The organism is Streptomyces sp. NPDC042346 (assembly GCF_055581845.1).
In genome coordinates this window covers 1-57,671 of record NZ_JBVJEH010000005.1, presented here as the reverse complement: position 1 = coordinate 57,671, position 57,671 = coordinate 1, and the positions used below count along the sequence as shown (strand labels likewise).

Annotated in this window: 33 protein-coding genes and 1 pseudogene; 22 read left to right on the top strand and 12 right to left on the bottom strand. The window is 71.4% G+C overall.

Annotated features, from left to right (window positions below; translation table 11 throughout):
* Positions 1–21 precede the first annotated feature (21 nt).
* The 12 genes from ACZ6K0_RS21880 (at position 22) to ACZ6K0_RS21825 (ending at position 34,724) form a co-directional block, all read left to right on the top strand.
* Complete coding sequence (locus ACZ6K0_RS21880; RefSeq protein WP_267042172.1) at positions 22–354, top strand: DUF5132 domain-containing protein; 333 nt, start codon at positions 22–24, stop codon at positions 352–354.
* A gap of 231 nt (positions 355–585) precedes the next feature.
* Entirely contained in the window at positions 586–2,844 is a 2,259-nt protein-coding gene (locus ACZ6K0_RS21875; RefSeq protein ID WP_469229719.1) for an ABC transporter ATP-binding protein, read from the top strand.
* Positions 2,845–2,947: 103 nt separating this feature from the next.
* Complete coding sequence (locus ACZ6K0_RS21870; protein WP_469229718.1) at positions 2,948–26,905, top strand: non-ribosomal peptide synthase/polyketide synthase; 23,958 nt, start codon at positions 2,948–2,950, stop codon at positions 26,903–26,905.
* Positions 26,906–26,908: 3 nt separating this feature from the next.
* Positions 26,909–27,124 carry an MbtH family protein gene (locus ACZ6K0_RS21865; RefSeq protein ID WP_376403852.1) on the top strand — a complete coding sequence of 72 codons (216 nt, stop codon included), beginning with the start codon at positions 26,909–26,911 and terminating at the stop codon, positions 27,122–27,124.
* Positions 27,125–27,134: 10 nt separating this feature from the next.
* On the top strand, positions 27,135–28,382 hold the full coding sequence (locus tag ACZ6K0_RS21860; RefSeq protein ID WP_469229717.1) for a cytochrome P450: 1,248 nt from the start codon (positions 27,135–27,137) through the stop codon (positions 28,380–28,382).
* Positions 28,383–28,412: 30 nt separating this feature from the next.
* Positions 28,413–29,171: an SRPBCC family protein gene (locus tag ACZ6K0_RS21855; protein ID WP_469229716.1), complete on the top strand. Its 759-nt coding sequence runs from the start codon at positions 28,413–28,415 to the stop codon at positions 29,169–29,171.
* Positions 29,171–29,371: a hypothetical protein gene (locus tag ACZ6K0_RS21850; RefSeq protein ID WP_376403858.1), complete on the top strand. Its 201-nt coding sequence runs from the start codon at positions 29,171–29,173 to the stop codon at positions 29,369–29,371. The genes ACZ6K0_RS21855 and ACZ6K0_RS21850 overlap by 1 nt, the downstream gene beginning before the upstream one ends.
* A 427-nt stretch (positions 29,372–29,798) precedes the next feature.
* On the top strand, positions 29,799–30,080 hold the full coding sequence (locus ACZ6K0_RS21845; RefSeq protein WP_376403860.1) for a beta/gamma crystallin domain-containing protein: 282 nt from the start codon (positions 29,799–29,801) through the stop codon (positions 30,078–30,080).
* A 533-nt stretch (positions 30,081–30,613) separates the two neighbouring features.
* The gene (locus tag ACZ6K0_RS21840; protein ID WP_469229715.1) at positions 30,614–31,567 is read left to right on the top strand and encodes an alpha/beta hydrolase; all 954 of its coding nucleotides are present in this window, start codon (positions 30,614–30,616) and stop codon (positions 31,565–31,567) included.
* The gene (locus ACZ6K0_RS21835; RefSeq protein WP_469229714.1) at positions 31,560–32,726 is read left to right on the top strand and encodes an acyltransferase family protein; all 1,167 of its coding nucleotides are present in this window, start codon (positions 31,560–31,562) and stop codon (positions 32,724–32,726) included. Before ACZ6K0_RS21840 ends, ACZ6K0_RS21835 begins: the two co-directional genes overlap by 8 nt.
* A 1-nt stretch (position 32,727) precedes the next feature.
* Positions 32,728–34,050, top strand: coding sequence for a sensor histidine kinase (locus ACZ6K0_RS21830; protein ID WP_469229713.1), 1,323 nt, complete (start codon positions 32,728–32,730; stop codon positions 34,048–34,050).
* Positions 34,047–34,724, top strand: coding sequence for a response regulator (locus ACZ6K0_RS21825; protein WP_469229712.1), 678 nt, complete (start codon positions 34,047–34,049; stop codon positions 34,722–34,724). Before ACZ6K0_RS21830 ends, ACZ6K0_RS21825 begins: the two co-directional genes overlap by 4 nt.
* A 295-nt stretch (positions 34,725–35,019) precedes the next feature.
* Here the strand turns inward: ACZ6K0_RS21825 and ACZ6K0_RS21820 are convergent, their stop codons facing one another.
* Positions 35,020–35,460: a hypothetical protein gene (locus tag ACZ6K0_RS21820; protein ID WP_469229711.1), complete on the bottom strand. Its 441-nt coding sequence runs from the start codon at positions 35,458–35,460 to the stop codon at positions 35,020–35,022.
* A 799-nt stretch (positions 35,461–36,259) separates the two neighbouring features.
* Here ACZ6K0_RS21820 and ACZ6K0_RS21815 point away from each other — a divergent pair.
* Positions 36,260–36,616, top strand: a complete 357-nt coding sequence (locus ACZ6K0_RS21815) for a discoidin domain-containing protein (RefSeq protein WP_469229710.1) — start codon at positions 36,260–36,262, stop codon at positions 36,614–36,616.
* Here ACZ6K0_RS21815 and ACZ6K0_RS21810 read toward each other — a convergent pair.
* From ACZ6K0_RS21810 to ACZ6K0_RS21775, 8 genes and pseudogenes are all read right to left on the bottom strand, one after another.
* The gene (locus ACZ6K0_RS21810; protein ID WP_469229709.1) at positions 36,594–36,854 is read right to left on the bottom strand and encodes a hypothetical protein; all 261 of its coding nucleotides are present in this window, start codon (positions 36,852–36,854) and stop codon (positions 36,594–36,596) included. The genes ACZ6K0_RS21815 and ACZ6K0_RS21810 overlap by 23 nt on opposite strands.
* A 17-nt stretch (positions 36,855–36,871) precedes the next feature.
* Complete coding sequence (locus ACZ6K0_RS21805; RefSeq protein WP_469229708.1) at positions 36,872–38,119, bottom strand: LLM class flavin-dependent oxidoreductase; 1,248 nt, start codon at positions 38,117–38,119, stop codon at positions 36,872–36,874.
* The gene (locus ACZ6K0_RS21800; RefSeq protein WP_469229707.1) at positions 38,116–39,507 is read right to left on the bottom strand and encodes an NtaA/DmoA family FMN-dependent monooxygenase; all 1,392 of its coding nucleotides are present in this window, start codon (positions 39,505–39,507) and stop codon (positions 38,116–38,118) included. The genes ACZ6K0_RS21805 and ACZ6K0_RS21800 overlap by 4 nt, the downstream gene beginning before the upstream one ends.
* Before the next feature lie 883 nt (positions 39,508–40,390).
* Positions 40,391–40,687, bottom strand: coding sequence for a DUF2188 domain-containing protein (locus ACZ6K0_RS21795; RefSeq protein ID WP_266902347.1), 297 nt, complete (start codon positions 40,685–40,687; stop codon positions 40,391–40,393).
* Positions 40,688–40,803: 116 nt separating this feature from the next.
* Positions 40,804–41,925, bottom strand: coding sequence for a glutamate--cysteine ligase (locus tag ACZ6K0_RS21790; RefSeq protein ID WP_376403879.1), 1,122 nt, complete (start codon positions 41,923–41,925; stop codon positions 40,804–40,806).
* Positions 41,926–42,075: 150 nt separating this feature from the next.
* Positions 42,076–42,249 carry a CsbD family protein gene (locus tag ACZ6K0_RS21785; RefSeq protein WP_376403881.1) on the bottom strand — a complete coding sequence of 58 codons (174 nt, stop codon included), beginning with the start codon at positions 42,247–42,249 and terminating at the stop codon, positions 42,076–42,078.
* Positions 42,250–42,596: 347 nt separating this feature from the next.
* Positions 42,597–43,274: an HAD family hydrolase gene (locus tag ACZ6K0_RS21780; RefSeq protein WP_469229705.1), complete on the bottom strand. Its 678-nt coding sequence runs from the start codon at positions 43,272–43,274 to the stop codon at positions 42,597–42,599.
* A gap of 11 nt (positions 43,275–43,285) precedes the next feature.
* Positions 43,286–43,773 (bottom strand): annotated as a pseudogene (locus ACZ6K0_RS21775) (LLM class oxidoreductase); the annotation flags it as partial.
* Positions 43,774–44,080: 307 nt separating this feature from the next.
* On the opposite strand from ACZ6K0_RS21775, the gene ACZ6K0_RS21770 reads away from it, so the two are divergent.
* The 7 genes from ACZ6K0_RS21770 (at position 44,081) to ACZ6K0_RS21740 (ending at position 48,804) form a co-directional block, all read left to right on the top strand.
* Entirely contained in the window at positions 44,081–44,770 is a 690-nt protein-coding gene (locus ACZ6K0_RS21770) for a HemK2/MTQ2 family protein methyltransferase (protein WP_376403938.1), read from the top strand.
* 61 nt (positions 44,771–44,831) lie between these two features.
* Positions 44,832–45,032 carry a CDGSH iron-sulfur domain-containing protein gene (locus ACZ6K0_RS21765; RefSeq protein ID WP_469230609.1) on the top strand — a complete coding sequence of 67 codons (201 nt, stop codon included), beginning with the start codon at positions 44,832–44,834 and terminating at the stop codon, positions 45,030–45,032.
* Complete coding sequence (locus tag ACZ6K0_RS21760; protein WP_469229703.1) at positions 45,029–46,120, top strand: iron-containing redox enzyme family protein; 1,092 nt, start codon at positions 45,029–45,031, stop codon at positions 46,118–46,120. Before ACZ6K0_RS21765 ends, ACZ6K0_RS21760 begins: the two co-directional genes overlap by 4 nt.
* Before the next feature lie 2 nt (positions 46,121–46,122).
* Entirely contained in the window at positions 46,123–46,608 is a 486-nt protein-coding gene (locus tag ACZ6K0_RS21755; RefSeq protein WP_469229701.1) for a flavin reductase family protein, read from the top strand.
* Positions 46,609–46,712: 104 nt separating this feature from the next.
* Positions 46,713–46,868, top strand: coding sequence for a DUF6131 family protein (locus ACZ6K0_RS21750; RefSeq protein ID WP_469229699.1), 156 nt, complete (start codon positions 46,713–46,715; stop codon positions 46,866–46,868).
* An 18-nt stretch (positions 46,869–46,886) separates the two neighbouring features.
* Positions 46,887–47,246, top strand: coding sequence for a sigma-70 family RNA polymerase sigma factor (locus tag ACZ6K0_RS21745; RefSeq protein ID WP_469229697.1), 360 nt, complete (start codon positions 46,887–46,889; stop codon positions 47,244–47,246).
* A 232-nt stretch (positions 47,247–47,478) separates the two neighbouring features.
* Complete coding sequence (locus ACZ6K0_RS21740) at positions 47,479–48,804, top strand: hypothetical protein (protein WP_469229695.1); 1,326 nt, start codon at positions 47,479–47,481, stop codon at positions 48,802–48,804.
* A 70-nt stretch (positions 48,805–48,874) separates the two neighbouring features.
* On the opposite strand, the gene ACZ6K0_RS21735 is transcribed toward ACZ6K0_RS21740, so the two are convergent.
* Positions 48,875–49,213 (bottom strand): MerR family transcriptional regulator, encoded by a 339-nt coding sequence (locus ACZ6K0_RS21735; RefSeq protein ID WP_332434027.1) that lies wholly within the window; start codon positions 49,211–49,213, stop codon positions 48,875–48,877.
* A gap of 970 nt (positions 49,214–50,183) precedes the next feature.
* On the opposite strand from ACZ6K0_RS21735, the gene ACZ6K0_RS21730 reads away from it, so the two are divergent.
* Positions 50,184–50,543, top strand: coding sequence for a hypothetical protein (locus ACZ6K0_RS21730; protein WP_376403897.1), 360 nt, complete (start codon positions 50,184–50,186; stop codon positions 50,541–50,543).
* A gap of 268 nt (positions 50,544–50,811) precedes the next feature.
* Here the strand turns inward: ACZ6K0_RS21730 and ACZ6K0_RS21725 are convergent, their stop codons facing one another.
* Complete coding sequence (locus ACZ6K0_RS21725) at positions 50,812–51,804, bottom strand: helix-turn-helix domain-containing protein (protein ID WP_376403899.1); 993 nt, start codon at positions 51,802–51,804, stop codon at positions 50,812–50,814.
* 137 nt (positions 51,805–51,941) lie between these two features.
* On the bottom strand, positions 51,942–55,676 hold the full coding sequence (locus ACZ6K0_RS21720) for a S8 family peptidase (RefSeq protein WP_469229692.1): 3,735 nt from the start codon (positions 55,674–55,676) through the stop codon (positions 51,942–51,944).
* Positions 55,677–56,775: 1,099 nt separating this feature from the next.
* On the opposite strand from ACZ6K0_RS21720, the gene ACZ6K0_RS21715 reads away from it, so the two are divergent.
* Positions 56,776–57,582: a serine/threonine-protein kinase gene (locus ACZ6K0_RS21715; RefSeq protein ID WP_469229691.1), complete on the top strand. Its 807-nt coding sequence runs from the start codon at positions 56,776–56,778 to the stop codon at positions 57,580–57,582.
* The last annotated feature ends 89 nt before the right edge of the window (positions 57,583–57,671 follow it).

Below are 57,671 nucleotides of genomic sequence, written 5' to 3'. Positions count from 1 at the left end.
TCGTGGAGAGGATGGAGCATCATGCTGCCGCCCCTAGTCCCGCCCTTCCTGGTCGGCCTCATCGTCGCGCCGCTGGCCAAACGCCTGCTCAAGCCAGTGGTGAGTGGAGTCGTCAGGGCATCCGTCGGCATCGCGATGGAGGTGAAGAAGGCGGCGGAGGAGGCCGGCGAGAACATTCATGACCTCGCGGCCGAAGTGGCCGCCGATGTGATGGCCGCCCAAATCGCCGCCGGGGAAACCGGAGGACCTTCCGGTGACGGCCAGCGCGCCAATGGGCATGAAACCAAGGGGGAAGCGAGGACCCCCAAGATTCGCACGCCGTCCACCGGTAGCGCCGCCGGAAAGGCGCACTGACGACCCGTAGGATCTCACGGCCGCCGCCAGGCGCGTATGCCGATCGACATTCGGCGGAATGCGCCCGGGCGGCGGCCGTTCGCAGGCCGTTCGGCCGCAGAGATTTGCCGCCTAGAATTTCCCGCTCCGTCGCCGTAATTCCGTCGTGTCCGTGACGGATTCCGCGACCTCCGCAAACAGGTGATCGTACACATGCCATCGCTACTGGGTGCCGCATCCGGATTCCGCGCCGTGGAATTGGGTGCAAGCCCACGCTCGGTCACACCGGGCCGCCAGCGCTGGGACATCAAGCTGATTCTCGGACGACCCCGGACGGCCGAGGTCCTCGCCGCCACGCTGCGCCGCATTCCCGGGATCACCGAGGCCCAGGCCAACCCGGTCACCGGCGGGATGCTCATCCGGCATGACATGCGGCTGCGCGCCACGGACATCGGCCGGATCGTCAGCAGAGCCGTCGCCCGGGTTGCGGAGGAACCGACCGAGGCGGGGCGTCCGGCACCCGCCGGCCCCGCCCCCGCACCGGCCCCGCGGGCGGGCAGCGGCCTGGTCGTACGCCCGGTACTCGCCGTCGGCGGCGGGGTCGCGGCCGGGGTCGCGCTGGTCAAGGGGTCGGCGCTGAGCAGGCAGGTCGTGGCCGTGGCCGGTGTCGCCGCCGCGACCGCGGTCGTCCTCCGGAAGGCGTGGCGCGGAACGGTCGACACGTCCCGGGCCGCGGCCGGGCCCGGTGCCGAACGCCACGCCTTGGTGGAGATCGTCGGTCCGCACCGACGCCGCCTCTACCGCGCCGCTGCCCTGTCCGTCGCCTGCCAGGCCGCGGAGATGGCGCTCGGCACCTTCCTCGGATGGACCGGCCTGGTCCTCATCAAGGGTGAGGCAGCTCCGCTGGTCAGCCTCGGCCTGACCACGGCCTCCGCTCAACTGTGGGGCCTGGCCGGGCTGGTGGCCGCCGCCTGTGCCGCGGTGGCGGGCCTTTCCTACGCCTCGACCCTCCAGTGGCGCCGGCTGGGCCAGGACATCGAGCACGACTGGCGGGGCCGCACGTACCGACACGTCCAGCACCTCGAACTGGGGCACCTGGAGGGCGAGCGGACCAGCCGGGTGGCCGGCGCGCTCACCAACGACGTCGGCCAGCTGGGCGCCTTCTTCGCCGGCCCGGCCAACGACGTGCTGCAACTCGTCACCAGCCTGGCCCTCCTGGTGCCGGCGTTCCTCCTGCTGGCACCGCAGATCGCCTGGATCGCGTTCCTGCCGATCCCGGTCATCGCCTGGCTGTCGCTGCAGCACCAGGAGAAGGCCGCGGCGGAGTACGCCGTCACCGGCGAGTCCCGGGCCAGGCTGGGCAGCCAGGTGATCAACTCGCTGGAAGCCGGTGCGACCGTCAAGAGCTTCTGCACCGAGGGCTACGAGGCCGAACGCGTCGACGAGCTGAGCGAGGCGGTCCAGGAGAGCAGCCGGCAGACCGACCGGAGCACGAGCCGCCACGCCGAGACCATCCGGTCCTGCACCACCGCGTCGATGGCAGGCACCCTGCTGATCGGCGGTCGTTCGGTGCTCAACGGCACCCTGCGCTTCGAGGTGTTCAGCCCGCTGATCGGGTTGCCTCAGATGCTGCTGATGCGGATGAGCCGACTCGGCGGCATCGCCGACCAGTACCAGCGCACCCTCGCCTCCTACGACCGGGTCCAGCGGCTCCGCGCCCTGCCCGTCGAGGCCGACGGCGGCGACGGGACGCTCGACCTCGCCGAGGTGCAGGGCGAGATCGTCCTCGACCGGGTCACCTTCGCCTACCCCGGCCGATCGACGGCACTGAAGGATCTCTCGCTGACCGTCCCGGCCGGGCAGGTGACCGCCCTGGTGGGCGCCACCGGCTCCGGCAAGACGACGATCGCCAGACTGCTGATGCGATTCCAGGACGCCCAGTCCGGAAGGGTGCTGATCGACGGACAAGACATCCGGGGCCTGCGACGACACAGCTTGCGCCACGCCATCGGCTTCGTCGCCCAGGACCCGTTCCTCTTCGACGGCAGCATCGCCGACAACATCCGCTACGGCAGCTTCGACGCCTCGGACGAGGCAGTACTCCGGGCCGCCGCCATGGCCGAGGCGCACAGCTTCATCGCGACGCTGCCGGACGGCTACGACACCCTGATCGGTGAACGCGGTGCCGCGCTCTCCGGCGGCCAGCGGCAGCGGATCGCCCTGGCCCGGGCGATCCTCAAGGACTCTCCGGTCGTGATTCTCGACGAGGCCACCTCCGCGGTGGACAACGAGACCGAGGCCGCCATCCAGCGCACGCTGCGCGGCTTCGCGGCCGACCGCACGATGGTCGTCATCGCCCACCGCCTCTCCACGGTCCGCCACGCGGACCGCATCTACGTCATGGACAAGGGCGGCATCGTCGCCGAACAGGGCACCCACAACGAACTCCTGGCCCAGCACGGACTCTACGCATCTCTCTGGCAGCTCCAGGCCGGCGAACTCGCCGTCTGACCGCAGAAAGCCGTTCCGCCCGCCGATCGCGTGACACCACCGCGGTCGGCGCGGCCCGGCACGCCCTGCGCGCATGCCCGCCCATACTTCTGGAGGTACCCCCATGTCCCGTCGCGACGGAGACGTCCTTCCCCTGACCGCGGCCCAGCGGGAGATCTGGCTCGCCGAGCAGGGCTCCCGGACGCCCATCCCGGGCTACCGCGTCGGCGAATGCCTGGAGATCCACGGGCCGGTCGACCCGGAGCTGTTCGAAGGCGCGCTGCGGCGGGTGGTCGACGAGGTCGACGCCCTGCACGTGACCTTCGTCGACGACGGTGAAGGCCCGCGCCAGATCCTCCGCGAGACCTGGGACTGGGCGCCCGTCCACCTCGACCTCGGCGCCGAGCCGGATCCCCGGTCGGCAGCCATGGACTGGATGGAGCGGGACCTGGCCCGTCCGTTGGACCTCGCCCGTGATCCGCTGTTCGGCCATGCGCTGATCCGGCTGTCGCCGACGGAGTTCCTCTGGTACCTGAACTACCACCACCTGGTGCTGGACGCGATCAGCAGCTCCATGGTCCGGCAGCGGGTCGGCGAGGTGTACTCGGCGCTGGTCGAGGACCGTGTCGTACCGCCTTGCCCGTTCGGCTCGCTGCGGGACCTGGTCGACAGCGACGCCGCCTATCGCTCGTCCGTCGACTTCACCGCCGACCGCTCCTACTGGACCGAGCGCTTCACCGATCTGCCCGCCCCGACACGGCTCACCGACACCTCCGCGACCGACCCGCACCGGACCCTGCGCGTGGCCGGGGAGCTGGAGCTGCGGAGCCCGGAGGCACTGCGGGCGGCGGCGGGCCGGGCCGGTGTCAGGTGGTCCCGGGTGGTGATCGCGGCGACGGCGCTCTACGCCCACCGGCTGAGCGGCGCCCAGGACGTGGTGCTCGCCCTGCCCGTCACCGCCCGTCGGGGCTCCGACCGCGACCTGATGTCGGTGCCCGGCACGATGTCCAACGTGGTGCCGCTGCGGCTGACCGTGCGACCGGACATGCCGTGGGGCGCTCTCCTCGACCAGGTGGCGCGGGAGGTCGAGTCGGCCGTCGCGCACGAGCGTTACCGCAGCGAGGACCTGCTGCGCGACTTGGGCGCGCCGGGCGGCATCGGAACGGCGTTCCCGCTGATCGTCAACATCATGGCCTTCAACGCCAGGCCGAGCTTCGCCGGGCACCCCGCCTCGGTTCACCACTTCGTCTCGGGGTCGACCACCGACCTGGCCATCTGGCTCTTCGACTACCGGGACGGCAATCCCCCGCTTCTCCGGCTGCACGGCGCGCCGGAGGCGTACGGCGACGACGACCTCGCCGCGCACCAGCAGCGGCTGCTCGCCCTGCTCGACGCCGTCGCGGACTACGACCCGGACGAGGCGGTCGGCCGGTTCGAGCTGCTCTCGGCCGAGGAGCGCCGTGAGCTGACGGAGCTGGGCTCCGGACCGACAGCGTCGGCTGTGACCGAAAGCCTGCCGGAGCTGTTCCGGGAGCGCGTCCGGGCGACTCCGGATCGCGTCGCGCTGGTGTGCGGCGACGTGTCGCTGACGTACGCGGAGCTGGACGTACGGGCGAACCGGCTGGCGCACGCGCTGATCGCACGGGGCGCGGGGCCCGAGCGGCTGGTGGCGGTCGCGCTGCCGAGGTCGGCCGAACTCGTGGTGGCGATCCTCGCGGTGCTCAAGACCGGCGCGGCGTACGTCCCGGTCGACCCGGAGTACCCGGCCGCCCGCATCGCCTACCTGCTCGAAGACGCCCGCCCGGTCCTCACCGTCACCGACACCCTCAGCGAGAAGCGTCTGCCCGACGGCGGTGCGGCCGGCCGGCTGGTGCTCGACGATCCCGAGAAGGCCGCCCTGCTCGCGGACTGGCCGGCGGTCGACCCGACGGTGGCCGTGGATCCGAGCCAACCGGCGTACGTGATCTACACCTCCGGTTCGACCGGCAGGCCCAAGGGCGTGGTGGCAACGCACGGCGGCCTGCTCGACCTGCTCACCGACCAGAGGCTGGTGCAGTTCGCACCCCTGCTGGAGGACGGGCGGCGGCTACGGGTGGCGCTGACCACCTCGGTGTCGTTCGACGCCTCCTGGAACCAGCTCATGGCCCTCTTCGCGGGCCACGAACTGCACGTCCTGGATCACGCGACCTGGACCGACCCGAAGGCCTTCGTCGACTACGCGGCGTGCAGCGGGCTGGACTACGTCGAAGCCACCCCTTCCTACCTCCACGTCCTTGTCGCCCATGGACTGCTGGACGATCCGCAGCGCCGTCCCGCGCTCGTCGCGGCGGGCGGCGAGGCCGTCCCCGAGCAGCTCTGGGAGCGGTTGCGGGCCTCCGACGGGGCCTCCTGCCTCAACCTCTACGGACCGTCGGAGTGCACCGTCAACTCGGTGGCCGCGCCCACGGCATCGAGCCCGCGCCCGGTCATCGGCCGACCTGTCACCAACGCCCGGCTGTACGTGCTCGACGGCGCCCTGCGGCCGCTGCCGGCCGGTGTGCCGGGTGAGCTGTACATCGCCGGCGCCGGCCTGGCGCGGGGCTATCTGAACCGACCTGGCCTGACCGCTGGGCGGTTCGTCGCGGACCCGTTCGGTCCCGGCGGCACACGGATGTACCGCACCGGTGACCTGGTGCGATGGAACCCGGACGGAAACCTGGAGTTCCTCGGCCGCACCGACGACCAAGTAAAGGTCCGAGGCTTCCGCATCGAACTCGGCGAGATCGAGGCCGTCCTCGCCGAGCACCCGCAGATCGCACGGGCCGCGGTCACGGTCCGCACCGACGAGGAACCCCAGCTGGTCGCCTACGTCGTCCCCGCCGCGGGGCAGGTCGTCCACGCGGACACCCTGCGGGCCGGGCTGCGGGAGCGGCTGCCCGCACACATGGTGCCGTCGGCGATCGTGGTGCTGGACGCGCTTCCGCTGACCCCGAACGGCAAGCTCGACCGGCGCGCCCTCCCGGCGCCCGGGCACCAGCCCGTCGCACCGGGGCGAGCTCCGCGCACCGCGGTCGAGCACCTGCTCGCCGGGCTGTTCGCCGAGGTGCTGGGACGGCCGCAGGTCGCTGTCGACGACTCCTTCTTCGACCTGGGCGGGCACTCCCTGCTCGCCACCAGGCTGATCGCCCGGGCACGGTCCGTGCTGGGTGTGGAGCTGAGGCTGCGCGACCTGTTCGACGCGCCGACGGTGGCGGAGCTGGCGGCCGCCGTGGACGCCGCGGGCCGGGCGCGCCCGGCGCTGGGGCGGCGCGAGCGGCCCGAGACGGTTCCGCTGTCCTTCGCGCAGCGCCGACTGTGGTTCCTGCACCGGATGGAGGGTCCGAGTGCCACGTACAACATTCCACTGGCTCTGCGGCTGTCCGGAATCCTGGACCAGCGGGCCCTGGAAGCCTCCCTGGCGGACGTGGTGGAGCGGCACGAGAGCCTGCGCACCGTCTTTCCGGTGGTCGACGGAGTGCCGTGCCAGCGAGTGCTCGGCCTCGACGCGGCACGGCCGCGGCTGCGGGTGACCGAGGCCGACGAGCGCGACCTGCCGGACCGGCTGGCGGAGGCGGCGCGGTACGGCTTCGACCTCTCCGGGGAATCGCCGCTGCGCGCCGAACTCTTCCGGCTCGGCGCCGAGGAGCACGTACTGCTGCTGGTGGTGCACCACATCGCCGGTGACGGCTGGTCGACGGGCCCGCTCTCGCGGGATCTGGCGACCGCCTACGCGGCCCGCAGCGAAGGGGCGAAGCCGGAGTGGCCGCCGCTGCCGGTCCAGTACGCCGACTATGCCCTCTGGCAGCAGGAGTTGCTGGGTGACAGCGCCGACCCGGACAGTCTGCTCGACGGCCAACTCGCGTACTGGCGGGAACGGCTGGCGGACCTGCCCGACCAGGTCGAGCTGCCCTTCGACCGGCCCCGGCCGGCGGCGATGTCCTATCGGGGCGCCCACCTTCCGGTGCGCATCGACGCCGAGCTGCACCAGGGCCTGCGCGAACTCGCCCGCGACGGCGGAGCCAGCCTCTTCATGGTGCTCCAGGCCGGTCTGGCCGCGCTGCTGGGCAAGCTCGGTGCCGGTACCGACGTTCCGATCGGCACACCGATCGCTGGGCGCACCGACGAGGCCCTGGACGACCTGGTCGGCTTCTTCGTCAACACCCTGGTGCTGCGCACCGATCTGTCCGGCGATCCGTCGTTCACCGAGCTGCTGGGCCGGGTGCGTTCCGACGCGCTGGCCGCGTACGCGCACCAGGAGGTGCCGTTCGAGCACCTCGTGGAGGCGCTGAACCCGACCCGGACGCTCGCACACCACCCGCTGTTCCAGACCATGCTCACCCTGCAGAACGCGCCGTTCGGCACCTTCGACCTGCCGCGGCTGCGCGTGGCGACCGACCTGGTGCCCACCGGAACGTCCAAGTGCGACCTGACCTTCGTTCTGGCCGAACAGCCCGGCGAGGAGGGCTTGTCGGGCGTGGTGGAGTACAGCACCGATCTGTTCGACGCGGCCACCGTCACCGGGATCGTCGAACGGTGGCTGCGGCTGCTGCGCTCCGTCGTCGCCGACCCCGGCCGACGGATCCGCCAGGTGGACGTGCTGTCCGCCGATGAGCTCCGGGCCCTGCTGCCGGCCGGCACCGACCAGGGCGGGGAGCTGCCGGAGTGCGGCCTGGCCGCGCTGTTCGAGCGGCAGGTGCGGGCGAACCCTGCCGCGACCGCTCTCACCGACGGCGAGACCACTCTGACGTACGGCCGGCTGAACGCGCGTGCCAATCGGCTGGCGCACGCCCTGATCGACCGGGGGGTGGGGCCGGAGCAGCTGGTGGCGCTGGCCCTGCCGCGCTCGGCGGAGCTGGTCGTGGCGGTGCTCGCGGTACTGAAGACCGGCGCCGCGTACGTACCGGTGGACCCGGAATACCCGGCCGCGCGGATCGCCTATCTCCTCCAGGACTCCCGGCCCGCGCTGCTCGTGACGACGAGCGGGACCGGAGACCTGCCGGGAGCGGAGCACGTGGACCGGCTGCTGCTGGACACCGCCGACCTGGACGGGCTACCGGACACGGACCCGGGTGTCGCCGTCGGCCCGGACCACGCCGCCTACGTCATCCACACCTCCGGTTCCACCGGCAACCCCAAGGGCGTGGTGGTCCCGCACCGCAACGTGGTACGCCTGTTCGACACGACACGGGAGCTGTTCGACTTCTCCTCCGATGACGTGTGGACCCTCTTCCACTCCTACGCCTTCGACTTCTCGGTGTGGGAACTGTGGGGCCCGCTGCTGCACGGCGGCCGTCTGGTGGTCGTCGACCACGAGACCAGCCGCTCGCCCGGCCGGTTCCTGGAACTGCTCGCCCACGAGCGGGTGACGGTGCTCAACCAGACGCCGTCCGCCTTCTACCAGCTGATGCAGGCGGACGCGGAGGCCCCGGAGACCGGCCGTCGGCTTGCCCTTCGCACGGTGGTGTTCGGCGGCGAGGCGCTGGAGCACGCCCGGCTGGCGAGCTGGTACCAGAGGCACGCGGAGGACGCGCCGCGGCTGGTCAACATGTACGGCATCACCGAGACCACGGTGCACGTCACGTACGCGTCCCTCGACCGGTCCGGGACCGCCGCCGGCCAGATCGGCGCGGCCCTCCCGGACCTGCGGGCGTACGTGCTCGACGACGGCCTGCGGCCGGTGGCCCCGGGCGTGCCCGGCGAGCTGTACGTCGCGGGCGCGGGCCTGGCGCGCGGCTACCTGAACCGGCCCGGCCTGACCGCGGGGCGGTTCGTCGCGGACCCGTTCGGGCTGCCGGGATCGCGGATGTACCGCAGCGGCGACGTGGTGCGCCGCTCGGCGGACGGCAGCCTGCGCTACGTCGGCCGGGCCGACCAGCAGGTGAAGGTGCGCGGCTTCCGGATCGAGCTCGGCGAGATCGAGGCGGCGCTGGCCGCGCACCCCGGCATCGCCCAGGCCGCCGTCCTGGCACGACAGGACCGGTCCGACGACACCCGGCTCGCCGCGTACCTGGTGCCGGCCGCGGGCGCCGCACCGAGCACCGCCGACCTGCGGGGGCACCTGCGCGAGCGGTTGCCGGAGTACATGGTGCCGTCGGCGTTCGTCATGCTGGACGCACTGCCGCTGACCGTCAACGGCAAGCTGGACCATCGGGCCCTGCCCGCCCCCGACCTCACCCCGGCGGCCACCTGCCGTGCGCCGCGCACCCCGCAGGAGCAGATCCTCTGCCGGCTGTTCGCAGAGGTCCTGGGGGTGGCGTCGGCCGGCGTCGAGGACGGATTCTTCGATCTGGGCGGGCACTCGCTGCTCGCCACCCGCCTGGCCGCCCGGATCCGCGCGACGCTCGGCGTGGAGATGCCGCTGCGCACGCTCTTCGAGGCGCCGACCCCGGCGGGTCTGGCCGCCGCCCTGGCAGCGGCCGGGCCGGCGCAGGCCGCCCTGGTCCGGCGTGAGCGGCCCGAGGTGATCCCGCTGTCGTTCGCGCAGCGGCGGCTGTGGTTCCTGCACCAGCTGGAGGGTGTCAGCGCGAACTACCACATCTCCCTGGCCTGGCGGCTGTCCGGGGATCTGGACCGGGGTGCCCTGGCGGCCGCCGTGGCGGACGTGACGGCTCGGCACGAGAGCCTGCGCACCGTCTTCCCGGCGGTGGACGGGGTGCCGCACCAGCAGGTGCTGGACGTGGAGGCGGCCCGCCCGCGGCTGCTCGTGAACCGGACCACCGAGGCCGAGCTGCCCGCTCTGATGACGGCGGCGAAGGACCGCCGGTTCGATCTGGCCGCCGATGTGCCGCTGCGGGCCGGGCTGTTCGAGTTGGCGCCGGACGAGCACGTCTTCCAGCTGGTGCTCCACCACATCGCGGGGGACGGCTGGTCGCTCGGCCCGCTCGCGCAGGGACTGACCGCCGCCTACACGGCACGCTGCCGCGGCCAGGAGCCGCAGTGGGCCCCCCTGCCTGTCCAGTACGCCGACTACACCCTGTGGCAGCACGAACTGCTCGGCGACTCCGCCGACGGGGACAGCCTGTTCGCCGGCCAGGCAGACTACTGGACCCGGCAGCTGGCCGGTCTGCCGGAGCGGATCCAGCTGCCCTCCGACCGGCCCCGCCCGGCGGTCGCCTCGCACCGGGGCGCTTCTGTGCTCGCCGGTCTCGACGCCGAGCTGCACCGCGGTCTTCGTGAGCTCGCCCGTGCGCACGGGACCAGTCTGTTCATGGTGCTCCAGGCAGGGCTGGCGGCATTGCTGAGCAAGCTCGGCGCGGGCGACGACATTCCGGTCGGCAGCCCGGTCGCCGGCCGGACCGACCAGGCGCAGGACGATCTGGTGGGCTACTTCGTCAACACCCTGGTGTTCCGTACCGACACCTCGGGCGATCCGACGTTCGCCGAGCTGCTGGACCGGGTCCGGGACACGGCGCTGGCCGGATACGCCCACCAGGACCTGCCGTTCGAGTACCTGGTCGAGGTCCTGAACCCGTCCCGGTCGCTGGCGCACCACCCGCTGTTCCAGGTGATGCTGGTGCTGCAGAACGCGCCCCGGGCCGATTTCGCGCCGCCCGGGCTGCGCGTCGACGACATGCCGTCGACATCCACCACGGCCAAACTCGACCTGATCTTCACCATGTCCGAGCGGCACGCGGAGGACGGCTCCCCAGCGGGGATCGACGGGTCCGTCGAGTACGCCTGCGACCTGTACGACCCGTCAGCCGTCGAGACGATGCTCGGTCGGTGGGAGCGGCTGCTCCGTGCCGCGGTCGCCGACCCGCGGCGGCCGCTCAGCCGGTTCGAGCTGCTCTCGGCCGAGGAGCGCCGTGAGCTGACGGAGCTGGGCACCGGACCGGCGGCGTCGGCTGTGACCGAGAGCCTGCCGGAGCTGTTCCGGGAGCACGTCCGGGCGACTCCGGATCGCGTCGCGCTGGTGTGCGGCGACGTGTCGCTGACATACGCGGAGCTGGACGTACGGGCGAACCGGCTGGCGCACGCGCTGATCGCACGGGGCGCGGGACCCGAGCGGCTGGTGGCGGTCGCACTGCCGAGGTCGGCCGAACTGGTGGTGGCGATCCTCGCGGTACTGAAGACCGGCGCGGCGTACGTCCCGGTCGACCCGGAGTACCCGGCCGCCCGCATCGCCTACCTGCTCGAAGACGCCCGCCCGGTCCTCACCGTCACCGACACCCGCAGCGAGAAGCGTCTGCCCGACGGCGGTGCGGCCGGCCGGCTGGTGCTCGACGATCCCGAGACGGCCGCCCTGGTGGAGGGCTGCCCGGCGGCCGATCCGGCGGTGGCCGTCGATCCGAGCCAACCGGTCTACGTGATCTACACCTCCGGTTCGACCGGCAGGCCCAAGGGCGTGGTGGCAACCCACGGCAGCCTGCGAAACCTCTTCGCGGCGCAGAACTCGCTGATCTTCCGGACGAGGACGCGGATGCGTGTGGGGCTGACCACATCCGTGTCGTTCGACGGCTCCTGCGACCAGCTGTTCGCCCTGTTCGCGGGCCACGAGCTGCACGTCCTGGACGAGGCGACCTGGTCCGACCCGGAGGCCTACCTCGAGTACGCCGTACGGGCCGGGCTGGACACCGTCGGCGGCACCCCTTCCTATCTGCAGATGCTGATCGAACACGGTCTGCTGGACGACCCGCGATGGCGTCCTTCGGTGGTCGCGCTGGGCGGGGAGACCGTTCCGGACCAGCTGTGGAAGCGGCTGCGGGCGGCCGACGGAGTGCTCTCGCTCAACTACTACGGGCCCTCCGAGTGCACGGTGGACTCTGTCGTCGCGCGCCTGGAGTCGAGTCCGGGCCAAGTGATCGGCCGACCTCTCGACGGCGTCCGGCTGCACGTCCTCGACGCCGCGTTGCGGCCCGTGCCCGCCGATGTGCCGGGTGAGCTGTACATCGCCGGTACGGGCCTGGCGCGGGGCTATCTGAACCGGCCGGGGCTGACCGCTGGGCGGTTCGTCGCGGACCCGTTCGGTCCCGGCGGCTCTCGGATGTACCGCACCGGTGACCTGGTGCGATGGAACCCGGACGGAAACCTGGAGTTCCTCGGCCGCACCGACGACCAAGTAAAGGTCCGAGGATTCCGCATCGAACTCGGCGAGATCGAGGCCGTCCTCGCCGAGCACCCCGGGATCAAGCGGGCCGCCGTGATCGTCCGGCAGGACCGGGCGCAGGGCCCCCGTCTGGTCGCCTACCTGCAGACCGCCACCGGTGCGGAGCTTCGGCCGGAGGACCTCCGGGCGCACCTGCGCGAGCGGCTGCCGGAGTACATGGTGCCGGCGGCGTTCGTCTCCCTCGACGCGCTGCCGCTGACCCCGAACGGCAAGCTGGACCGACGTGCCCTGCCCGAGCCCGAGTCCACCGCGACGCCGGCCGGCCGGGCACCGCACTCTCCTCACGAACATGTGCTGGCCGGGCTGTTCGCCGAGGTACTGGGCCTGTCCCAGGTCGGTGCCGACGACGACTTCTTCGATCTCGGCGGGCACTCCCTGCTCGCCACCCGGCTGGTGGCCCGGGTCCGTGCGACGCTGGGCGTGGAGCTGGCCCTGTCCGCCCTGTTCCGTACCCCGACCGTGGCCGGGCTGGCCGCCGGGCTGGGCGGCGCGGACCGGGCCCGGCTCGCCCTGGAGCGGGCGGAGCGGCCCGAGCTGGTGCCGCTGTCGTCGGCCCAGCGGAGGCTGTGGTTCCTGCGCCAGTTGGAGGGCGCCGAGTCGGTCTACAACATGCCGCTCGCATGGCGGCTCTCGGGACCGCTGGACCTGGCGGCCCTGGAGGCGGCGCTGGGCGACCTCGTCGACCGGCACGAAACCCTGCGCACGGTCTTCCCGGCCACGGACGGCGTGCCCTACCAGCGGGTACTCGCCGCAGGGGAGGCGCGCCCGAAGCTGTCGGTCACCCCGGCCGACGAGCCGGCCCTGCCGGAACTGCTGACGGGAGCCGCTGCGCGCGGATTCGACCTTGCCGCCGAACCACCGCTGCGCGCCGAAGTGTTCGAGGTCTCGGCGAACGAGCACGTACTGCTCCTGGTGATGCACCACATCGCCGGAGACGGCTGGTCGCTGGGCCCGCTGGCCACCGACCTGACCACCGCGTACGCGGCACGCCGCCGGGGCGGGGCGCCGCAGTGGGCACCGCTGCCCGTGCAGTACGCCGACTACACCCTGTGGCAGAACCGGCTGCTCGGCCATGCGGCCGACCAGGACAGCCTGTTCGCCCGTCAGACCGAGTACTGGACGCGGACGCTCGCGGACCTGCCGGAGCAGATCCGGCTCCCCGCCGACCGTCACCGGCCCGCGACCCCTTCCTTCTCCGGCGGCCACCTGCCGATCGCACTGGACGCGGAACTCCACGCCGGGCTCGTCCGGCTGGGCCGGGAGCACGGCGCCAGCGTGTACATGGTGCTGCAGGCCGGCCTGGCATCGCTGCTGGACAAGCTCGGTGCGGGTACGGACGTCCCGGTCGGCAGCCTGATCGCCGGCCGCACCGACCAGGCGCTGGACGACCTCATCGGGTTCTTCGTCAACACCCTGGTGCTCCGCACGGACACCAGCGGCGACCCGTCCTTCGCCGACCTGCTGGTCCGTGTCCGGGAGGGCGCACTCGGCGCGTACGCGCACCAGGACCTGCCGTTCGAGCATGTCGTCGAGGCCCTGAACCCGTCCCGGTCGCTCACCCGGCAGCCGCTGTTCCAGGTACTGCTCGCGCTGCAGAACGTGCCCCGCGCCGAGTTCGAGCTGAGCGGTCTGACCGCCGAGATCGTCCTGGTGCGGACGCCGACGGCGATGTTCGACCTCGGCTTCCACCTGCTGGAGCGCGGCGGCACCGGCGGGCCGGCCGAGGGCATCATCGGGCGGGTCGAGTACAGCACCGACCTGTTCGACCCCGCCACGGTGGAGGCACTGGTCGCCCGGTGGCTGCGGCTGCTGGCCGCGGTGGTCGCCGCCCCGGAGCGTCCGCTGAGCCGGATCGACATCCTCACCGCCGAGGAGCGGCGCGAGCTGTTGGTCGACCGCAACGACACGGCCTGCCCGGCTCCTGATGTCACCCTGCCCGCGCTGTTCGAGGCACGTGCCCGGGCGACGCCGGAGGCCCCGGCCGTCGTGTTCGAGAGCACCGTGCTGACCTACCGCGAGCTGAACCGCCGGGCCAACCGCCTGGCCCACGCGCTGATCGCGCGGGGCGTGGGTCCTGAGCAGGTCGTCGCCCTGCGACTGCCGCGTTCGGCCGAGTTGGTGGTCGCCGTCCTCGCCGTGCTCAAGGCGGGCGCGGCGTACCTGCCGATCGACTCGGACTACCCGGCCGCCCGCATCGCGTTCATGCTGGACGACGCCCGCCCGGCCGTCGTGCTCGACGACCTCGCGGCCGTCACGCCGGACGGCGAGCTGCCGGAGCACGATCCGGCCGTCCCCGCGGACGCCCGGCATCCTGCCTACGTCATCTACACCTCCGGTTCCACCGGCCGGCCCAAGGCCATCGAGATGCCCGCCGCCGGACTGTTGAACCTGCTGGAGTGGCACCACCGGACCGTCGGCGGCGAACCCGGCACGCGCACCGCGCAGTTCACCGCGATCAGCTTCGACGTCTCGGTGCAGGAAGTGCTTTCCGCGCTGCTGTACGGCAAGACCCTGGTGGTGCCGACCGAGGAGCAGCGGCGCAGCGCGGAGCTGTTCGCCCACTGGCTGGACCGGCACCAGGTCGAGGAGCTGTTCGCGCCGAATCTGGTGGTCGAGGCACTGGCCGAAGCCGCCGAGGAGGCCGGGCTGGACCTGCCCCGCCTGCGGCTGGTCGCCCAGGCCGGAGAGGCCATGCGACTGAGCGGTGCACTGCGCCGCTTCCAGGCTCGCCGGCCGGGCCGGGTGCTGCACAACCACTACGGGCCTGCCGAAACGCACGTGATCACCGCCTACGCGCTTCCGGCCGACCCCGCCGACTGCCCGCTGCCGGTGCCGATCGGTCGCCCCATCGCCAACTGCCAGGCGTATGTGCTGGATTCGGCGCTGCGTCCGGTGGCCTCCGGCGTGCTGGGCGAGCTGTACCTGGCCGGAGCGGGGCTGGCCCGCGGCTACCTGAACCAGCCCGGACTGAGCGCCGGGCGCTTCGTCGCCCATCCGTACGGTCCGGCGGGCGCGCGGATGTACCGCACCGGCGACCTGGTGCGCTGGCGTGCCGACGGCGAGCTGGAGTTCGCCGGCCGGGTCGACCACCAGGTCAAGGTGCGCGGGTTCCGGATCGAGCCCGGTGAGATCGAGGCCGAGCTGACGGCGCACCCGGGCGTGTCCCAGGTCGCGGTGCTCGCCAGGGAGGACCGGATCGTCGCGTACGTCGTCCCCTCGGACGCGACCGCGGCGACCGCGTCGGCGCTGGCGGTGTTCCTGCGCGACCGGGTGCCGGAGTATCTGGTTCCGTCCGCGTTCGTCCTGCTCGACGCGCTGCCGCTGACGCCGAACGGCAAGCTCGACCGGGCGGCGCTGCCCGCGCCGGAGCCGGGCACGACCGCCGGTGGCCGGGCGCCTCGCACGCCCCAGGAGCAGATCCTGTGCGAGCTGTTCGCCGAGGTGCTGGGGATCGCGCGGGTCTGGGTCGACGAGGACTTCTTCGAGCTGGGTGGGCACTCCTTGCTCGCCACCCGGCTGGTCTCGCGGGTCCGGGCGACCCTCGGAGTCGAGCTGCAGCTGCGCGCTCTGTTCCGGACCCCGACCCCCGCAGGACTGGCGGCCGGGCTGGCGGCCGGGCTGCACGACGCCGGCACCCCACGGCAGGCTCTGGTGCCCCGGCCCCGTCGCGAAATGATGCCGCTGTCGTTCGCGCAGCGCCGGCTCTGGTTCCTCCAGCAGTTCGGGGCGCCGAGCGCCACGTATCACATGCCGCTGGCCCTGCGGCTCTCAGGAGACCTCGACCGGGACGCGCTGAGCTCCGCGCTCGTGGACGTGGTGGCCCGGCACGAAACCCTGCGGACGGTCTTCCCGCACACCGGCGGAATTCCGTACCAGCGGGTGCTCGATGCCGCCGAGGTCGCCGTCCCCCTGGCCGTGCGCAAGACCGGCGAGAGGGAGCTGTCCGCGGTGCTGCGCGAGGCGGCCGTGCGCGGCTTCGACCTGACCTCGGAGGTACCGCTGCGGGCGGAACTGTTCTCGGTCGCGCCGGACGAGCACGTGCTGCTGCTGGTCATGCACCACATCGTCGGAGACGGCTGGTCCATGGGCCCGCTCGCCCGGGACCTGGGCGCCGCCTACAGCACCCGGCAGGGCGGCGGGGCACCGGCCTGGCCACCGCTGCCCGTGACGTACGGCGACTACACCCTGTGGCAGCACGAGATCCTGGGCGACGAGGACGACGCCGACAGTCTGTTCGCCCGCCAGGTCGCCTACTGGACGCAGACACTGGCCGGTCTGCCCGACCAACTGCAGCTGCCTGCCGACCGGCCGCGCCCGGCCGCCATGACGTACAGCGGTGACCTGCTGGAACTCCGCATCGGTGCCGAACTGCACACCGCGCTCGTGGAGTTGGCACGACGATCGGGGGCGACCCTGTTCATGGTGCTGCAGGCGGCACTGGCGGCGCTGTACACGCGGCTGGGTGCGGGCACGGACATCGCGATCGGGAGTCCGATCGCGGGGCGCACGGATGAGGCCCTGGACGATCTGGTCGGCTTCTTCGTCAACACGCTGGTGCTGCGCACCGACACGAGCGGTGATCCGAGTTTCGCCGACCTGCTCGGCCGGGTGAGGGAGACCGCGCTGTCGGCGTACGCGCACCAGGACGTGCCGTTCGAGCACCTCGTGGAAGCGCTCAACCCGTCTCGTTCCCTCTCCCACCACCCGCTGTTCCAGACCGGTCTGGTCGTGCAGAACGCGCCGGGCGGCGCCTTCGAACTGCCGGGCCTCCAGGTCTCCGGGGTGGCCGTGCTCACCGGGACCGCGCGGCTCGACCTGACCTTCGGGTTCGCGGAGGAGTACGGTCCCGACGGCGAGCCGGCCGGACTCAGCGGTGCGATCGAGTACAGCACCGACCTGTTCGACCGCGCGACGGTCGAGACTCTGGCCGCCAGGTGGACCAGGATGCTGGCCGCGGTCGCCGCCGCTCCCGACCGGCCGATCGGCGGGATCGACCTGCTGTCCGCCGAGGAGCACGGCGAGCTGCTGCCCTCCGTCGAGGAGGAAGCGGGCGGGGAAAGCCTGCCTGAGCTGTTCGCGGCGCGGGTTGCGGCGGCACCGGACGCGATCGCACTGGTCTGCGGCGAGGACGAGCTGACGTACCGACAGCTCGACGCGCGGGCGAACCGGTTCGCACACGCGCTGATCGCCCAGGGTGTCGGTCCGGAGCAGGTGGTGGCGGTCTCCCTGCCACGGTCGCTGGAATCAGTGGTGGCGGTCCTCGGCGTACTGAAGGCCGGGGCGGCCTACCTGCCGGTGGACCCGGCCTACCCGCCGTCCCGGATCGCGTACATGCTGGACGACGCCCGCCCGACCGTCCTGGTCGACAACCCCGCCACGGTGACCGAAGGCGACTGGCCCGACACCGACCCGCAGATCGCACCCGACATCCGACACCCGGCCTACGTGATCTACACCTCCGGCTCTACCGGCCGCCCCAAGGGCGTCGTCGTGAGCCACGCCGGTGTGTCGGGCCTGGTGGCGGTGCAGGTCGAGCGGCTCGGCGTGGCACCGGGCAGCCGGGTGCTCCAGTTCGCCTCGCCCAGCTTCGACGCGTCCTTCTGGGACCTGTGCAGCGCGCTGCTCACCGGTGCCTCCCTCGTACTGGCTCCCGCCGAGGCCCCGCTGGAGGCCCTGACGGACCGCCGGTTCTCCGTCACCCATGTGACGCTGCCGCCCTCCGCCCTGGCTGCGCTGGACGGCGCCGAACTCACGGCGACCACCCTGGTGGTGGCGGGTGAGGCCTGCCCGCCGGAGCTGGTGGAGCGCTGGGCGCCCGGGCGCCGGATGATCAACGCGTACGGCCCCACCGAGACCACCGTGTGCGCAACCATGAGCGACCCGCTGTCCCCGGGGTCCGGCGTGCCACCGATCGGGCGACCGGTCGCGGGCTTCCGGACGTACGTGCTGGACGAGCGGCTGCACGTCGTACCACCGGGCGTGCCCGGAGAGCTGTACATCGCCGGCCCGGGTCTGGCACGCGGCTACCTGGACCGGCCGGGCCTCACGGCGGGACGGTTCACGGCCTGCCCGTTCGGGCCGGCGGGTGCCCGGATGTACCGCACCGGCGACCTGGTGCGGCGTCGGCCCGACGGCGAGTTGGAGTACGTCGGCCGGGCCGACCAGCAGGTGAAGGTCCGCGGCTTCCGCGTCGAACTCGGCGAGGTCGAGGCCGCACTGGCCGAGCACCCCGCCGTCGCCCAGGCCGCCGTCTCGGCCCAGGACGACCGGCTCGTCGGCTACGTGGTGGCCCGGCACGACCTGACCGCCCGTCCTGCGGAGCTGGCGGCGCACCTGCGCGAGCGGCTGCCGGACTACCTGGTGCCGACCGTCTTCATGGTGCTGGACGCGTTGCCGCTGACGCCCAACGGCAAGCTGGACCGGGCTGCGCTGCCCGTGCCCGACGCCGCTCCGGCGGGGAGCGGGCAGGTGCCGCGCACGCCGCAGGAGCAGATCCTCGCCGAGCTGTTCGCGGAGGTGCTCGGCGTGCAGCGGGTCTCGGTCGACGACGACTTCTTCGAGTTGGGCGGGCATTCCCTGCTCGCCACCCGGCTGGTCGCCCGGGTGCGCTCGGTGCTCGGCGTGGAACTCGGGCTGCGCGCACTCTTCCAGGCGCCCACAGTGGCGGGCCTGGCCGAGGCGCTGGCCGAGGCCGGCCGTGCCCGCCCGGCGCTGACCCCGTACGAGCGGCCCGAGGCAGTGCCGCTCTCCTTCGCCCAGCGCCGGCTCTGGTTCCTGCACCGTATGGACGCCGCCGCCGCGACGTACCACATCCCGCTGGCACTGCGGCTGACCGGAACGCTCGACCGCCCCGCACTGGATCAAGCGCTGGCCGACGTGGTGGCCCGGCACGAGAGCCTGCGGACGGTGTTCCCGGAGGTCGGCGGCGTACCCTGCCAGCGCCTGCTGGACCCGACCACGGTCCGCCTCCGGGCCCGACCGACCGAGGTGACACAAGGCGAACTGCCCGAGCAGCTCGCCGAGTCCGCCCGGCAGCCCTTCGAGCTCGCGACGGAGCCGCCGCTGCGGGCGGAGCTGTTCGCTCTCGCGCCGGACGAACACGTGCTGCTGCTGGTCATGCACCACATCGCCGCTGACGGCTGGTCCACCGGGCCACTCGCCCGCGACCTGGCCGAGGCCTACGCGGCCCGTTGCGAGGGCCGGACGGACAGCCGCCCGGCCTTGCCCGTGCAGTACGCCGACTACACGCTGTGGCAGAGCGAGCTGCTCGGCGACGCCGCCGACCCGCAGAGCCTGTTCGCCGAGCAGCTCGACTACTGGAAGCGGCAACTGTCCGACCTGCCGGAGCTGCTCGCCCTGCCCACCGACCGCCCCCGCCCGGCTGTCGCAGGCCGGCACGGGGACCACGTCGACCTGGAACTCGGCCCCGAACTGCACGCCGCGCTGGCGGAGTTGGCGCGGAGTACCGGGACGAGTCTGTTCATGGTGCTGCAGGCGGCACTGGCGGCGCTGTACACGCGGCTGGGTGCGGGCACGGACATCGCGATCGGGAGTCCGATCGCGGGGCGCACGGATGAGGCCCTGGACGATCTGGTCGGCTTCTTCGTCAACACGCTGGTACTGCGCACCGACACGAGCGGTGATCCGAGTTTCGCCGAGCTCCTCGGCCGGGTGAGGGAGACCGCGCTGTCGGCGTACGCGCACCAGGACGTGCCGTTCGAGCACCTTGTGGAAGCGCTCAACCCGTCCCGTTCCCTCTCCCACCACCCGCTGTTCCAGACCATCCTCGCCGTGCAGAACGCGCCGATGGGCCGCTTCTCGCTGCCCGGCCTGGACGTCGCCACCTACGCGGTCGCGACCCGAACCGCCAAGTTCGACCTCGGCGTGAGCATGGTCGAACAGTTCGGTCCCGACGGGAGCCCGGCCGGAATCGCCGGCGCGGTCGAGTACGCCACCGACCTGTTCGACCGCTCGACGGTCGCCGCCCTGGTCCGGCGCTGGACACTCCTGCTGGAGGCCGTCACCGCCGACCCTGAGCTGCCGATCGGAGGGATCGAGCTCCTCGGCGCCGACGAACGGCACCGGCTGCTGGAACGCGACAACGCCACCGCCCGTGACGTGGGCGCCGTCCCGCTGCCGCAGGCCTTCGCGGCGCGGGTGGCGGCGACACCGGACGCGATCGCACTCGTCTGCGGCAAGGAAGAGCTGACGTACCGACAGCTCGACGCACGAGCGAACCGGTTCGCACACGCACTGATCGCCCAAGGTGTCGGTCCGGAGCAGGTGGTGGCGGTCTCCCTGCCACGGTCGCTGGAATCAGTGGTGGCAGTCCTCGGCGTACTGAAGGCCGGGGCGGCCTACCTGCCGGTGGACCCGGCCTACCCGCCGTCACGAATCGCGTACATGCTGGACGACGCCCGCCCGGTCGTCCTGGTCGACAACCCCGCCATGGTGACCGAAGGCGACTGGCCGGACACCGACCCGCAGATCGCACTCGACAACCGACACCCGGCGTACGTGATCTACACCTCCGGCTCTACCGGCCGCCCCAAGGGCGTCGTGGTCGGCCACGGGGGTGTCGCGAGTCTGGTCACTGGACAGATCGAGCGCTTCGCGATCGAACCCGGCAGCCGGGTGCTGCAGTTCGCCTCGCCCAGCTTCGACGCCTCGGTGTCGGAGATCTTCACCGCACTGCTGGGCGGCGCCACCCTGCTGCTGCCCCCCGCCGCCGATCCGGTCGCCGCCCTGACCGATCCGACCCTCGGCGCCACCCACGTGACGGTGCCCCCGTCCGTGCTCGCCGCCGTGCCGGACGGCACGGTGACCGTGTCGACGCTGGTGGTGGCGGGTGAGGCGTGCCCGCCGGAGCTGGTGGAGCGCTGGGCGCCCGGGCGCCGGATGATCAACGCGTACGGCCCCACGGAGACCACCGTGTGCGCGACGATGAGCGACCCACTGTCCCCGGGGTCCGGCGTGCCGCCCATCGGCCGGCCGATCGCCAACGCCCGTGTGTACGTGCTGGACGACCGTCTGCGACCGGTGCCGCCGGGTGTGACGGGCGAGCTGTACGTCGCGGGCGCGGGCTTGGCGCGCGGATACCTTCACCGGCCGGGCCTGACGGCGGGGAGGTTCGTCGCCTGCCCGTTCGGACCCGGTGAGCGCATGTACCGCACCGGCGACCTGGTGCGCCGGCTGGGCGACGGCCAGCTGGAATACGTCGGTCGCGCCGACGACCAGGTGAAGGTCCGCGGCTTCCGCGTCGAACTCGGCGAGGTCGAGGCCGCACTGGCCGAGCACCCCGCCGTCGCCCAGGCCGCCGTCTCGGCCCAGGGCGAGTCGCTCGTCGGCTACGTCGTCCCGCGCCAGGACACGGCCCGGGACAGCGGCCTGGAAGCGGACCACGTGGGCGAGTGGCAGGACGTCTACGACGCCCTGCCCATCGCCCCCGACGAAGCGGCCTTCGGCCACAACTTCGTGGGCTGGAAGAGCAGTTACGACGCCGGCCCGATCCCTGTCGAGCAGATGCGGGAATGGCGGGACGCGACGGTGACCCGCATCCTGGCCCTGAAGCCGCGCCGGGTGCTGGAGGTCGGAGTCGGCACCGGTCTGCTGCTCTCGCAGATCGCACCCCACTGCGAGACCTACTGGGCGACCGACTTCTCCGCCACCGCGATCGACGCCCTGACCGCCCAGGTCGCGAGGGAGGAGCGGCTGGCCGGGCGCGTGGTGCTGCAGACCCGTCCGGCGCACGACACCGACGGGCTGCCGGCCGAGGAGTTCGACACCATCGTGATCAACTCGGTGGTGCAGTACTTCCCGTCCGCCGACTACCTCGCGGACGTGATCGGGAAACTGATGAGGCTGCTCGCCCCCGGTGGCGCGCTCTTCGTCGGCGACGTCCGCAACCTGCGGCTGCTGCGCCCGCTGGCCACCGCCGTCGAGCTGCACCGGGCCGGCGCCGGCGCGGACCGCGCGGCCGTGCGCCGCGCGGTGGAGCGGGCTCTCCGGGTGGAGAAGGAGCTGCTGGTCGACCCGGACTTCTTCACCGTCCTGCGCCAGAACGGCACGGACATCGGCGCGATGGCCGTGGAGGTCAAGCGCGGCCGCCACCACAACGAGCTGACCCGGTACCGCTACGACGTGACGCTGCACAAGTCACCCGTCGCCCCGGAGACCCCCACCGGGTCCGTCGAGCTGGCGTGGGGGCGGCAGATCACCGGACCGGCCGAGCTGCGCGAGCTGCTCGCCCAGCCGCCCGCCGAGGTGCTGCGGATCACCGGGGTGCCGAACCGCCGTGTGGTGGGGGAAGCCGCGCTTGCCCGGGCGCTGCAGGACGAGGACGGACCGCTCGCGGAACTGCTGGAGCGGCTGCACGCCCCGGAGGGAAGCGACCTCCTCGACCCGGAGGACTTCCACGCCCTCGGCGGGGAGTTCGACCACACGGTCGCCGTCACCTGGTCGGCCACCGCTGCCGACTCCGTGGACGTCGTCCTCGCCGGTCCCCGGGCGCTCCACGGCCCGTCGGTCGAGCCGTGCCACCCGGCCGGGGCCTCCGGCCGGGCGCTGTCCTCGCTGACCAACCGCCCGGCCGGCAGCCGTGGCACCGGCGCACTCCTCGGCGAACTCCGGGACTGGCTGCGCGAGCGGCTGCCGGACTACCTCGTTCCGTCGGCGTTCGTCGCGATGGACGCGCTGCCGCTGACGGCCAGCGGCAAGCTCGACCGCCGCGCGCTGCCCGCCCCCGACCTCGGTCCGGTCGCCGCAGGACGGGCGCCTCGCACTCCGCAGGAGCAGGTCCTCGCGGAGCTGTTCGCCGAAGTGCTCGGGCTGGCACAGGTCGGGGTCGACGACAGCTTCTTCGACCTCGGCGGACACTCGCTGCTGGCGACCCGCCTGGCCTCCAGGGTCCGGGCGACCCTCGGCGCGGAGCTGGAGGTCCGGACCCTGTTCGAGAGCCCGACCGTGGCCGGGCTGGCGGCCCACCTGGACGGTTCCGGAGCAGCGCGGCCCGCGCTGATTGCCCGGCCCCGCCCGGAGCGCCTGGAACTGTCCTTCGCGCAGAGCCGCTTGTGGTTCCTGCACCGGATGGACGGACCGAGCGCCACCTACAACATGCCGCTCGCGCTGAGCCTGACCGGCAGCCTCGACCGGTCGTCCTTGCACGCCGCACTCGCGGACGTGATCGCCCGGCACGAGAGCCTGCGGACGGTCTTCCGCGAGACCGACGGCGTCCCGCACCAGGTCGTGCTGAGCACCGAGCAGGCGCACCCAGCACTGCCGGTGGTCGAACTCGACGAGAGCCGGCTGGCCGAGCGCCTGGCGAACACGGCCCGGCGCGGCTTCGACCTGGCCGCGGAGCCGCCGGTCCGGGCCGAGCTCTACGCGCTCGCCCCCGACCGGCACGTGCTGCTGGTCGTGGTGCACCACATCGCCGCCGACGGCTGGTCGATGGGGCCGCTCTCCGGCGACCTCGCGACGGCCTACGCGGCGCGCTGCCGGGGCGAGGAGCCGCAGTGGTCGCCGTTGCCGGTGCAGTACGCCGATTACACCCGCTGGCAACGCGATCTGCTCGGCGACGCCGCCGATCCCGACAGCCTGTTCGCCCGCCAACTGGCCTACTGGAAGCACGAGCTGACGGGAATTCCGCAGCAGGTGCAGCTGCCCGCCGACCGGCCCCGGCCGCCGGTGGCCTCCCAGCGGGGCGACCGGGTCGTGGTCCGGCTGGACCCCGAGCTGCACCAGGCACTGCGGGACCTGGCCACCGCGCGCGGGGCCAGCATGTTCATGGTGCTCCAGGCAGGTCTCGCCGCTCTCCTCGACCGGCTCGGTGCCGGTACGGACATCCCGATCGGCAGCCCGATCGCCGGCCGTACCGACCAGGCACTGGACGAGCTCGTCGGGTTCTTCGTCAACACCCTGGTGCTGCGCACCGACACCAGCGGCGACCCCGGCTTCAGCGAACTGCTCGGCCGGGTGCGGCAGAAGGCGCTCACGGCGTACGACCACCAGGACGTGCCCTTCGAGTACCTGGTCGAGGTGGCCAACCCGGTGCGGTCGCTGGCCCACCACCCGCTGTTCCAGGTCATGCTGGCCCTGCAGAACGCGCCGCTCGGCGAGTTCGCCCTGCCCGGACTGGAGACGGGCCATCTGGAGGCGCCGACCGGCACTTCCCGGGTCGATCTGACGTTCAGCCTGGCCGAGCAGTTCCGCCCGGACGGCGGCGCCGACGGTCTGGTCGGCGCGGTGGAGTACGCCACCGACCTGTTCGACGCGTCCACGGTGGAGCTGCTGTTCGAGCGCTGGGCCCGCCTGCTGCGCGCGGCGGTCGCCGAGCCCGACCGGCCGATCAGCCGGATCGACCTCATGTCCGACGCCGAACGCCACCGGCTGCTGTACGGCTTCAACGACACGGCCGTGGAGCTGCCGTCGGCCTCGGTGCCGGAGCTGTTCGCCCGTCAGGTGCGGGCCAACCCGGACGCGGTCGCGGTCGTGGCGGGCGACACCGAGCTGACGTACGCGGAGCTCGACCTGCGGGCCGACCGCCTGGCGAGGGCGCTGATCCACCAGGGCGTACGGCCGGAGACGCCGGTCGCGGTCCTGATGGACCGCTCGGCAGAGCTGGTCGTGGCCCTCCTGGCGATCGTCAAGGCGGGTGGCGCCTACGTACCGCTGGACTCCCGCTTCCCGTCCTCCCGGATCGACCTGATCATGCGGGAGAGCGGGGCCGCCCTGGTGCTCACCCCGGAGGTGCTCGCCGCGCTCATGCGGTCCGCGGCCGCCGACCCGTCCGACGTCGACGTCTCCTGTGAACCGGGACAGGTGGCGTACATCATGTACACCTCCGGCTCGACCGGCCGGCCGAAGGGCGTGGCCGTCACCCACCGGGACGTGGTGGGCCTGGCGCTGACCCCCGAATGGCGCGGCGGCGGACATGAGCGGGTGCTGATGCACTCCCCGACGGCCTTCGACCTCTCGACCTACGAGCTGTGGGTTCCGCTGCTCAACGGGGGCCGGATCGTGATCGCACCGCCCGAGCAGCTCGACCTCGACCTGCTGCAGCACACGATCGCCACGCACGGGGTGACCGGACTGTGGCTGACCGCCGGACTGTTCCGTCTGGTCGCCGAGGAGCGACCGGGCCTGCTCGCCGGGGTGCGGGAGGTGTGGACCGGCGGCGACGTGGTCTCCCCGGCCGCCGCCGCCCGGGTGCTCGCGGCCTGCCCGGGCATCGAGGTGGTCAACGGCTACGGGCCCACCGAGGCAACCACCCTGGCCACCCGTCACCCGGTGCGCAGCCTTCCCGAGAACGCCGCGACCGTGCCGATCGGCGGGCCGATGGCCAACATGCGTGCGTACGTGCTCGATGACCGGCTGCGGCCGGTGCCGACCGGCATGGTCGGTGAGCTGTACCTCGCGGGAACGGGTGTGGCCCGCGGCTACTTCGGCCGGCCGGGCCTGACAGCGGAGCGCTTCACCGCCGACCCGTTCGGGCCGGCCGGGAGCCGTATGTACCGCACCGGCGACCTTTCCTGGTGGCTGCCCGACGGCACGCTGGAGTTCGCCGGACGCGTCGATCACCAGGTCAAGCTGCGCGGTCTGCGGATCGAGCCCGGAGAGGTCGAGGCCGTCCTGGCGGGCTGCCCGGGTGTCGCCCAGGCTGCCGTGGTCGCCCGTGAGGACCGGCCGGGAGAGAAGCGGCTGGTCGCCTACCTGGTGCCCGCGCCCGAGGGCGCACCCGAGACGACCGAGCTGTCCGGCCGACTGCGTCGAGAGCTGCCCGACTACATGGTGCCGGCGGCGTTCGTCACCGTGGACGCGCTGCCGCTGACCGCCAACGGCAAGCTGGACCGAGCCGCCCTGCCCGCCCCCGACTACGGGGCGTCGGACGCCGGGCGCGGCCCTCGGACGCCGCAGGAGCAGCTGCTGTGCGGCCTGTTCGCCGAGGTCCTCGGTCGGGACCAGGTGAGCATCGACGACGGCTTCTTCGACCTGGGCGGGCATTCGCTGCTGGCCGCCCGGCTGGCCTCCCGGGTCCGCGAGATCCTCGGCCTGGAGTTGGGACTGCGCATGCTGTTCGAGGCGCCGACCGTGGCCGGACTCACCGAACGCCTGGCCATGAACGATCCGGACGACGCGTTGGACGTGCTGCTGCCTCTGCGTTCGACCGGGGCGGACACACCGCTGTTCTGCGTCCACCCCGGCGGCGGCATCAGCTGGTCCTACAGCGGGCTGCTGAACCACGTCGGTCCGCAGCACCCGGTCTACGCGATCCAGGCACGCGGCCTCGGCCGGCCCGAGCCGCTGCCCACGTCCTACGAGGAGATGGCGGCCGACTACGCCGACCACGTCCAGAAGATCCAGCCGGAGGGCCCGTACCTGCTGCTCGGCTGGTCCGCGGGCGGGCTGATCGCCCACGCGCTGGCCTGCGAACTGCAGGCGCGCGGCGAGCGGACCGCACTCCTGGCGATCCTCGACGCCTATCCGGTGAAGGACGTGCAGTTCGAGGAGGAGCCGGTGCCCACCGTGCGGGACGTGCTCGTCGGGGTGCTCGACGTCGACCCGGACGAGCTGGGCGACCGGGAGATCACCTACGCCGAGGTCGCCGAGGTGCTGAACCGGCGGGGCAGCGCGCTGGCCGGCCTGAACGAGCGGCAGGTCGAGGTGATCGTCCAGATCATGATCAACAACGCGAAGCTGGCGGTCGACTTCGTCCCCGGCAGGTACGACGGCGACCTGTTGCTGTTCAACTCCACGATCGACCGGGGCCACGACGACGCCGGTCCGGAGGTCTGGCGCCCGTACATCACGGGCCGGATCGAATCCCACGAGATCACCACCCGGCACGACCAGATGACCCAAGCGGGATCACTGGCCCAGATCGGACCGATCCTGGCCGCCAGGATCGCCGAGGCCACCGGCGACGCCGGTGTCACCACCCTTTCCCACCAGGAGGACTGACCCATGACCAACCCCTTCGACGACCAGGACGGCACCTTCCTCGTCCTCGTCAACGACGAGAACCAGCACTCGCTCTGGCCGGAGTTCGCGGACGTCCCGCCCGGCTGGACCGTCGCCCACGGCCCCGACTCCCACGCCGCCTGCCTGGAACACGTCGAGCAGTCCTGGACCGACATGCGGCCCAAGAGCCTCGCCGACGCCATGAACGCCCAGCGGTAACGCGGCCGACGTGACCTCCACCGAAACACTGGACGGGGCCCGCGACACCGCGGGCCCCGCTCGGCCCGACGACCTCGCCGCGGCCCTGCTCACCCCCGGGGCCCGGCGGGACCCGTACCCGTTCTATGCCCGCATGCGACGCGAGGACCCGGTCCACCGCAGCCCCCAGGGCATCTGGTACCTCACCCGGTACGCCGATGTCGAGGCGGCGCTGGGCGACCTGCGGCTGTCCAACGACCGGGACCGGATGACCCGCGCCTACAGCGCGCTCGGCGGCGACCTCAAGGCCTTCAGCCGGCTCACCGAGCGACTCGGCCGGGTGATGACCAACACCGACCCGCCGGACCACGCCCGGCTGCGCAAACTGGCCAGCAGAGCCTTCACCGCCCGGCGGGTGGAGGCCCTGCGCGACGGCGTCCAGCGGATCGTCGACCAGCTCATCGACGAGGCGGTCGCCGCCGGAACGACCATGGACCTGATCGAGGCGGTCGCCTCTCCGCTGCCGATGTCCGTCGTCTGCGAGCTCTTCGGCATCCCGGACGAGGACCGACCGCAGGTCAAGAGCTGGTTCCGCCGCTTCGGCCGGATCAGCGAGGACATCGACAAGTCCGAGGCGGCGATCGACCAGTACGAGGAGTACCTGTCCGGGCTCATCCGGCAGCGCCGGCGTGACCCGGGCGACGACCTGATCAGCGCCCTGGTCGCCACCCAGGCACAGGACGACCGGCTCACCGACTCCGAACTGCTGTCCACCTGCTTCGTCCTGATCACCGCCGGCGACGAGACCACCACCCACCTGATCGGCAACGGCATGCTGGCCCTGCTGCGCCACCCGGACCAACTGGCCCGGCTGCGCGCGGACCCGGGCCTGATCCGCGGCGCCGTCGAGGAACTGGCCCGCTACGACACGGTCACCCAGGCGATCGTCCGGGTCGTCGCGCAGGACCTGGAGATCGGCGGACGGACGCTGCGGGAGGGCGAGCTGGTCTACCTGTTCCTCGGCGCGACCAACCGCGATCCCGAGCGCTTCGAGGACCCCGACCGGCTCGTCCTGTCCCGCCCCGCCAACCGGCACCTGAGCTTCGGTCACGGACCGCACTTCTGCCTCGGCGGCCCGCTGGCCAAGCTCCAGGCGGAGGTGGCCGTCGGCACGCTGGTGCGCAGGCTCCCCGAACTGCGGCTGGCCGACGGGGCGGCACTGGACTGGCGGGACAACCCGCTGCAGCGGCGGCTGACCGCCCTTCCGCTCGCCTACTGACACCTGAACGACGACGAAGGAGAACCGACCATGGCCCGAGAGTTCGAGGTCTGCCGGGAGCAGGACCTACCCGTCCCACCCGACCAGGTCTGGGACGCGGTCGCCACCGGCCCCGGCAACCTCGGCTGGCTCTATCCGATGGAGATCGAGCCGCGCGTCGGCGGAAAGGCCACCCGGGGAGACGCCACCGTCGTGGCGTGGGAGCCGCCGCACCATCTCGCCCTACGGGCGACCCAGGAGGGCGGGTTCTCCAACACGCTCAGCTACCGCATCACGCCGGCCGACGGCGACACGAGCCACCTGCGGATGGGAATCCACTGGGTCCACACGGGGATCGTCGACGACGCCTGGAACTGGGACGCCAAGACGGACGTGGCCGAGAAGTACGTCGACTTCCACCAGCACGCCCTCGCCGAGTACCTCCGGCACTTCGCCGGCCGCCCCGCCGTCTACGTCAGGTCTCAGCGCCCCGAACCCACCGCCGACCCGGCGGACTTCGCCGCACTGCGCCGACGCCTCGGACTCGCCGACGACGCGGCCGTCGGCGACCGGTTCACGCTCCTCGCCCCCGGCCCGGACCCTGACCCCGTGGAGGTGGTCGTCGACTGGCTCAGCGTCGACTTCGTCGGCCTGCGGGGCCCGGACGCCCTCTACCGGTTCTTCAACGGCAGCACCTGGAACGTGCCGATCTGGCTCGGCCACCACCTGTTCGCCGAGGACACCGACGAGGAGCAGGCCACCAAGGCCTGGACCGCCTGGCTCGACGACACCCATGCCCAGGAGCTCTGATGGAAACCTCCACGCAGACACTGCTCTTCGCCGCCGAACTCGTCGAGGAGAACGGCACCTACTCCCTCGTCGTCCAGGACGTGAGGCGAGACACCGTCCAGTCCACCCCGGTCCCCAAAGCCATGGTCGACAAGCTCCCGTCCTTCCTCTCGGCACTCACCGCCAAGCTCAACCCGGTTCCGCCGCGCCGCCGCTGGTGACCCGTCCGGGGAACCGGCCCGGGCGCGGAAGCGCCGGGGCCGGTTCCCCTCCGACAGGGGCAGTGCGGCAGCCCCTGTCCGGGCCCCTCGCAGGCCTTCGGCCGCCGCAGCTCCCTCCCTGGTGCCGGGCCCGGAGATACCCATGCGCAATGTTTCAACTGCACCCCATGGCCGTAAATCGGGACATCGTGGTTCGAATTTCGGTCGCGCGCGGCCAAGTTGATTGCATGGCGCACCGACCGCATAGCAACCTCGGTGTGCAACCGCGAACGTCTTTGCCTGGGTGTCGCGGTGTGGTTGTTCGGCGTACCTGCGGTGCGGGGCGCCTTCCCGGTCGATTCCCTTGAATGGAGAGATCGTGCTCTTGAGGTCGACAAGGTTCGTTCGTTCGGCTGCCGCGTCGTTCATCGCGGCGGCATCCCTGACCATGGCCATTCCCGGCAACGCCTACGCCATCGATCACGTCGAGTGCCGGGGCGGCGAGAACTTCCTGAAGATCTGGTCCCACAGCGGCGGCCGGCAGAGCGTGGACTGCTACGCGAACAGGGGACGGACCGACTTCGGCGGCTGGTGGGTCGACAAGATTTCCACGGGCAACAACGACTTGATCTACTACGACGTCAACGGCGACTCCGTACGTATCAACCGCTGGACGGACATCACGTTCCCGAACCGGCCGCCGCAGGTCAGGTCCATCGAGATCCTGTAACTCCCTGACGCCGCCTCCCAGGGACCGGGCTCCTTGAGCGGCCCCTGGGAGGGGGCAGGACCACCGGAACATGGACGCCGCTTCGGCCCCGCCCTCTAGGGCCTGGCCGGCGGATCACGTGGCCTCCTCTTGCTTGCGGCGTTGGGCGCCTGCGTAGAGAGCCGGAGGAAGGGCCGCCGGCCAGGGGGCCGAACCATAAGTGCGGGGGCTGCCGCCGAGTCCATACCTGCGGACGGCCCGGACCGCACGGGTGCCGAATCCGGCTGGTACGGGCTCTGCCGCACGGTGCTGACGTGGTTCCTCTCTTCCACCGGCTCTCGGTGGCCCGGTCGATGTCCTGTGGCGGTGAATCCAGCGTGGTGGCGGTCCAGGCCCCCGCGGCGCCCCCGCCCCCGTACCCGTACCCGTACCCGTACCCGTAGTACTCCAGAGCTACGTGGCAAGTGTCCCCCCTGGTGGGACGTCAGCTACCCGGCGTGATCCATAGGTTCGGCACCGGAATCGAGAACCACCCGGTACGGAAGGACCACTCCATGGCGTCCCGCCCGCGCAGCCGTCGCCTGCGCCGCACCCTGCTCGCCGCCCTCGTCGCCGCCTCGGTGGCGGTGCCCACCGTCGGTGCGGTCGGCCCGGCCGCCGTGCCCGCGCCCGTCCCCGCCCCGCTCGCTCCCCTCTCGCTCGCCCTGCCCGGCGAACTCGCCGCGCGGTACGCCGCCAACCGCTCCGCCGTCCGGGCCGCCGAGGCCATGGCCGACGCCCACGGCGACCACGGACGCGCCGCCACCCTGCGGGCCATGGCCGGGGAGGACCACCGGCTCCTCTCCTTCGACGGCCGAGACGGCGGCCGCAGCGTCGAGGTGTTCGGCGACCTCGTCGGCGCCACCCGGATAGCAGTCCTCGTACCCGGCTCGGACACCCGGCTCGACAGCCACCGCTTCCGGTCCGGCGCCGCCGAGCTGCAGCGCGAACTGGGCCGCGGGACGGCCGTCCTGGCCTGGCTCGGCTACCGGACCCCCGCCACTCTCAGCGCCGCCGCGACAACCCCCGGTCGCGCCCAGGAGGCCGCCCCGCTCCTCGCCTCCTTCGTCCGTGAACTGGCCGCCGCCGCACCGCGGGCGCGTCTGACGCTGCTGTGCCACTCGTACGGCTCCGTCGTCTGCGCCGAGGCCGCGGACCGCCTCCCCGTCGCCGGCCTCGTGCTCTACGGCAGCCCCGGCACCCGCGCCGACCGCGCCGCCGACCTCGGCACCACGGGCACCGTCTGGGCCGGCCGCGCCACGGACGACTGGATCGCCCATGTCCCCCACGTCCGCGTCTCCCTGGTGTTCGGGGAACTCGGCTTCGGCACCGACCCCGTCGCCCCGGAATTCGGCGCCCGGGTCTTCGACGCCGGCGCCGGCGGCCACAGCGACTATCTCCGCCGCGGCTCCGTACCCCTGCGGAACATGGCCCGGATCGTCGCGGGACGGGATCCGGCCGATGCGTGACCTCGCCTGCCGGATCGACGCCGCCACCCCGCCCGGCCGCGACCGCGCCCTCGACGCCCTGCGCGCCCTCGCCATCCTCGGCGTGGTCTTCGGACACTGGCTCGTCACGGCCCTGACCACCGACAGCGGCACCTTGCGGGCCGTCAGCCCTCTGAGCCGGCTGCCCGAATTCACCCCGGTCTCCTGGGTGTTCCAGACGCTGGCCGTCTTCTTCCTGGTCGGCGGACGGGTCGCCGCCACAAGCCACACCTCCGCCCTCGCCCAGGGCACGTCCTACCGCGACTGGCTGACCACGCGCCTCGGCCGGCTGTTCCGGCCCGTGGCCGTCGTCATCGCCGTGTGGGCCGCCACGGCGCTCGCGATGACCCTGGGCGGGGTGCCCTGGCAGACCGTGCACACGCTCGGAAAGCTCGTCCTCTCCCCGCTCTGGTTCCTGCTGGTCTTCGCCGCCCTCACGGCAGCGACCCCGCTGGTCGCCAAGGTGCACCCGCTGTGGCCGCTCGCCGTCGTCCTGCACGTCGACGTGATCCGCTTCGGCTTCGGCGGACCCGACTGGCTCGGCTGGACGAACGTGGCGGCCGGCTGGCTCGTTCCGTACTGCCTGGGCGCCCTGTGGGCCCGCCACGGCATCAGGGAACGGCCCGTCGGGTGGACCCTGCTGATCACGGGCGCGCCGGCCACCGTGCTGCTCGTCGCCCTCGCCGGCTATCCGGCGTCCATGGTCGGCGTGCCCGGCGCGGCCGTCTCCAACCTCAACCCGCCCACGCTCGCCGCCGTCACCTTCGGCATCGCCCAATGCGGAGCGGCGTTCCTGCTCGTCGGCCCGCTGCGCCGGGCCCTGAGCCGGCCGGCCGCCTGGGCGGCCGTGGCCCTCCTCAACCTCACTGCCATGACGGTCTTCCTGTGGCACCAGACCGCGATGATGGCCGTCACGATGCTGGGCCTCCTCGCCGGCGGACTGACCGGGCACGGCCCGCTGACCGGTCTGCACACCCTCCCCGACGGATACGACTGGATCCTCGCCCGGCTCGCCTGGCTGCCCGTGTTCGGGCTCGCGCTGCTCGCGTGCGTCGCCGTCTTCCGTACGTACGAAGCGGGCGGACGCCGTCCGCCCCGGGCGCGGCCACCCGCCGCTCGAACTCAGGTACGGAGTGCATAGGGTGAACGTGATCGACAAGGGGGAACGGGTGGGGGACAGTTATGGGCGCGTGCTGGGCGCCGCCCTGCGCAGGGCGCCGAGCACGCTGCGCCGCGACCTGTGGACGACGGCCCGCGACCCACTGCCCCGCCAGACCTGGTTCGGCTGGCTGCCGCACGGACACCTCGTGCTGCTCGCCGTCTTCGCGGGCGCGGCCAAGATGGCCGAGTACGGCGAGGCGATGACCGTCCTCACCGCCCCGGTCGAACTCCTCGTCGTCCTCCAGGCCGCCTCCCTCGTCCTCGCCCTGAGCCGACCGGTGCCGGCCTGGTGGCTGTCCACGCTCAGCCTGGTCCTGACCGCCGAGATCACCGACGCGACCGTCGGCCCCGACCTGCTCTGGCCCTGGAGCATCTGGGGCATCGTCATGCACACCTTCGTGGTGCTGCTCCTCGCGCTGCGCGTCCCCCCTCTCGTCACCGCCGCCACGCTCCTGCTCACCGTGCTCTCCGGACTGGGCAGCACGGCCGTGCCCTCGGGCATCGTGCACAACGAGGACGTGGCCGGCGGCACGCTCGCCTTCGCGATCGCGGCGGTCGTCGGCGCCTCCCTCCGACTGAGCCGGGTGGCCCGGAACAAACTTCTCGAACAGGAAGTCCTCACCGCCGAGGAGCGGGCCATGCGCACCGTCCTGGAGGAGCGCGGACGCATCGCCCGCGAGCTCCACGACGTCGTCGCCCACCACATGTCCGTGATCTCCATCCAGGCGCAGGTGGCCCCGCACCTCGTCGAGAACCCCTCCGAGGAACTGCGGGAGAACCTGGCGGGCATCCGCCAGAACGCCGTCGAGGCGCTGACCGAACTGCGCCGCGTCCTCGGCGTCCTGCGCGCGGAGGACACGGCGTCCGACTCCGTACGGCACGCCCCGCAACCCACCCTGGACCGGCTCGACGACCTGCTCGACAACGTCCGTGCCGCCGGCCTGTCCGTCGACACCGCCACCAGCGGAGAACGCCGCCGGCTCTCGCCCGGCGTCGAGCTGTCCGCGTACCGCATCGTCCAGGAGGCGCTCAGCAACGCGATGCGGCACGCGCCGGGAGCCCCGGTGCGGGTGGAGACCGGCTACCTGACCACCGGACTCACCCTCCGGATCGCCAACGCCCCGGCCACGCGCCCCGTAGACCCCGCCACCCTCCCGCTCTCGCCGGGACTCGGCCACGGCCTGCTCGGCATGCGGGAACGCACCGCCATGCTGGGCGGCGACCTGGTCGCCGGTCCGACCCCGGACGGCGGCTACGAGGTGGCCGCCACCCTGCCCCTCGACACCCCCAAGGACGGCACATGACCAGCGGCACCATCCGCGTCCTCATCGCGGACGACCAGATGATGGTCAGACAGGGGTTCACTGTGCTGCTCAACGCCGAACCCGGCATCGAGGTCGTCGGTCAGGCGGTGGACGGTGCCGACGCGGTGACCAAGGTCGCGGAACTCTCGCCCGACGTCGTCCTGATGGACATCCGCATGCCCGGCACCGGCGGCATCGAGGCCACCCGCGTCCTCACCGCGGCCGCCGGCTCCACCGTGAAGGTCCTCGTCCTGACCACCTTCGACCTCGACGAGTACGTCTACGAGGCCCTGCGGGCCGGCGCCTCGGGATTCCTGCTGAAGGACGCCTCCGCCGACGAACTTGCCGAGGCGGTACGGGTGGTGGCGCGCGGCGACGCGCTGCTCGCCCCGGACCTCACCAAACGTCTGATCACGGAGTTCTCTCGGCTCAGTGCCACCCCGCGCAGCCCCCTGAAGGACCGCGTCGGCGTGCTGACGGAGCGGGAGACCGAGGTCCTGACCCTCGTCGCCCAGGGCCTGTCCAACGCGGAGATAGCGACCTGTCTCGTCGTGGCCGAACAGACCGTCAAAACCCATGTGAGCCGCATCCTGGTCAAGCTGGGGCTGCGTGACCGCACCCAAGCGGCCGTCTTCGCCTTCGACACCGGTCTCGTCCTCCCGGCCGGCCACTGAACGTGCCCTGACCGCTGACGAGCTCGGTACTCGGCACTCGGCACTCGGCACTCGGCCGGAAACGCTGTGTTCACGGTCGGGGGGGGGCGGTGCCACGCGGCGCGCAGGACGCACACCGGTGGTCACCGTGGGGACGGCCCGCTCCCCGGAGCCGGCCGATGCGCCTTCGAGAGTGCCCAGGTGAGCGACCGACAACCCGCCTTCAAGGAAGGTAGCGGGGCAATCGCAGGACCGTTCGCCTTCTCCGGCTACTGCGCCCCGGCGTCGCCCGTCCTGGGCTGAAGGTGATCCGCGATCAGCGGCGGCCAGTGGCCAGGACGACGAGGAACTGGCCGCCGCCCGCCTCGATGCCGGCGGTCACCGGCAGCCCCGGCAGCAGTCGGGAGAACCGGTCCACCAGCCAATCCGCCACCTCTTGGGCGTCCTTCCTGGTCGGACAACGGCCCACCATCTCGCGGCCCCCCTTGCGCTCCAGCCTGTCGGCAACAGCGATCAGCGGCGCGGGTTCGACCACGTACAGGCGCTCCGGCCAGGCGATGACCACCTTGACCGCACCCTTGCGGCTGTTGCACCCGCGGTGCGCGAGCCGCTCGGCGACCTTGGCCTTCCGGTCAGCGGTCCGGCTGTCGACACTGGGCCCCCGCGGGTCGTTCACCGACTCGTCGGGGTCGACCGGTTCGTCACATACCCAGCATCGCCAGCCGTCGCGCTCGGCCACATCATCAAGAAGACTCATCCCAGCAAACTAGCCTGCCCGGCCGCCACTCGCGCACCAGGGCCCGGGCATCGTCTCAACACCGGCCAACAGCGCTGCAACACCAGGCCGGCTCCATGGACGACCGACCGAGCCGCCCTCGTCCTCTGCTACCTCGCCGAGCACCTCTCGGGCCGGCCTCTGGGCATGACGCAGCCCCGCTTCGGCCCCCTCCTCGATGCTGGACCCCGAAGAGCAAGCCGTCCCGTGTCGGCTGCGCCGGGCAGCCGGTTGGCCGCCCGCTTGGTAGTCCAAACCTTGGCGCCTCTCTCTGACGGCCTCCACCAGCAAGCGCAACCGTTCGGGAGTCGCCGTCGACGGCCAGCGGCGGGTGGTCACCCGAGAGGACCACCCGCCACGGAGTGCTTCCCGTCGGCGATCTGTCCGGCCCTGCCTCGCACGCGTCACGCGTCAGGCGTCAGGCGCCAGGCGTCAGGCGTCGCGTGGCGGCCCGGCGGGCTCGGGCCGGACGACCGCGAGGAGAGCTTCCACGTCGTCGAAATCGATGGGGACGAAGGGGAGTTTGGCGAGCTGGCTGAGCCTCATGTCGGCGATCATCCGGTACCGGGGGCTGCCCTCCTTCGGGTAGGCGTCCCGCAGTCGGCGTGGGCCGTGACCTTCAGAGGTTCCACCTCCAGGGGCACAACTGGAGCGAGGGCGCCACGCACCAGGGGCGTCGACAAGCCCCTCCGCAGGCCGAAGTGTGCCGCCCCGACCTGGGCGCAGTCCAGCACTCCGTCTCCCAGACCGTGTCAACCATGCTGGGCACCTCGGGGGCACCTTGAACGATGTCGCCGACGGAGACCCCGACACCTCGTGGGCATCGCGGGACAGCGGCGTGAACTCGGGTCTCTTCGTCGATCCGGGCGCGCCGCAGACCGTGAAGACAATCACGCTGTCCACAGCCTGGGGCATCGGTGAGGGCCCGACCCGTGTCCGGGTCGAGGCCTATCTCGACGGCGAATGGACGCAGGTCCTGGGCTCGACGGCACTGAGCTGCTCGTCGAACACCTCCACGGTCGAATCCCGGACCCTGACACTCCCCACGGCGGCGACCGGCACCACGTTCTCCGTCGTCGTGGCGCAGGCCAACCTGACGTGGGGCCACTACGCGATCAACGAATGGCGGCCTCGCTGACCTTGACGATCAGCGCGGTCACCACGAACGAGAACAGGCCGAGCACCACGGTGGCCGTGAGCTGCTTGCCCAGCAGGTTCCATGAGCCGCCGCGGAAGAGGCCCTTGTGACCCGTCGGGTTCCCCGTCGCGCAGAGGCCGGCGGCAGGGACCTCCGGGCTGCGCTTGGCCTTGCCGTTCCGCTTCTGGCCGTCGAGGTCGTACTGAGCTTTACCCCGGGACTGGCGTGTGGTGTCCATCCCACGGCGAGGGATCGTCAACCCGCCGTCGCATAGCGGCTCGCAGGGCGTGCGAGGCCCAAGTGGCCGCGGAGTGTCGTGGATTCGTACTCCGTGCGGAACACACCGCGCCGTTGCAGCTCCGGGACCAGGCCCCGGGTGATCGCCGTCAGGTCGTGCGGCAGGGTGCCCGGCCGCAGGCGGAAGCCGTCGAGACCGGCCGAGCGCCAGTCGAGCAGCAGGTCGGCCAGTTCGCCGGGCGTGCCGGTGAATATCTCTGCGTCGGAGGCGAGTTCGGCACCGGCCACCTCGTCCAGGCGGGCCTTGCGCCGGGCGGCGGCGCCGGGTTCGTCGTCCAGGAGGACGACAAGGTCCGCGAAGGTTCGCAGTGGGCGTTGCGTCACGTCCCTGCCGGTGCGCCGCACGGCCTCGTCGACCTGGGCGAGGATCGCCACCGTATCCGCCCGGTCGTGCGGCGTGACGTGGACGACGTCGGAACTGAGAGCGGCGAACTCGAACGGGGTGGAGGCGTGCGCGAGGCTCACCACCAGCGGCTGGCCCTGAGGGGGGCGCGGGGTGATCGAAGGTCCCTTCACGCTGAAGTTCGCGCCCTGGAAGTCGATGTGGTGGACCTTGTCACGGTCGAGGAAACGGCCTGTCGCCGCGTCCCGTATCTCCGCATCGTCCTCCCAGCTGTCCCAGAGCCGCCGCGCCGCCTCCACCACCTCGGCGCCCTCCGCGAACAGTTCGCGCATCCGCCCGGCAATCAGCTCCGAGTCGGTCACGTCCTGCTCGGTGAGCTGGGGGGTGGTGCGACGGCCGAAGTGGGCGGCGTCGGCGGCGCGCGACGATATCTGCGGGCGCCATCCGGCGCGGCCCTTGGTGGCGTGGTCGAGCGTGGCGATGCCGATGGCCAGGTGGAACGGCTCGGTGTGGGTGACGTTCGTGGTCGGGATCAGGCCGATGCGGGTGGTGAGCGGGGCGAGGTGGGCCGCGAGCAGCACCGCGTCCAAGCTGCCCCTGACCTGATCGGTACGGTCGTCGGGCCGGTGGAAGGCGGCGGACTGAAGCCCGAGGGCGTCCTCGAAGGTGACGAAGTCGAGCAGACCCCGCTCGGCCTCCGTGACCAGGTCTGCCCAGTACGCGGCGGTGAGCAGCTCGCCGGGCCGGGCGCTTTCCTCGCGCCAGGCCGCCGGGTGCCAGCCGGCGCCGTCGAGCGCGACGGCGAGGTGCAGCGGGGGTCCGGGGATACCGGTCGGGTCGGTGGCTCCGGTGGTGCCCGTCATGCGGAGGTCTCCTTCTCGTCGCGCGGGGCGGGTCCGCCCCATGCGGCGGGGCGGGGCGCGTCGGCGAGGCCCAGGTGGTCGCGGAGCGTGCTGCCGGTGTAGTCGTCGCGGTGGACGCCCTTCTCCTGGAGCAGCGGCACCACCCGGTCCACGAAGTCGTCCAGGCCGCCGGGGGTGAGGTGGGGCACGAGGACGAAGCCGTCGGCGCCCCCGGTCTGGACGTAGTGGTCGATGGCGTCGGCGACCGTACGCGGGCTGCCGACGAAGGTCTGGCGGCCGCCGACCTCGATCACCAGTTCCCGGATCGACAGGTTCCGCTCCTCGGCGAGCTTGCGCCACCGCCTGGCCGTCTCCCCCCTGCCCTTGCGGAACACGGAGTGCCCCTTCAGGAGGTGGGAGTCGTCCTCGGGCTCGATGTCGGGCAGCGGCCCGTCCGGGTCGTACGCGGACAGGTCGCGGCCCCAGACGGCCTCCAGGTGGGCGATCGCGGTCTGCGGGCTCACCAGCTCACGGCTGATCTCCGCGGCGTAGGCGGCGGCTTCCTCGTCGGTGTCGGCGACGACCGCGTTGGCGGTGGGGAGGATCAGCAGATCGTCGGGACCACGGCCGTACGTGGCGAGGCGCCGCTTCACGTCCCGGTAGAAGTCCCGGGCCGCGTCGAGCTCGGTGTGCTTGCTGAAGATGACCTCGGCGTCGGACGCGGCGAACTCTCGGCCCGCGTCGGACTCCCCCGACTGGATGATCACCGGATGCCCCTGCGGGCCGGGCGGGGTCGTGAACCGGCCGGATATGTCGAAGTGTCGGCCCCGGTGGTCGAAGCGGCCGGCCCCGGCGGTGGCGAACTCTCCCGTCGCGGCGTCGGCCCGCAGGTCGCCGTCGGCCCAGCTGTCCCACAACTGCCGCGCTGTGCCGAGGAACTCGGCGGCCCGGGTGTAGCGGTCGGCCTCGGGCAGGAAGCCGCCCCGGCGGAAGTTCTCGCCGGTGAAGGCGTCGTAGCTGGTCACCACGTTCCATGCGGCACGCCCGCCGCTGAGCCGGTCCAGTGTGGCGAACCTGCGCGCCACCTCGTACGGCTCGTTGAAGGTGGCGTTGACCGTGGCGGCGAGGCCGAGGTGCGTGGTGACGGCCGCCAGCGTGCTGAGCACGGTCAGGTTCTCCGGGCGCCCCGCGATGTCCAGGTCGTAGACGTGCCCCTTGTGCTCGCGCAGCCGCAGCCCTTCGGCCAGGAAGAAGAAGTCGAACTTGCCGCGTTCGACGGTCTGCGCGAGCCGGATGAAGGAGTCGATGGAGATCTGGCTCTCGGAGCGCGGGTCCGACCAAACGGTGACGTTGTGGACACCAGGCAGCTGCGCTGCGAGGTGCACCTGTTTCTTACGAGTGGTGGGCACGGCTCGGTCTCCTCCTGCGAGGTCGGGCTGCGGGACGGGCTGGTCGCTCTCAGAGCGTGCACAGGCCGGGCGGCGTCTGCACAGCTCGACCGGCCCTGCTTCACGAGGTGTTCATGCCGCGGTGACAGGCTCCGTGCCATGTGCGGCAAGGGGCGCCGGAGCTGCGGCCGGGTGGTGGACGGGGTCGGGGAGACGTACCGCACCTGGTTCTCGAAGGCCACGCCGTGGCTCTTCACGTCGATGGCTATGCGGTCGCCGTCGGCGATCCGGAACCCGTCGCGGAAGCTCGCCTCGTCCACGCCCGGGGAGGACGTATGTGACCAGCCCGGGCCGCCGCACCGCCGGGAACGTGAACAGGTGGTCGACCATGCCCTGTACCCGGTAGTAGAGGACGTCGTCGCCGCAGCCGAAGAGGCACTCCCAGGCGATCGAGCCATCCCCGACGACGCTCTCCGAGATCAACGACGCGTCCTCGCCGAGCCCCGCGCCCTGGCACTCTCCCTGGAGGGCTCGCAGGCGCGGCGCCCCTGCTCGGCCATGGGCCCGCCCACACAGTGAGTGCTCGGGGGCAGTAGAGCACGGCGTCGAGCAGCAAGGGCGAACCCGAGTACGCGAGCCAGCGACACATGCCCACCGTCCCCTTCGATGCCTCCCTCGAACCTACGCCGATGAGGACCCCCACCCCGCCGCTGCCCGGCCTGGTGGGCTTCCACTTTCACCAACGCATCGACACGGCATTTGCGGACTAACTGCCAGGTACGTCGGGCAAGCGACTACATGAGCCCCACGGGCGGGGAAGCCGAGCGACCATCACGCATCGTCGCCCGCCTCAGTCGCGGGGTCCCATCAACTGGCGTCCTGAGTATGACCGGAAAGACACTCCCTAGAAGAGGCCCCCGCGCGCCCCTGCCCTGCGGCCGCGTTCATCGGGGGACGTCATGGGAGCGTCGCCGTAGGTGTAGGCGGTTCGGATGTGCCCGTCGCGGGCATGGACGATGACCTGTGCGGGGGTGTGCTCCTTGGCATGCCGCCGTGCGGAGTCGATCGCGTCCCTCTGGGTCCGGTGCGGCTCGTGCATCAGCCGGCGGCCCTCCCTGCCCTCGACCTGCCACTTCACACCCGCAGCCGCTGCCCGCTCGCCGGACGGTGCGACGTGGTAGACGGTCCGTTTCGCTGCCATGGTCCTTCTCCTCGCATGTCAAGCGGACTTCCGACGCCGGAGCGTCGCCGGCTTCCACGTAGCCGACTCCGTGGCCGGGGCCTTCTTCCCGCCCGCCTCCTTCGTCGGTCTTGGCATCAGGCTCGGGAGTCGCTCGTGATACGCGCGCAGTGGGTGACCACCGAGGTGAGACTGCCATGAGTGCGCAGGAGCTCGCGCTGGATGCGAGCCCCGTTGCCCCCTTCCAGCAGACCGGCGATGCCTCCGCGGACCCGTTCGTCGTCGCCGCACTCGACCAGGACCTCTCGGACATGGGCGTACAGCGCCTGGACGACCTCCGCCGCCGGCGCCTTTCGCATGGTTCCGGGATGGAGGAGGGGGCCGTCCAGGCCCGATCGACCCGCCTGCCATGCCGCCAGCCGAAGCAGGTCCGTGCTGACGCCGGAGGGCGGATCCCCTCCGCGCCAGGACCTGGCGGCAGTCTCGACGAGGGCGCGGACCAAGGAGGCGAGGAGTACGGGCGTCGACGCTTCGAGGCACACGTCCGCCACTCTGACCTCCACAGTGGGGTAGGTGGCCGACAGCCGGGCGTCGAAGTAGATCATCCCCTCGTCGCGCAGGACTCCGGTGTCGAGCATGGCACGGACCTGCTCGTGGTAGCGATCGGCGGAACCGAAGACGTCCATCGGGCCGGCCGAGGGCAGCCTGTTCCACACCCGGCTGCGATAACTCGCGTACTTGCTGTCCTGCCCCTGCCAGAAAGGCGAGTTCGCGCTCATCGCGGTCAGAACGGAGAGCCAGGGCCGGATCCTGTCCAGTGCGGCGACACCTTCCTCGTCCGACTCGACCGATACGTGGACGTGGCAGCCGCAGGTGAGTTGTTCCTGCGCGGTCAGGCCGAACTGTTCGCCCAGCCACGCGTATCGCTTGCCCGGGTTCAGCGAGGGCTGGGCGGGCAGCGGCGAGGTGGCGAGGGCCGCCACGAGGGCGCCCGCGGATGCGGCGTGCCGACCGGCCTCGGCGCGGCACCGGGTGACCTCATCCCCGAGTTCACCCATCTCCGTCACCGGTTTGGTGGCGAACTCCACTTGTTCCTTCTGCAGTTCCTTCTCGAGGGCGTGTCCTGGCGCGCCGTCACCTCGCGGCTGCCGACCTACCGACCGGTCCGCAGCCGCGAGGACAGCACCGGCCAGAGCGAGGGGCTCCCCACTGCGGGCATGCACGAGAAGCAGCTCTTCCTCCACACCCACGCTTCTCATTCGGCCACCGCCGTTCGCCCTTGCCATGAGCGGGAAGACCTCCGTCTCACATGGGTGCCCCTGAGGTGTTCGTGGGCGACAGCTCTTCGCCGGCCCATCGTGCTCGACACCCACCGCGGCTCCTCGACCACGGCTCACACCGTCGGCGGGTCAGCCCTTGAAGACGTCCTTGATCTTCTCCTTGGCCTGGCGGGCGTTCCCCTTCGTCTTCTCGGCACGCCCCTCGGCGGTCATGCGTTCATTGCCCACCGCACGGCCCGCCGTCTCCTTGAGCTTGCCCTTGGCCTGCTCAGCCTTGGCCTGGCCCTTCTCCTTGCTCGACACGAGCGATCACTCCCTGGAACATAGGAACAAAACCGTACATATAGGTTCTGACCGGCATTCCGACCGTCAAACCTGGGGAAGCTCCCGACGCCTCCCGACGGGGGGAACGGACAGTAACCATGGCCGCCCCTCAGTGCCCACCGGATGGTTCCGCTCCGCCGCACAGTCGCCACGGTCCTGTTCTCATCAGACGCGAGTACGCGGCAGCCCTGGCAGCACAAGGAAGGGGAGGCCACCTGCCTCGTGGATCGAGTCCGAAGCGGACTGTACGAAGAGGCCAAGCGCCGCAACATCTGGCCGATCGTCCATGAACAACCGCTGGGGGCGTCGGAACACCCACTCACTGATCACCCGGCTCTGGCCGACACGGCAGCGAGCGGGCTGTCAGCGAGATGGGCCAGCAGATCGCCGGGATCGCGGTACACGGCGGCGGCACCGGCTTCTTCCAGGTCGGCCCGCGGGATTCCGCCGCAGAGCAGGCCCACGGCAGTCACACGAGCGCGGGTGGACGCCTTCATGTCCCACACGGTGTCGCCGACGAACACGGCCCGCTCGGGTGGCACCTGGGCCAGTCGGAGGGCGTGCCGGACTGGCTCCGGTGCGGGTTTGCCTTCCTCGACGTCATCGGACGTACTGGTTTCGGCGATGGCGTCGTCCGCGTCGATGGCTCGGCACAGGGCCGAGAGTTCGCTGTCCTTCGCCGACGTGACGAGGACGACCCGCCAGCCGCTGCCGGCGAGCGTGCGCATCAGGTCGGCGGCCGACGCCAGGGCGGGCAGGCGGTCGAAGAAGGTGGCGTACAGGGTGTGGTGCGCGGCGCTCAGTCGGTCGTCCTGCGCTGGGTCGCGGTCGTCTCCCAGGAGGTGATCGAGCAGGTCCTCGCCGGGCAGGCCGATCGCCCGGTGGACGGAGTGCATCGGTACCCGGTGCCCGGCTTGGCGCAGTGCCTCCCACCATGCCACCACGTGAAGGTAGTTGGTGTCGGTAAGGGTCCCGTCGACATCGAAAAGCACGGCACGGTCCATGGTTTCCCTCTTCACAGTTCCCGCAGAGCAGGGAGCAGCTCCGCCTGTGCCCAGCGGAGGAAGGGCTCCTGCTGGTCGCCGCCGACTTGGACGAGTGCGATCTCGGTGAACCCCGCGTCGCGGAACGGACGTACCGCGTCGACGAACACGTGGACGTCTGCCCCGCAGGGAATGACGTCCGCTACGTCCTGGGGACGTATGTGCGTGCCGGCCTGTTCGAAGCCGGCGGGCCCGGGGAGTTCCGCGTTCACCTGCCAGCCACCGAGGGACCAGCGGAACTGGTCGTGTGCCCGTGCGATCGCCGCGTCGCGGTCGGTGTCGTAGCAGACGCGTGGCTGACCGTGTCCCCCGCCGGCAAGGAACGGATGATGCCGACGGCCTCTTCGAGCATCCCCGGACGCACCGGGACCGCGGGCCAGCCGGCGCCGACGATGTGCTCGTTGAGGTTCTCGCCCGAGCCGAGGCCGAGCCGAAAACGGCCCCCGGACAACATCTGCATGGCCACTTTATTACTTTTCCCCCATTCTCACGAGTCACCGACAACCTCTTCCTCTCGCGCAGTCCGCAGCCCGCCGTCCCGTGGCCGAGTAGCCCGGATGCGTCGAGCGGCGGACGAGGCGGCCCGGCGCCACAATGGAGCGTGTTCCGACTGGAAGGAGCCCCTCCCGCATCACAGTCGCCGAGCGGGAGACAATCCCGTTCCGGGTCATCGGAAACGGCGGGCCAGGAATGGGGGCGAGATCTCGGACATGCGTTCCCTCGCCGACGACGGGATCCTCTCCGCGAACTCAGAGATCCGGAGGTTCATGGTGCCCAGTACGGCTCTGGCCTTCGACCCGCTTCCCAGGCGGCTGATCGCCCTGCCCGGCGTGTACCGCCCGCAGGCCGACACCTGGCTCCTCGCGGAAGCCCTCTCCCATGAACCCATGGGCGCGGACAGCGACATCCTGGACATCGGCACCGGAACAGGTGCTCTCGCCCTGTCCGCGGCGCGTACCGGGGCCCGGGTCGAGGCCGTCGACGTCTCGTGGCCCGCGGTCATCGCGGCCGGCCTGAACGCCTTCCGGCAGCGACTGCCACTGAGAGTGATGCACGGTGATTTCGAGACCCGAGCCCAGGGCCGGCGCTTCGACGTCGTCCTCACCAACCCGCCTTACGTGCCCTCGGCCCGAGCGCGCCCGCCGTCGCACGGGGCCGCCCGCGCCTGGGACGCCGGCCCCGACGGGCGGGCGGTCATCGACCGCGTCTGCGCGTGCGCGCCGGCCTTGCTGCGCCCCGGCGGGGTCCTGCTGATGGTGCACTCCGGGATGTGCGGTCCACCGGCCACTCTTGCCCGTCTGGAAGCGGGCGGGCTGTCCGCCGGGGTGACCGCACGGGCCTCCGTCCCATGGGGGCCGGTACTGCGTGCGCGGCGGACCTGGCTGCGGAGGCAGGGCCTGGCGTGCGATGGCGACGAGCGCGAGGAGCTGGTGATCATCCGTGCCGAGCACCCCTGACGGCGTGACGCAGGCGGCCACCTCTACGACGGCCCGGCCCCCACCCGGACCCGCACGCCGGGTGGTCATCGACCCGCAGGGCCCGATCCTGGTCGAGGGCCCGGTGGAATTCGTGCTGGACGACGGGACCCTCGCCCGATCCGAGCGGTTCATGGTCGCGCTGTGCACGTGTCGCCGCAGCCGTGCGTATCCCTGGTGCGACACCAGCCATCGCCGCCGGGAACGAGCTGTAGCACCCTCCGAGGACAGGAGCCTCAGATGACCCCGTCCAGCAGGAGCGTCACGGAATCCGGCCCCCGCCTCGTCGCAGCGCGGGGTGACCTGTCGGGCGCCGTGGAGAGGGCCCTGCGGAGCGACCGGCCACCCGCGTACACCGAGGCCAGCATCCGAAGGGCGGACCCCTGGGGAGAGGACCTCCAGCTCGCGCTGTACCTGCTGTACGAACTCCACTACCGAGGCTTCGAGGGCGTCGACGACGCACGCGAATGGGACCCGGACCTGCTGCGTCTGCGACGGGAGGCGGAAACCCTGTTCCTCCACGCGCTGCGCATCGCACTCCCCGATGCGCCCCGAACCGTCGAGGAGACCTTCGCCCCGCTCCTCGTCGAACAGGTATATCCAGCCGACAGCGTCAGCCACTATCTGGAAACCAAGGGCGAGCTGTGGCAGTTGCGCGAGTACGCGGCCCTGCGCTCCCTCTACCACCTCAAAGAGGCGGACCCGCACGCCTGGGTCATCCCGCGGCTGACCGGCCGGGCCAAGGCCGCGATGGTGGCCGTCGAGTACGACGAATTCGGCGCCGGGCACCCCGAACGCATTCACGCACGGCTCTTCGCGGACCTCATGACCGACCTCGGCCTCGACCCGGCCTACGGCCACTACCTGGACCACGCTCCTGCCCCGCTGCTCGCCACCGTCAACCTCATGTCCCTCTTCGGACTGCACCGATCCCTGCGCGGCGCGCTGGTCGGCCACTTCGCCTGCGTCGAGGTCACCTCCCCGCCCGGCTCCCGAAGGCTCGCCAATGCCATGAGCCGCTGCGGCGCGGGGCCCGCCGCCGAGCACTTCTACGCAGAGCACGTCGAAGCCGACGCCGTCCACGAGCAGGTCGTACGGCGCGAGGTCATCGGCGGCCTCCTCGCCGACGAACCCGGACTGGAGCCGGACATCGCCTTCGGGTGCGCTGCCACAGTCCTGCTCGAGAACGAACTAGGCGCCCATGTTCGCGCAGCGTGGTCGGCAGGGCGCTCCGCGCTCCGTAGCCCCCTGCCCCCGACCCCACCCCCGGACCCGGACCCGGACCCGGACCCACCCCCGGACCCGGACCCGGACCCGGACCCGAGGAGCTGACCGTGGCCGGCCTCGACGGCTTCACCGACGTGCTCGACTACCCGATGTACGTCGTCACGGCGGCGGCCGACGGCGAGCAGGGTGGCTGCCTGGTGGGCTTCGCGTCACAGTGCTCGATCGACCCACCCCGTTTCATGGTGTGGATCTCCACCGCCAACCGCACCTATCGCATCGCTCGCCGCGCCTCCCACCTCGCCGTACACGCGCTGCGCCGCGACCAGACGCAGGTCGCCGAGCTGTTCGGCAGGCGGACCGGCGACGACATCGACAAGTTCGGCAGGGTGGCCTGGCGGCCGGGAGAAGGCGGAGTGCCGGTACTGGAGGACTCCTGCGCCTGGCTCGTGGGCCGAGTTCGGGAACGCGTCGACGGAGGAGACCACGTCGGCTTCCTGCTCGCACCTGTCACGCAGAGCCCACCCGGCCCTGCAAGGCCGCCACTCCTCCGGTTCAGTGACGTCGCGGACCTCTCGCCAGGGCACCCGGCCTGAGATCACGGGACAGAACCTCCCTGCTCAAGCTCCGTTCCCGGAGGCCATGAGCGGAAGGGACGCCTACCCTGGTATGGAAGCAATCAGCAGAATCGGAGGACACCATGATCGTCCTCGGCGTCATCTTGCTCGTCATCGGATTCGTGGCCGGCATCAGCATTCTCTGGACAATCGGGATCATCCTCGTGGTCATCGGTGCCATCCTCTGGATCCTCGGTGCGGTCGGTCACCAGGTCGGCGGGCGTCGGCACTACTGGTAGAGAGTCAGAACAGCCTCAATGCGACCGGGAAAAGCGCCGAACCCGGCATGCTCGAACGACTCCGGCAGTGAGAGTTCCGCACGTTCGCCCTCACAGGGCGCCGCCCTCAGCCGCAGCGCCGCCACGGAACCCGCGTACGAGCTGATCGACGACCTGGAGTCGCTGGGATCGCTGATCGCCCGACTCGACCGGCGTGACCGAGAGATTCTCGCCCTCCGCTTCGCACAGGAGCTGACCCAGGCCGAAACAGGCCGACGCATCGGCCTCTCCCAGATGCACGTCTCACGCCTCCTCGCTCGCATCCTCAGCGAGCTGCGCGCCGGCCTGCTGCACGATGAGACCAAGGGCACGGACAGGAGGCAAGACCGCGACGGCTGAACGGAGGGCTCCGGCCATCCGGCCAAGGGCCTGAGCGCGGCGCCTGCATGATCAGGGGTGCCTCGCCGCGGCCGTCGGCGCCTGCCCGGGTGCGGTGGGACACACACGCGGGCAAGCTGCGGGTCGTGGGTGGATGGGGAACCATGGAGTCAGGCACCGGATGGTCGGCGGCCGTCTCACCACGTGGGCGGAGTGCCTTGGCGCTCCGAGTGCCGCACCCGGAGGGAGTCCCATGGGCGCACCTCACGACTTCGGTCCGCGGAGGCCCTCGCCCGACGAGCCGGGGCGCCCTCTGGACGCATCTGAGCGCTCGGATTACGAGCGCCTTCGCAAGGACGCCGACCTCCGTCACGGCAGGCTGCGCACGGTGGTCGCCTCCGGGCTTCTCGCCCTGGCCGTACTGCTGGCTCCCGTCGCCGTGGTGGCAGCATGGGCGAGCTCGCAGATCAACGACGTCGACCGCTACGAACAGACGGTCGCGCCGCTGGCCCGCGATCCGGCCGTCCAGGACGTCGTCATCGACCGTGTGACCGACGGAGTGGTCGCGCGCGTCGACGTCCGAAAGATCACCGACGCCCTCGCCGACATCCTGGCCGACCGCGACGCACCCCCCTTCCTGGTCGACGCGGCCAGATCGATGGACGAACAGCTCAAGAGCGGCCTGACGACCGGCGTCCGGTACGTGGTGAAGAAGGTGGTCACCAGCGACGCCTTCGCCGAGGCCTGGGACAGAGTCAACCGGGGCGCCCACACCGCCGCGACGAACGTCCTGACCGGCGACGGCGGTGGCGCGATCGAGGTCAAGGGAGATGCCCTCGTGCTGAACGTGGGGGTCGTGGTGGAGGAGATGCAGAAGCAGTTCGTCGGCACGACGATCGTCGATGCGGATCAGATTCCCGGGGCCGACACATCGATCGTGCTGACGAGGAACGACCAGCTGGGTGAGGTTCAGAACGCGGCCCGCTGGCTCGGTGTGCTCGGTCCCTGGCTACCCGCGACAGTCGTTGTTCTTGCGGGCCTCGGGGTCTGGGCAGCGCCTCGGCGCCGCAAAGCGGTGATGGCCCTGGGGGTCGGCATCGGCGTGATGATGTGCGCGCTGCTCGTGGTGCTCTCCGTCCTGCGCCAGGTGTACCTGGACGCGGTGGCCCCGGTCGCGAAGTCGCAAGAGGCCGCGGCGGATGTCTATGACACCCTCGTGAGGTTCCTGCGGCAGTCGACGGTGGCGACGCTCGTCATCGCGCTGATCGCCGTGATCACGGCCTATCTGTACGGGCCTGGCCGCGGAGCCGACGCCGTCCGCTCGGCCACCGGCCGGGGCGTCGACGCCGCCGGTCACGCGCTGGCCCGCACCGGGTGGGACAGCGGCCGGGCCGGCGACTGGCTGCGCGCGCACCGCCCCTTGACCACAGCCACCGTGATCGCGGCGGGAACTCTCGCCCTCGTCCTGTGGAGCTATCCCACGCCTGTGGTCGTCGTCCTCGTGCTCCTGTGCGCCGTGCTCGTCCTGGTGCTCCTCGGTGTCCTGTCGGCCGCCACGAACGATGTGGAGGATTCCTGAGCTGCGCGAAGCCCTGCGGGAAGGGGTTGTATGCGCGGGACCCGCCGGTGTCCGACGGGCTCGCACCGTCTCAGTCCGCGGGCGCCGGCCCGGATGATCCGGCGGCGCGGCGGTACTCGGCGTTGATGCGCTGCGCTTCTTCGAGCTGGTCTTCGAGGATGATGATGCGGCAGGCGGCCTCGATGGGGGTGCCCTGGTCGACGAGTTCGCGGGCGCGGGCGGCGATGCGCAGCTGGTAGCGGGAGTAGCGGCGGTGGCCGCCCTCGGAGCGCAGCGGGGTGATGAGGCGGGCTTCGCCGATGGCGCGGAGGAATCCTTGTGTGGTGCCGAGCATTTCGGCGGCCCTGCCCATCGTGTAGGCGGGGTAGTCGTCGTCGTCGAGACGGCCATACGAGTCGTCTGCTGTCATTGCACCTCTCTCGTGGAACGCGTTGAGGGGCCCTGGTGCCAGTACTGGCACCAGGGCCCCGAAGGAACTACTACACCACCTGCCGGCCCTGACACTGCGCCGGCCTTCTGTGTCCGCGTACCCGACCTGGCTGCTGTCGGGGGTGCGGGGATCGCGGTTGCTTGACCGGAGACCACCTCGTTATCGATGTCCTGCGGTACCCGGGCTCAGACTTCCGCCCGGGCGATCCTGATGGCGCGGGTTCCTCCGTTCTTCCTCGGTGATCAACTACTTACTACGGGGTACTGCGTACTGCCGGTACTGATTCACTGCGGGTACTGCTGGTGATGCGAACCACTCAGTGGCCTGTGACAGCGCCACACTTCGGCAGCCAGCCCCGTCGCCCGTCCTGCGTCTGCTCTGGCTTAGAACCCCACTGCCGAACTTCCCGGTGCGCGCGTCCGCAGCCGACGCCTTCACCAGGGGTACTGCTCACTGACTTCACTGCTGGGTACTGCGCACTGCACTCACGGGTACCGCACCTGCCATGACCGCGGTCCCGCTCACGGCGGCCCCTGATCACTGCGGGCCACCCGGTCCGGCCGTCAGTCCCGTCGCCGTCCTGCGAAAACTCTGGCTTCGAAACTCCACCGCCGCACCGTCCTGCTCACTGCAACTACCTGTACTGCTGGTACTGCTTGCCGGCAGTTCGTCCCTGCCAGGCCCTGCTGTCTCTCTGGGCTACGAGAGAAACCATAACCACGCCACCACCCAATGTCTACTCCGGCCGACATAGATTTCCGTGTGTCCGGTAGACAGGTAATCGACCTCGAACAGTGATGCGAAGGTCGCGGAGCGGTCTCCGGCAGTCCCGTGGGATGCCTCGATGCTCACGCGGCGCATTCCTGACGGGAAAGCGGTGACGGCCGTTCTCGCCCGGTGGCACGACCGGTTGACGGGACGGGACGGCCCGTGAATAGGATCGGCTTTCATGTCGAAGCTTGACGAGCTGCTCGTTGACGTCGCCACGCTGGTGGAGTCCGGGCAGAGCAATCAGATGTCCCTGACGGTGGTCACCGGTGGCGCTGTCATCACCGGTCGGCTTGCGACCGAAGCGGTGTGGAGGCAGCGGGTCTCGGAGGTCCTGGCGGAATCCGCCCGCTTGGGCGAGTTCTCCGCCGTCTTCACCGCTGCGACACGGAGGGACGGGCCGCCCGCCTATCTGCACTTCCACATGGCGCGGATCCTTCAGGGCACGGTGGGGATCCCGGAGACGGGTGGGATGTACCGCGTCTCGATCGCGGACGTCAGCGCCTGGACCATGGGCGACTTCAGCTACTCCGATCACTGACCCCGCGCCGCGTCACGGACCACATGCCAACTACCAGCACGCGCTCGAAGCCCGTGAGAGGCCCTCGGATCCCACCTGAGGCCCCCACGGTTCCGTAGCCGATTCCTGTGAGTGGACTTCCCCTGCCGCCGAGGAAGGTGACCGAGCCGGGGTACGTTCCCGCCCGTCGGTCGGCGGCGCGGCCGAAGGCGTCGAGCCCTCGTCGACACGCCCTGTCCGGGGCGCCGATCGGCATCCGTGTGCGAGGGCACCCGGGGTACCCACTCGTTCAAGGAACCTCTGCCCACCCGTTTCGCACGGCGTGGGCGCCGAGCTGCATCCGGGTCCTGACTCCGGCCAGATCCATGAGGTGGCGGAGGCGCCGGTGCAGCGTACGCGGTGACAGACCGAGTTGTGTCGCGGCGGTCAGGTCCGTCAGGCCGGCCAGGAGCAGGGCGAGAATCCTGCGGTCGAGGTCGGTGGGGTCTTCCGCGCCGACCTCGACGGTGCGATCGGCCTCTCCCCCGGCGCCCGACAGTTCGAGAGGGCGGGCGGTGCGCCACACCGTCTCGAAGAGAGCGTCCAACGCGTCCAGCAGGCCACTGCGGTGCAGCAGCACCGCGCCGGGTTCTCCCGCCGCCGTGACCGCGAGCGGGACGAGTCCGAGGTCGGCGTCGGCCAGGACGAGTTTCATCGGCAGCTCGTCGGCGACCCGCAGGTGCACACCTTTGCCCAGGGAATCGATCGCGTCGTCGACGATGCCGGGTTCCGCCAGTACGGCCCGGTCCAGCACGGCGCGGAAGTGCACACCCCGACCGATCGCCACGGGTTCGGCCGTGTTCTCGTCGGGTGGCAGGGCGACGAACGGCGCGGTGATGAAGGAGCGGACCTGCGTGCGGGCCGCCTGCTGCACCTGAAGAAAGCGATGCCGGATGGCGTCGACGCCCGTGACGACCTCGATCAGGTCGCTGATGCTGCTCCCGGTCATCGCCGCCCGGTGTTCCTCTGCGAAGGTCACCAAGGCGTGCTCCGCCATGCGCAGCCCGTCCCGGCGCTGGCTGATGAGGGCGCCGAGCGCCATGGCCGGCGGCGCGGCGGTGAAGCGCTCGTCCGCCGACCTGGTGACCAGTCCCCACTCGACGAGGCGGGACAGTGCCTTGTCGACGTGGGCCTGCGACAGCACGCTCGGATCGGCGAGGAGGTACGCGGTGGAGTTCGGCCGTCCGAGCAGCGCCCGGTAGACGCGCTCGTCATCGGGTTCGAGGCCAAGAACATCCAGCATCGGCGATCGACTCTCCTCCGCTTGCCGCAGCGGGGAGAGTATGCGCCATGGCGGCGGACCTTGAATAGTCCCTGCTGGGAGCGGGTGTGAGGGGAAGGGCCCCGGGGAGTCGCCTCCCCGGGGCCCGACTGTTCCGTTCATCGCAGGCCGTACGCCCGGAGGATCTCGTGCTTGACGCCGAAGCCGCTGTCCGTCCCGGCGCTCGCGCGGAGCGAGACGAAGCCGCCGGGCTTCTTGGGTGTTCTGAACGAACCCGCCCAGGAGCCGTCGGCCCGCTTGGTCAGGAGTACCTTCTGCCAGCCGGCGCCGTCGTCGTACGAGACGTCCAGCGTCACCTTGGTGACGGTGCCCGGCACGGTCCCGAGGTCCATGGACACGGGCTTGAGCGCTATCTTCCGGGTCGTGTCGGCCCTGACGTCGCCGTGCAGGTCCGTCTCCAGCTCGTAGTCCAGGTTCAGCACCGAGAACGGCTCGAAGAAGTCCGAGTCGACGGTGTCGGACATGAAAGTCCACTCGGTGTGGGTGCGGGTCGACAGCCGGAAGACGTCACCGGGCCGTTCCACGTCGAGGACGGCGCGGTAGGGCCGGTTGCCCGCCGGTACCTCCACCCACTGCATGTCGCCACTGACCGGGTTGTCGTGGATCAGCGTGTCGCCCTGGAAGACCTGAAGGTGGGACGGTGTCTCACCCCACGGCAGGTAGCCGCCGAGACGCATGGTGTCGCTGGCGGAGGCCCACGCCTGCACGTTCCAGGTCATGTAGTTCTGCCAGCGGGAGTTGTACACGCCGAAGGACTCGCTCTGTGCGGGCCGGGTCGCCGGAGCGAACCAGTCCAGGCGGGTGGTGCTGCCCTTGGCGTACGTGTTGTCGCCCGACACCATCGACCACGGCAGCGGTCCGTCGACGCCCTGCGTGTGGAACTCCCGCCAGACCTGGCCCGGGGTCACCCACTCCGTGCGGGTGCCCGGGTGCCACTCCAGCTCGGGCATGTTGAACGACGGGCTGAGGGTGAAGTCGGACCGGTAGCCCTCCGCGAGCCGCCCGCCCGCCGCCGCGTAGTAGCGGGCGTCGATCCGGGCGAGGTCACTCCTGCTCGGCTTGTAGACCAGGGCCCGGTCCGGCACCTGGCCCGGGTAGTCCCGGGTCAGGTCGTAGACGAACGGCGTGTACTCGGTCTGCTTCACGGTCAGCTTGAGGAGGCCTGTCCTGGCCATCGAGACCAGGCCCTTGCCCGCGTCGCGGTGCACGGCGGCGACCGGGATGGCCGACTCGCCGACGTACTCCATCAGGCCACCGACACCGTCGTTGACCACGATCAGCGCCTTCGCGCCCGCCGCGACCGCGGCCTCGGCCCGCTCCTGCGGCGAGACCTCGTCGCTGCGCTCGACGACGACGATCCTGCCCTTGGCCGTGACCTTCTCGTACGCGGCCGTCGCGCCGTCGCCCGCGTAGACGGCGCGGAGCGTGTCCGTGGCGGTGCCCAGGGCGCTGCCCGCCTGCACCCGCGCCTCGAACGGGAGCCGGCCTCCCAACGCGCTCAGGCCGAGCTGCGGCTCGCCCTTGCGCCAGCGGGTGATCAGCATGAACTCGCCCTGCTTCATCGCCTCCGTCGGCGCGACGTAGACGTCGTCGTACGTCGGCGGCAGCACGTACGCGCTGCGGTAGTCCATGTACGGGTCGAGGCCCTTGTAGTGGACGTTGAAGTCGACCTTGCGCTGGCGGTCCTCGGTGCGCTGCGGCGCCTCGGTCTGGAGCAGGCGTGCCTTGCTCGCGTCCAGCACGACCTCCGCGGAGCCGTCCTCGAGTACCGTCTCCGGGTCGACGAGCACGGCCAGACCGGAGCGGTCCGCCTTCTCCCCCGCCACGTCGATGTACCCCGCGACGGTGTACAGGCCGGGTGCCATGCGCATCGTGGTCGAGCCCTCGACGTAGACGTTCCACGGCCAGGGGTCGCCGGCGAGGTTGATGCCGACCCAGCCGCTGGCGGGCTTGCCGTCCTTGCCGACCAGCTTGATGTTCAGGTCGTAGCGCTCCTCCTCCTTGAGCAGTGCCACGGAGGTGCGGGTCACCTGCCGGCCAGTGGCCGTGTCGGTGGCTGTCACGTAGCCGGCGTGACGGCCTGCCGAGGCGGTCCGCGGGTCACCGGTGACGGGGACGGTGGCGGTGCCGCGCGCGGGGACGGTCACCTCGACCGCCCCCAGAGTGAACGGCCCGTCGTCATCGGTCAGCGCCAGGTTCAGGGTGACGTCGGAGGAACCGGCGTTGGTGAAGGTCAGGTCCTTCGTGACGGCGACGTCGCTCGGCTCGTGCGGCCAGGTGTAGTTGCCGAAGAAGAGTGACCCGGTCGCCCGGACCGTGGTCCGCACGGCGGCGGCCACGTCGAGGCGGCCGGTGCCGACCTCGTACGGCGAGTACCCGCCTTCCAGGCCCTTCGCGGTGCTCGTCAGGTGTTCCTTGAGCTGCGCGCCGGTCCAGTCCGGGTGCCGCTGGGCCAGGATCGCCGCCGCGCCCGCGACGTGCGGGGTGGCCATCGACGTGCCGCTGATGGTGCGGTAGAGACCCTCCCCACCATCGGTCATCGCCTGTGACCTGGCGGCGGTGATGTCCACGCCCGGCGCCGCGATGTCCGGCTTCATGCCACCGGACCAGGCCAGCGGGCCGGTGCTGGAGAAGGACGCGAGCCGGTCCTGCTTGTCCGTGGCTGCCACGGTCAGCGCCGCGGCGGCCGCACCCGGGGCGGAGATGCTCTCCGGGCCCGCGTTGCCGGCGGCTATGACGAACAGCGTGCCGTACTGCGCGGAGAGCGCGTCGACCGTCTGCGACATCAGGTCGCTGCCGTCGGTCGGGTAGGAGTCGCCGAGGCTCATGTTGACGACGTCGGCACCGGACTCGGCGGCCCACTGCATGCCGGCCATGACCCAGGAGTCCTGGCCGTATCCCTCCGCGCCACCGAGCACCTTGCCGACGTACAGATCGGCGCCGGGCGCTACGCCCTTGTTGTCGCCTCCGGAGGCGGCGCCCGAACCGACGATCGTGCCGGCCACGTGCGTCCCGTGCCCGTTGACGTCGGTGACGCCTTCACCCGGCACGAAGCTGGCCGTGCCGTCGATCAGACCGGCGAAGTCGGGGTGGTCGGCGTCGATGCCGGTGTCGAGCACGGCCACCTTGACGCCCTTGCCCGTGTAACCGGCCGCCCAGGCCTCGGGCGCGCCGATCAGCGGCACGCTCTCCTTCAGGCTGGCCTTCACGCGACCGTCGAGCCACAGCTTCGCGACCCCCGCACCGAGCGTGCCGCCACCCTGGGGCGCGATGGAGGTCCAGAAGGTGCGGGTCTGCCGCTTGTCGGTGCTGAGCACCGCGCCGCGGATGCCCTTGAGTCTGCGGGTCAGCCTGCTGCCGCGGGGAGCCGTCGGCTCGGTGGCCGCCCGGGACGTCGGCTCGGTGTAGGTCGCGATCAGCGGTACGGCGGCCGACTTCGCGTCGTCGTACCCCATCTCGATCAGGTCGGTGACGTTGAACAACCGCCGGTCCAGCTTGTCCGTTCCCAGCAGCGGTACCGCCTCGTCCGGGATGACGAACAAGTCGCCCTTGATCTCCTGGAGTCTCACGCCGCCGACGGCGCTGTCGGGCCGGTCGACGTCGGCGATCTGCTTGCCGTCGGCGGTCGTCGTGACCGTGACGACGTCGCCGGTGACAAGGGTGACCTTGTGGGTCACCGAGGGCTTGGCGTTGACGGTGGGCTCAGCCGGGGCAGCCTGCGCGGGAACCTGCAGGGCGAAGAGCCCCGAGGTCAGCAGGGGCACCACGGTGGCCGCCGCGATCAGTTGCCGGCGCCCGCGCCGGAGGGCGGAACGATGAGAAGGGGAGTCCATGGCATGGGTCTATCGACCGGTGAACACGGTCGTGAAGGTCTCATGACGGCAAGTCATCGCCATGGCAAAGGCTTGCCAGCCGTGAACCGCGCCATTCCGGGCGGAAAGACGCGGTGCGGCCCAGCCTCCGTGTTGGAGGTCGCGGGTACCGACATACGCCGGGGGACGACGGGGTCAGATCGGAGATACCGAGCAGCCGGACGGGGATGCATCGGCGGGCGGACGAAATCGAGTCCCGGCTGACCCCGCGCCACGGTCACTTCTTCCCGGCGGACCTGCTGAAGGGCCAGCGCGATCTCGACTCCGACGGGCTGGGCGCAGGCGCATCCCCCGCGGCACACTCCCCAGTCGTGCGCGGCTGTTCGGGAAGTCGTACGACTCGAACCAGCCTCCGCGAACGGCTGCCCGCCGCACGGGGCCGGCAGCGCCACACATGGGGGATCGCAACCTACGACCGACCTTGGCGCATCCATCGGAACCGGCCTGTCGCAGATGTCGGAGTTCAACGCTCCGTAGTCAGCACCAAGTCAGCACGGGAGGGGTTGGAACGGGTGCTGACATGGGATTTCAGTCAGCACCAAACCAGCACGGGAGTCAGCAGCGCGCCACCAAAACGTGCCCGATCAGCGCAACCCGGACAGCCCCTCTCCAGGCCCCTCTCGGGCCTTCGGCAGGGTCGCAGCTGTAGGCCATGGAGGCCGGGGGCACACGACCCACCCGAACTATGGTGTCCCACCACATACGCCGCTGACCTGCGTCTTCCTACGGTGTGGCGACACGAACACGTCCCCGCCCTTGCCTGGGAGTGGTGCACATGGCCGCCGCGACTCCCTCCCCGACGCCGCCCGGATCGCTGAAGCGCATCGTCGCCGCCAGTCTCATCGGGACCACCATCGAGTGGTACGACAACTCATTCGATCAGGGCTAGGACCTGCGCCTTTCTCGTCTTCAACCCCCCGAATTCGGCACCGAACCCGCACGGGAGAATTGCCGTGCTGACCGCGGGTGCGAAGCAACCTCTCCCCGCCGAGCTCGCCGAGGACGAGCTGTACGCGGCGGTACGGGCGGCCGACGACGGCACAGAGGTGCTGCGCACCGGGTGGGGGTCACCCACCCGGACATCAAGCCCGCCGACATCCTGCTCGAAGGGGACCGGGTCGTCCTTACCGACTTCGGGATCGCCGCGCTCGAGGGCCCCGAGCGCGGTCCTGGCGCCGTCGTGACGGAGGAGCCGGCCCCGGCGGTGCGGGCGGGGGCGCTCGGTCCTGTACTCGACGGACTGCTGCACAAGGATCCCGCCGCGCGCCTGCCCATGGAGCAGCTGCAGGCCCAGCTGGACGGAACCGCCATCGCGGCGCCGGCTCGCGACGTAGCGAAACCCGTTGTGCCCCGAACCCCCACGACCCCGGCGCGAAGCCCCACCGTGCAGCGGCCGGCGGCGCGGCCCACCGCAGGGCCGGGGTCCGCACCGCGCCAGCGTTTCTCACCATGGGCCAAGCTGGGCAGGACAATACTGGTGATCGGGCCGGCCTTGAGTGCCGCGGAGATCCTTGACCAGCGGGCCGGCGACGACAGCACGTACGAGGCCAACCGGAGTGTGGCCGAGAACCGGGGCACCCCGTCAGGCTTCGCCCGAACATCCGTGGCCCGCACCTCGGGCGCTCTGGCGCGGGTGACGTACGGGAAGGCTGCCCCACCCGGCGCCGAGTGCAGTGAACGACCCCGGGAGATCCACCACTGGTTCGCGGCGATGCCGGGTGTGAAGCAGACCGCGGAGATGCCGGGCTGCCTGATCGAGGTCATCCCGAAGCCGTTGCACACCGACCCGATGCCCCAGCGCGCCCGCGTCCGCGTGACGGACGGCCGGTTCATCGTCGAAGTCGACGTAGGCCGCCCCTCGCCCTAGGGCGTGTCCGCAATGTCGGTCGGTCGTTACTCCGTTCGTGGTGCGACGTCATGAACTGACTGATCAGGCCTGGGAAGTGATCGGGCCGT

What these genes read in the sequence shown, in the direction of transcription:
- ACZ6K0_RS21865 (WP_376403852.1), top strand. Translation starts at nt 26,909, where the DNA reads ATGACCAACCCCTTCGACGACCAGGACGGCACCTTCCTCGTCCTCGTC.
- ACZ6K0_RS21845 (WP_376403860.1), top strand. Translation starts at nt 29,799, where the DNA reads ATGGCCATTCCCGGCAACGCCTACGCCATCGATCACGTCGAGTGCCGG.
- ACZ6K0_RS21855 (WP_469229716.1), top strand. Translation starts at nt 28,413, where the DNA reads ATGGCCCGAGAGTTCGAGGTCTGCCGGGAGCAGGACCTACCCGTCCCA.
- ACZ6K0_RS21790 (WP_376403879.1), bottom strand. Translation starts at nt 41,925, where the DNA reads ATGAGAAGCGTGGGTGTGGAGGAAGAGCTGCTTCTCGTGCATGCCCGC.
- ACZ6K0_RS21720 (WP_469229692.1), bottom strand. Translation starts at nt 55,676, where the DNA reads ATGGACTCCCCTTCTCATCGTTCCGCCCTCCGGCGCGGGCGCCGGCAA.
- ACZ6K0_RS21880 (WP_267042172.1), top strand. Translation starts at nt 22, where the DNA reads ATGCTGCCGCCCCTAGTCCCGCCCTTCCTGGTCGGCCTCATCGTCGCG.
- ACZ6K0_RS21740 (WP_469229695.1), top strand. Translation starts at nt 47,479, where the DNA reads ATGGGCGCACCTCACGACTTCGGTCCGCGGAGGCCCTCGCCCGACGAG.
- ACZ6K0_RS21795 (WP_266902347.1), bottom strand. Translation starts at nt 40,687, where the DNA reads ATGGCAGCGAAACGGACCGTCTACCACGTCGCACCGTCCGGCGAGCGG.
- ACZ6K0_RS21730 (WP_376403897.1), top strand. Translation starts at nt 50,184, where the DNA reads ATGTCGAAGCTTGACGAGCTGCTCGTTGACGTCGCCACGCTGGTGGAG.
- ACZ6K0_RS21735 (WP_332434027.1), bottom strand. Translation starts at nt 49,213, where the DNA reads ATGACAGCAGACGACTCGTATGGCCGTCTCGACGACGACGACTACCCC.
- ACZ6K0_RS21770 (WP_376403938.1), top strand. Translation starts at nt 44,081, where the DNA reads ATGGTGCCCAGTACGGCTCTGGCCTTCGACCCGCTTCCCAGGCGGCTG.
- ACZ6K0_RS21820 (WP_469229711.1), bottom strand. Translation starts at nt 35,460, where the DNA reads ATGAGTCTTCTTGATGATGTGGCCGAGCGCGACGGCTGGCGATGCTGG.
- ACZ6K0_RS21750 (WP_469229699.1), top strand. Translation starts at nt 46,713, where the DNA reads ATGATCGTCCTCGGCGTCATCTTGCTCGTCATCGGATTCGTGGCCGGC.
- ACZ6K0_RS21805 (WP_469229708.1), bottom strand. Translation starts at nt 38,119, where the DNA reads ATGACGGGCACCACCGGAGCCACCGACCCGACCGGTATCCCCGGACCC.
- ACZ6K0_RS21825 (WP_469229712.1), top strand. Translation starts at nt 34,047, where the DNA reads ATGACCAGCGGCACCATCCGCGTCCTCATCGCGGACGACCAGATGATG.
- ACZ6K0_RS21780 (WP_469229705.1), bottom strand. Translation starts at nt 43,274, where the DNA reads ATGGACCGTGCCGTGCTTTTCGATGTCGACGGGACCCTTACCGACACC.
- ACZ6K0_RS21725 (WP_376403899.1), bottom strand. Translation starts at nt 51,804, where the DNA reads ATGCTGGATGTTCTTGGCCTCGAACCCGATGACGAGCGCGTCTACCGG.
- ACZ6K0_RS21835 (WP_469229714.1), top strand. Translation starts at nt 31,560, where the DNA reads ATGCGTGACCTCGCCTGCCGGATCGACGCCGCCACCCCGCCCGGCCGC.
- ACZ6K0_RS21745 (WP_469229697.1), top strand. Translation starts at nt 46,887, where the DNA reads ATGCGACCGGGAAAAGCGCCGAACCCGGCATGCTCGAACGACTCCGGC.
- ACZ6K0_RS21760 (WP_469229703.1), top strand. Translation starts at nt 45,029, where the DNA reads ATGACCCCGTCCAGCAGGAGCGTCACGGAATCCGGCCCCCGCCTCGTC.
- ACZ6K0_RS21840 (WP_469229715.1), top strand. Translation starts at nt 30,614, where the DNA reads ATGGCGTCCCGCCCGCGCAGCCGTCGCCTGCGCCGCACCCTGCTCGCC.
- ACZ6K0_RS21850 (WP_376403858.1), top strand. Translation starts at nt 29,171, where the DNA reads ATGGAAACCTCCACGCAGACACTGCTCTTCGCCGCCGAACTCGTCGAG.
- ACZ6K0_RS21870 (WP_469229718.1), top strand. Translation starts at nt 2,948, where the DNA reads ATGTCCCGTCGCGACGGAGACGTCCTTCCCCTGACCGCGGCCCAGCGG.
- ACZ6K0_RS21810 (WP_469229709.1), bottom strand. Translation starts at nt 36,854, where the DNA reads ATGGACACCACACGCCAGTCCCGGGGTAAAGCTCAGTACGACCTCGAC.